Below are 54996 nucleotides of genomic sequence, written 5' to 3' on the forward strand. Positions count from 1 at the left end.
ACGCGAGGCGATCACCGTGGAGCTCGGCGGACGGCACGACGGCCCGGGCGGTCCGGGCGGCCCGGGCGGCCCGGGCGGCACCGAAGCCCCCGGCGGCCCCGGCGGCCCTCGCAGCATGGAGGCCGGCAAGCGGGACGCCGGAGCGCACACCCGTACGGACCGCCGGCCGGGCCCCGCGGACCCCGGAGAGCCGGGAGAGCCGGGAGCCCCCAGGACACCGGGAACACCCGGAACACCCGGAGCAGGAGGAGCGCCGGGCACCCTGCCGCCCGGCGCCGGCGTCATGGCGCAGCTCGACCGCGCCGAGGCCGCACTGCTCGCCGCACAGGGCCGCCCCGACGCGGCCGTACGCCTGCTCGAACAGGCCGCGCGCCGCTTCGAGGTGCTGGGGCAGCCGCTCGAACGCGGCCACTGCCTGCTGGTCCGCGCCGGAATCGAACGCCGGCGTCGGCGCACCGCCGCGGCGCGTACGGCCGTCAGCGAGGCGCTGGCCCTCTTCACCCGCCACGGCGCGAAACCGTGGACGGAACAGGCGAGCCGCCTGCTGGCCCAGGTCGACGGCACGACAGCGGAACCCGGCCGGACGGGCACGGCCGGCGGAACCGCGCTCGGCGCCCCGTCCGGTGCGGGCGCGGCCGCCACGGCCCGCGAGCCCGGGGCGGCACCGGGGCACGGGAACGGGGCCGGAGCCGCCGCGTTCGCCATCCTGACGGACTCCGAGGAACGGATCGCCGTCCTCGTCGGCGAGGGGGCGACCAACCAGGAGGTCGCGGCGCGGATGTTCCTCAGCGTCAAGACCATCGAGGCCTCGCTGACCCGGATCTACCGCAAGCTCGGCATCCGCTCCCGCACCCAGCTCAGCTCCTGGCTGAGCTCGGCGTACGGCCTGTCGGACGGCCCGTGGCCACCGGCCTCACCGCACGCGTGACCGGCCCCGGCCGGCCCGCGGGGTGCTCCGGCCGCAGCCCCGCCGGTCGAAGAGGACGGTCTGTGGCGTCACACGCGGTTGACCGGCGCGGGCAACCGCACCGGCGGCGTCGCGAGGAGCCGGACCACCCCATACGCCGCGAGGCACCCCGCCCGTCCCCCCGCGCAGCCGCGAGCACCGGTACGGACCGCCACCGCTCCCCTGCCGGGCTCCCCGTCCCGCGCCTGCGCGAGCGCCGTCCCGCCCCCGTCCCGACACGGTCCGTTGCCGCCCGGCAACAGTCCGGTCCGGCGGTTCCGACGCCCCGCTGACGGGCCCGCGCAAGGGCTGTCCAGCCCCGCGGCGCGCCGCTACGGTGTTCGGATCTTCTACGGGGCGTACGGGGCGAGGGAGCGGGAATCGTGGCGGAAGCCTGGACCACCAAGGAACACCTGGCCGCCGCGATGGACCACTTCACGCGGCAGCTCCCCGGGTGGCGGCGGCCCGCCGCCCACGGGCTGGGCCTGATCACGCCCTCGGGCACCGAGTTCCCCGTGGTCAACGCCGGTGAGCACTATCTGCCGGCCGCCGTGCTCTCCACCGTCTGCGAACACCGGGTCGGCACCCGCACCTATCCCGTCACCGTGGACCAGCTCGACGAGGCCATCGGGCTCCTCGCCCCCGCCGAGGCGTGCCCCGACTACGACCACCCCAATCTCGCCGCCTGGCGCCACCTCCGCCACCGGCTCCCGGACACGGTGGACTACGACGCGCCCGCGAGCCTGGTCGCCGTCTTCGTCGACCGGCTCGACGACCCGCCCGCCGACGCCCACGACGCCCGCTTCCGCCACCTCCTCGCCCAGCGCGTCGGCTGAGGCCCGCGGCCGGCGGTCTCCTGGCCGTCGTACGGGCCGGCGGAGCGCACCGGCCGTGACCGGGACCCCCGTGTGCCCCGGTCACGGACGACGCGGCCGGCCCGCGACCCCGCCGGGCGGGCTACGCGCCCTCGTAGGCCTTCCGGAGCTCCGCGATGTCGAGCTTCTTCATCCCGAGCATCGCCTCGGTCGCCCGCTTGGCCTTCTCCGGGTCCGGGTCGCCGACCATGTCGAGGAGCACGGTCGGGATGATCTGCCAGGACACCCCGAACCGGTCCTTCACCCAGCCGCACTGGACCTCCTGGCCGCCCCCTTCGGTGAGCCGGTCCCAGTAGTGATCCACCTCGGCCTGGTTCTCGCAGGTGATCTGGAACGAGATGGCCTCGGTGAAGCTGAACTCCGGCCCGCTGTTCAGCGCGACGAACTTCTGGCCGTTGATCTCGAAGTCCACGGTGACCACCGAGCCCGCGGGCCCGGGACCGGCCTCGGTGTAGCGGCTGATCTTCCCGATCCGCCCGTCCTCGAAGACCGAGGTGTAGTACTGCGCCGCCTCTTCGGCGCGGCCGTCGAACCACAGACAGGTGGTGAAGCCCTTTTCGATCATGGGTGCCCTCCTGGAGCGCGAGAGTGTTTACCCATACCGACCGCCCCGGGACGGCAAACTCATCGCTGCTCCGGCGGAGAATCACCGCCGCCCGGACGCCCCGGCCCGCCCCGGAGCCGCCGGTCACCCCGTCCCGTCACCGGTGGCCGGCGGCGGCCGCGGCCCGCTACCGCCCGGCCGCCCCCGGAGCGGCCGCCGCCCCCGGCAGGCTCCGCTTGTTGCGGGCCGCCAGATTCCGGGCCGCCAGCTGGTCGTCGGCCGGGTAGCCGACCTCCTCCAGGGTCAGCCCGTGCGGCCGCACGACGTTGACCGCCGAGTGGCGGACCCGCCCCGCCAGCACCTCGGCCGGGAAGCCCACCGGCCGGTGCCCGTCGCCGACCAGCAGCATGGACCCCACCAGCGCGCGCACCATGTTGTGGCAGAAGGCGTCCGCGCGCACGGTCGCCACCGCCAGCCCGGCGTCCTCCTCGCCCGGGCCCGGCCGCTCCCAGTGCAGGTCGAGCAGCGTCCGGATGGTGGTCGCGCCCTCGCGCTTCTTGCAGTATGCGGCGAAGTCGTGCTCCCCGAGCAGCCTGGCCGCGGCCTCGTTCATCAGATCGATGTCCACCGGCCGGTCGTGCCACAGAACGTGACCGCGCCGCAGCGGATCCACACCACCGCGGTGATCGCCGACCCGGTAGGCGTAACGCCGCCAGATCGCCGAGAACCGGGCGTTGAAGTGCGGCGGCGCCTCGCTCACCCGCCAGACCCGCACATCGTGCGGCAGCCGCCCCGCGAGCCGCCGCAGCAGCTTCCCGCCGTGCTCGGCCCAGACCTCCTCCGCCAGATCGACGTGGGCGACCTGGCCCCGGGCGTGGACTCCGGCGTCCGTGCGCCCGGCCACGGTCAGCTCGACCGGGTACGGCAGCCGCATCACGACCCGCAGCGCGTCCTCCAGCTCCCCCTGGACCGTGCGCCGCTCGCGCTGCCGCGCCCAGCCCGAGAAGTCCTTCCCGTCGTAGGAAAGGTCCAGCCGCACCCGTACGTGTCCCGGCTCAACGTCGTCACTCATCCGAAGATCCTCTCACCAGACGCGGAACGGGCCCGCCCCAGAGAACTGGAGCGGGCCCGTCCGTACAGCCTGCTGTGGCAGCCGGCCGTGGAGCGGAAGGCGGAGCCTGGATCAGGCGTCCTTCTTCTCCTCGCCGGACTCCGTGGCCTCGGCGGCCTCGGCCTCGGCGGTCGGAGCCTCGGACTCGGCGGCAGCCGCCTCGCCCTGGTCCTTCTTGAGGTCCGCGACAGCCTGGTCGCCGGCGGCGTCCTTGGCGGAACGCTTGGTGGCGGCCTCGGCCTCACCGACAGCGGTCTGCTGCACGGTCAGCGCCTCGACCAGCTCGATGACGGCCATCGAGGCGTTGTCACCGCGACGGTTGCCGATCTTGGTGATCCGGGTGTAGCCACCCGGACGGTTCTCGTACCGCGGGCCGATCTCCGTGAACAGGGTGTGGACGACACCCTTGTCGCGGACCGTCTGGAGCACCTGGCGGCGGTTGTGAAGGTCGCCCTTCTTCGCCTTGGTGATCAGACGCTCGGCCACCGGGCGCAGCCGGCGTGCCTTGGCCTCGGTGGTGGTGATGCGGCCGTGCTCGAAGAGCGCGGTGGCGAGGTTCGCCAGCATCAGCCGCTCGTGCGCGGCGCTGCCGCCCAGACGGGCACCCTTGGCGGGCTTCGGCATGTGTGTCTCCTCAGTCTCTGCACCGGCCGTATCAGGTACCGGTGTCAGTGTCCGTACGGGCTCGTGCCCGCCGGAACCCGGGAACCGGCGGTTCCCGGAGGCTTGCGTCCGGGCCGGGCGCCCGGCGGGGCGGCACCCCCGGCACCCGGTGCCGGGACCACCCCGCCGGAGGCGGACCGGCTCAGTACTGCTCGGTCTCCACGAAGCCCGCGTCCGCGTCGTCGTCCGCCCCGAAGGCGTCCGCGGCGGCGGTCGGGTCGAATCCGGGCGGGCTGTCCTTGAGGGCCAGGCCCATGCCGGCCAGCTTCGCCTTGACCTCGTCGATCGACTTGGCACCGAAGTTGCGGATGTCCAGCAGATCGGCCTCGCTCCGCGCCACGAGCTCGCCCACGGAGTGGATGCCCTCGCGCTTGAGGCAGTTGTACGACCGGACCGTGAGCTCCAGCTCCTCGATCGGCAGCGCCAGATCGGCGGCCAGGGCGGCGTCCGTCGGCGACGGGCCCATGTCGATGCCCTCGGCGTCGATGTTGAGCTCGCGGGCCAGACCGAACAGCTCGACCAGGGTCTTGCCGGCCGACGCCATGGCGTCACGGGGACGCATGGCCTGCTTGGTCTCGACGTCGACGATCAGCTTGTCGAAGTCGGTCCGCTGCTCGACACGGGTCGCCTCGACCTTGTACGTGACCTTGAGCACCGGGCTGTAGATGGAGTCCACCGGGATCCGGCCGATCTCCTGGCCCAGCTGCTTGTTCTGGACGGCGGAGACGTAGCCGCGGCCGCGCTCGACGGTCAGCTCCATCTCCAGCTTGCCCTTGCCGTTCAGCGTGGCGAGGACGAGGTCCGGGTTGTGCACCTCGACACCGGCCGGCGGCGCGATGTCCGCCGCCGTGACCAGCCCGGGGCCCTGCTTGCGCAGGTACATCACCACGGGCTCGTCGTGCTCGGAGGAGACGACGAGCTGCTTGATGTTGAGGATGAGGTCGGTGACGTCCTCCTTGACGCCCGGCACGGTCGTGAACTCGTGCAGGACCCCGTCGATCCGGATGCTGGTGACGGCGGCACCGGGGATCGAGGAGAGCAGCGTACGGCGGAGGGAGTTGCCGAGGGTGTAGCCGAAGCCCGGCTCCAGCGGCTCGATCACGAACCGGGAGCGGTATTCGTCGACGACCTCTTCGGTCAACGAGGGGCGCTGAGCAATCAGCATGGGTGTACTCCTTCAGTCTTCGGCACCCGCTATTTGATGCCGGACAATGCCAAGGATACGGGCGGCCGCCGCGGGTCTCCCCCGCTTCGGCCGCCCGCCCCCTCAGCTGTTACGAGCCCTTACTTCGAGTAGAGCTCGACGATCAGCTGCTCCTGCACCTGGGTGTCGATGCTGCGATCCCCCGGGGAGCGATCCCCGTACCCCAAGCAGCGCACGTGGCGCCGCCCGGGGAGAAGCCGCAGGAGCAGTCGGCTCACCCGGATTACTTCGAGTAGAGCTCGACGATCAGCTGCTCCTGCACCTGGGTGTCGATCACCTGGCGCTCGGGCAGGCTGTGCACGAGGATCCGCATCTTCGACGGGATGGCCTCCAGCCACGCCGGAACGGTCTTCTCGCCGGCCTCCGCCCGGGCGACGACGAACGGCGTCAGCTCCAGCGAGGACTTGCGGACCTCGATGATGTCGTTCACGGACACACGAGCCGACGGGATGTCGTTCTTGCGGCCGTTGATGGTGATGTGACCGTGCTTGACCAGCTGACGGGCGTGGTCGCGGGACTTGGCGAAGCCCGCGCGGTAGACCACGTTGTCCAGCCGGGTCTCGAGGATGCGCAGCAGGTTCTCGCCGGTCTTGCCCTGCTTGCGGTTGGCTTCCTCGAAGTAACCACGGAACTGCTTCTCAAGGACACCGTAGATACGAGCGGCCTTCTGCTTCTCACGCTTCTGCAGCAGGTACTCGCTGTCCTTGGTGCGCCCGCGACCGTGCTCACCCGGGGGGTAAGGACGGATCTCGATCGGGCACTTCGCGCTCTCGCACTTGCTCCCCTTGAGGAAGAGCTTCTGCTTCTCCCGACGGCATCGCTTGCAGTCGGCCCCGGTGTAACGCGCCATTGTTTGTTTGTCTCCTACTTCAGCCGGCTCAGACGCGACGGCGCTTGGGCGGCCGGCATCCGTTGTGCGGGGTGGGGGTCACGTCCTGGATCGAGCCGACCTCGAGGCCGGTGGCCTGGAGGGAACGGATCGCGGTCTCACGGCCGGAGCCGGGACCCTTGACGAAGACGTCGACCTTGCGCATGCCGTGCTCCTGCGCGCGGCGCGCGGCCGACTCGGCGGCCATCTGCGCGGCGAACGGGGTCGACTTGCGCGAGCCCTTGAAGCCGACGTGGCCGGCCGAGGCCCAGGAGATCACGTTGCCCGTGGGGTCGGTGATCGAGACGATGGTGTTGTTGAACGTGCTCTTGATGTGAGCGTGCCCGTGGGCGACGTTCTTCTTCTCCTTGCGGCGCACCTTCTTGGCGCCGGCCGTACGGCTCTTCGGAGGCATACTCAGAAACTCCTGTGGAGGTGGTCGGTCCTACCTGCCGGACCGCGGTGACAGCGGACCCCGGAACGCATCCCGGAGGACCGCAGTGGCGTCCGGAGCGGACTACTTCTTGCCCGGCTTCTTCTTGCCGGCGATCGCGCGACGCGGGCCCTTGCGGGTGCGGGCGTTGGTGCTCGTACGCTGACCGCGGACGGGCAGACCGCGGCGGTGGCGCAGACCCTGGTAGCTGCCGATCTCGACCTTGCGGCGGATGTCGGCCTGGATCTCGCGGCGGAGGTCACCCTCGGTCCTGAGGTTGGCGTCCACGTACTCGCGGATCTTGATCAGATCCTCTTCGGCCAGGTCCCGGACACGGGTGTCCGGGTTCACGCCCGTGGCGGCCAGCGTCTGCTGGGCCAGGGAGCGCCCGATACCGAAAACGTAGGTGAGGGCGACCTCGACGCGCTTCTCGCGCGGGAGGTCAACGCCGGAAAGGCGTGCCATCGATTGGCTCCTGATTGCATCGGAGGTCTTCCACAGCATCTCTCCCGGCGGTCCGGCCGCCGGGTCCCCGGCCTCCGCCGGGGGTGTCGTCCCTGCGCGAGGGACGGATGACTGCGGTTCTGTCTGTGTTGCGTCGCGCGAACTGCTTCAGTGCGGGTCGGTGTCAGCCCTGGCGCTGCTTGTGGCGCAGGTTGTCACAGATGACCATGACCCGGCCGTGACGGCGGATCACCTTGCACTTGTCGCAGATCTTCTTGACGCTCGGCTTGACCTTCATGGGATGTGAGGTTCTCCGGGTCGTGCGACCGCACCGCCCGAAGGCGAAACGATCACGAGATCTACTTGTAGCGGTAGACGATCCGGCCGCGCGTCAGGTCGTACGGAGAGAGCTCCACCACGACCCGGTCGTCGGGAAGGATACGGATGTAGTGCATCCGCATCTTGCCGCTGATGTGCGCGAGGACCTTGTGACCGTTCTGGAGCTCCACCTTGAACATGGCGTTCGGCAGAGACTCGATCACGGTGCCCTCGATCTCGATGGCACCTTGCTTCTTGGCCACGCTTCGCCTTTCGAATCGGCTACCTTGATCGGCTCACGGCATGCCCGAGGACAGGCGTGACCCGACGTGTCAGTCTACGCGACGGCAACCGGAAAGACTAATCAGGATTCCCCTGTGCGGAGATCCTTATGCCTCCGCGCCACCGCCGGTCTCACTCCCTCCGCCCCGGGCCCCGCCGCGGTCGGAGGCCCCGGCTCAGGATCCGGCGCAGGGGTCCGGGGCCGTCGTGACCCCGTACTCCGCCAGCTTGGCCCGGCCGCCGTCGAAGGCGGTGAGCACCAGCGGTCCCTCCTCGGTGAGGGCGACCGAGTGCTCCCAGTGGCTGCTCCAGCTGCCGTCGTCGGTCTTGACGGTCCACTCGTCGGCGAGGACGTGCGTCCTGGGGGTGCCGAGGCTCACCATCGGCTCGATCGCGATGCAGAAGCCGGGCACCAGGCGCGGGCCGCGGCCGCGCTTGCGGTCGACGTAGTTCAGCAGATGCGGGTCCATGTGCATCTCCGAACCGATGCCGTGGCCGCCGTAGTCCTGGATGATCCCGTACTTGCCGCCGGACGGACGGGGCTGGCGGCGGATGTAGCCCTCGATCGCCTTGGAGATGTCGACCAAGCGGTTGCCCTGCCTCACCGCGGCGATGCCGGCCCACATCGACTCCTCGGTCACCCGGCTGAGCTCCAGCAGCTCCGGCGCGTGGCCACCGCCGACGAACACGGTGAGGGCCGCGTCGCCGTGCCAGCCCGCGATCACCGCTCCGGCGTCGATGGAGATGATGTCGCCGTCGCGCAGCACGGTCGTGGTGTCCGGGATGCCGTGCACCACCACGTCGTTGACCGAGGTGCAGATGGTCGCCGGGAATCCGCCGTAGCCCAGGAAGTTGGACTTGGCGCCGTGCTCGGCCAGCACCTTGCGGGCGATGTCGTCGAGGTCCTTGGTCGTCGCCCCCGGGACCGCCGCCGCCCGGCACGCCTCATGGATGCGCGCGACGACCAGCCCGGCCTCACGCATCTTCGCGATCTGCTCCGGGGTCTTGATCTCCACCATGGGGGCGCCTTCCGCCTTCCGTCGTCACCGGATCCGATCATCGTCCGGTCCGTGCGTACACCACAACGGTACGGCCGCGATGCCCCGAGGGGCGCCGCGGCCGTACCGTACTTCTCTGCTCTCAGGCCGCCTGGCGGTCGAGTGCCGCCATCGCCCGCTCGGTGACCTCGGCCACCTTGCCGAGCGCCGAGATCGTGACCACCAGGCCCTGGGCCCGGTAGTAGTCGATGATCGGCTCGGTCTCCCGGTGGTAGACCTCCAGCCGCTTGCGGACGGTCTCCTCGCGGTCGTCCTCACGCTGGTAGAGCTCGCCACCGCACTCGTCGCAGACGCCGTCGGTCTTCGGCTTCTTGTACTCGACGTGGTAGGTGTGCGCGCTGTCGCTGCGGCAGGTCCGCCGGCCGGCGATCCGCTTCACGACCTCTTCCTCGGGGACCTCCAGGTCCAGCACGCCGTCCAGGGCGATGTCCTGTGCGGCGAGGATCTCGTCGAGCGCCTTGGCCTGGTCGAGATTGCGCGGGAAGCCGTCCAGCAGAAAGCCCTCGGCGGCGTCCGCCTGGCTCATGCGGTCCTTCGCCATTCCGACCGTCACCTCGTCCGGGACGAGCTCCCCGGCCTTCATGAACTCCTGCGCCTGCTTGCCGAGGGGCGTGCCCTGGCTGATATTGGCGCGGAAGAGATCACCGGTGGAGATGTGCGGAATGGAGAGATTCTTGGCCAGGTACGCGGCCTGCGTACCCTTTCCGGCGCCAGGCGGCCCGACGAGGACGATTCGCATCAGCGGAGGAACCCTTCGTAGTTACGCTGCTGAAGCTGGCTCTCGATCTGCTTCACCGTCTCCAGACCGACACCCACGATGATGAGGATGCTGGTTCCGCCGAAGGGGAAGTTCTGATCGGCGTTGAACAGAACCAGTGCCACCGTTGGCACCAATGCGATCAAGCCCAGGTACAGCGAGCCCGGCCACGTGATGCGGTTGAGCACGTAGCTCAAGTACTCAGCGGTCGGACGTCCAGCCCGGATGCCCGGGATGAAGCCACCATACTTCTTCATGTTGTCGGCGACTTCTTCGGGGTTGAAGGTGATCGCCACGTAGAAGAACGCGAAGAAGATAATCATCACAAAGTAGACGATGATGTACATCGCGCTGTCGGGAGAGACCAGATTCGCCTGAATCCAAGTCGCCCACCCGGCGGTGGAGTTGCTGAACTGGACCAGCAGGGCCGGAATGTAGAGCAGCGAGGCCGCGAAGATGACGGGAATCACACCCGCCTGGTTCACCTTCAACGGAATGTAGGTGGACGTACCGCCATAGGACCGGCGGCCGATCATGCGCTTCGCGTACTGCACCGGAATACGGCGCTGTGCCTGCTCGACGAAGACCACGAGCGCGACCATCGCCAGACCGACCGCGATCACGGCGCCGAACTCCAGCCAGCCGTCCATGATCTTGCCGGAGAGCTTGATCTGCCACAGCGAGCCGGTGAAGCCGGCGGCGATCGCGATGAACATCAGGATCGACATGCCGTTGCCGATGCCGCGGTCCGTGATGAGCTCGCCGAGCCACATCACCAGGGCCGTGCCGGCGGTCATGGTGATGACCATGACGGCGGTCGTGAAGATCGACTGGTCCGGGATGATCTCGGACGCCCGGTCACAGCCCGGGAAGAGCGAGCCGCTGCGGGCGGTGGCCACCAGGCCCGTACCCTGCAGAACACCGAGCGCCACGGTCAGATAGCGGGTGTACTGCGTGATCTTCGCCTGGCCGCTCTGGCCCTCCTTCTTCAGGGCCTCGAGCCGCGGAATCACCACCACGAGCAGCTGCAGAATGATGCTGGCCGTGATGTACGGCATGATGCCGAGGGCGAAAATCGTCAGCTGCAGCAGTGCGCCGCCGCTGAACATGTTGACCAGGCCGAAGAGATCGCCGCCCTGGCCCTTCGCCGCATCCATGCAGTAGTTGACGTTGACGTAGCTGACCCCGGGGACCGGAATATGGGCCCCGAGTCGGAAGAGCACGATGATGCCCAACGTGAACAGCAGCTTCTTGCGCAGGTCGGGCGTCTTGAACGCCCGGGCGAACGCGGTGAGCACGGTGCCTCCTGCGCCCCCCGCGCCAGGCGCGAGAGGTGACGGTCTTGAGGGTCGACGGATACAAAGCAGTCAATAGCCGCGGAGGCACACGCCACGCGGACAGTAACGCACGCCACCTTACCGGCGGACGTGCCCCGGGCGGAACGACCAACCGGGGATGCCCCGTTAGGGCATCCCCGGTTGGTCCGTTCAAGCGGCCCGGCGAACTCAGACGAGTTCGGTCACGGAACCACCGGCGGCGGTGATCTTCTCCTTGGCGGAGCCGGAGACGGCGTCGACCGTCACCTGCAGCGCCACGGACACCTCACCGGTGCCGAGCACCTTCACGAGCTGGTTCTTGCGAACCGCGCCCTTGGCGACCAGATCGGCCACCGTGACCTCGCCACCCTGCGGGTAGAGCGCGGCCAGCTTGTCCAGGTTCACGACCTGGTACTCGGTGCGGAACGGGTTCTTGAAGCCCTTCAGCTTCGGGAGACGCATGTGGAGGGGCATCTGCCCGCCCTCGAAGCGCTCCGGAACCTGGTAGCGGGCCTTCGTACCCTTGGTGCCACGACCAGCGGTCTTACCCTTGGACGCCTCGCCACGGCCCACACGGGTCTTGGCGGTCTTGGCGCCCGGGGCGGGCCGGAGGTTGTGGACCTTCAGCGGCTTCTCGTCCGCCATGTCAGTCGACCTCCTCAACCGTGACGAGGTGCCGCACGGTCTGCGCCATGCCGCGGATCTCGGGACGGTCCTCCTTGACGACCACGTCGTTCACGCGCTTCAGGCCGAGCGAACGAAGGGTGTCGCGGTGGTTCTGCTTGCTGCCGATGTAGGACTTCTTCTGCGTGATCTTGAGACGGGCCATCACGCACCCGCTCCCGCACGCGCCCGCAGCAGAGCCGCGGGGGCGACGTCCTCCAGGGGCAGGCCGCGGCGGGCGGCGATCTCCTCCGGGCGCTGAAGCCCGCGGAGAGCCGTCACCGTGGCGTGCACGATGTTGATCGGGTTCGACGAGCCGAGCGACTTGCTGAGCACGTCGTGGATGCCCGCGCACTCGAGCACGGCACGCACCGGGCCACCCGCGATCACACCGGTACCGGGGGAAGCGGGCTTCAGCAGGACGACGCCCGCGGCCTTCTCGCCCTGGATCGGGTGCGGGATGGTGCCCTGGATCCGGGGGACCTTGAAGAAGTGCTTCTTGGCCTCCTCCACACCCTTGGCGATGGCGGCCGGCACCTCCTTGGCCTTGCCGTAACCGACACCCACGGTGCCGTCACCATCGCCCACCACGACCAGCGCGGTGAAGCTGAAGCGACGACCACCCTTCACAACCTTGGCAACACGGTTGATCGCGACAACGCGCTCAACGTACGCGGTCTTCTCGGCGGCAGCGCCGCCGTCCCGGCCCTTACGGTCCCGCCGCTCGCCGCCACCGGCGCCGCCACCGCGGCGCTGGGGTCCAGCCATTGGATTTACCTCTCTCGTTTACGTCCGCTGCTACGGAACCGTGCTCAGAACTTGAGCCCGGCCTCGCGGGCGGCGTCGGCCAGAGCGGCGATCCGCCCGGCGTACTGGTTGCCACCGCGGTCGAACACCACGGTCTCGATACCGGCGGCCTTGGCCCGCTCGGCCACCAGGGCGCCGACCTTCTGAGCCTGGGAGCTCTTGTCGCCCTCGTTACCGCGGATGGAGTCGTCCAGGGTCGACGCGGAGGCCAGCGTGTGGCCCGCGATGTCGTCGATGACCTGGGCGGTCATGTGGCGGTTGGAGCGCGTCACGACCAGGCGGGGACGCTCCGGGGTACCGGAGATCCGCTTGCGGACGCGGATGTGGCGACGCTTGATGGCGGCGCGCTTGCGGGCGTCGCCCTTAGCGATCTTCACGCCGAATGCCATGGCTTACTTACCAGCCTTTCCGACCTTGCGCCGGATGACCTCGCCGGCGTACTTCACGCCCTTGGCCTTGTACGGGTCGGGCTTCCGCAGCTTGCGGATGTTGGCCGCGACCTCGCCGACCTTCTGCTTGTCGATGCCCTCGACACTCAGCTTGGTCGGGGACTCCACCGTGAAGGTGATGCCCTCGGGGGCCTCGATCAGGATGGGGTGGCTGTAGCCCAGCGCGAACTCCAGGTTGGAGCCCTTCGCCTGGACACGGTAACCGACACCGCTGATTTCAAGCTTCTTGCTGTATCCCTGGGTCACCCCGGTGATCATGTTCGCCACCAGCGTGCGGGACAGGCCGTGCAGGGCCTTGTTCTGACGCTCGTCGTTGGGGCGGGTGACGGTGATGACACCGTCCTCGCCCTTGCTGACCTCGATGGGCGCGGCGACGGTGTGCGAGAGGGATCCCTTGGGACCCTTCACGGCGACCGTCTGGCCATCGATGGTGACGTCCACGCCGGCGGGAACCGGGATGGGGAGCTTGCCGATGCGCGACATTGCAGTTCCTCCTTCCCGACTACCAGACGTAGGCGAGGACTTCCCCACCCACGCCCTTCTTCTGCGCCTGCTGGCCGGTGAGCAGCCCGTGGGACGTGGAGATGATCGCCACGCCCAGGCCGCCGAGCACCTTCGGCAGATTGGTGGACTTTGCGTAGACCCGCAGGCCCGGCTTCGAAATCCGCTTGATGCCGGCGATCGAGCGCTCGCGGTTCGGGCCGAACTTCAGCTCGAGAACGAGGTTCTTGCCCACCTCGGCGTCCTCGGTCTTCCAGCCGGTGATGAAGCCCTCCTGCTGGAGGATCTCCGCGATGTGCGACTTGATCTTGCTGTGCGGCATCACGACGGTGTCGTGATAAGCCGAGTTGGCGTTTCGCAGACGAGTGAGCATGTCTGCGATCGGATCGGTCATGGTCATGATGGCCTTCGGCCTCTCTCGCCGGGGTTTCCTATCTGCGCCATCCCTCTCCCCGGGGTGTGTTCCGGGACGGGTGCGGCGCGGGGACCTACGGCGTAGTAAGTGTCATAGCGGGCGGTGCCCGCGGACGGCCATGGACGGCGAACGCCCAACCCTTCCACTCTACGGGACCCGTGGAGTGGTCCGGGCCGGGCCCTCGCCGGCCACGTGCTTACCGAGAGTCCTGGCTGGTCCCTGCGTCCCGTCGCCCGGAGACCACCCGCGAGGGGCGGGGCCGGGCGGCGGGAGGGATTACCAGGAGCTCTTGGTCACGCCCGGCAGCTCGCCGCGGTGCGCCATCTCACGGAGGCACACACGGCAGAGGCCGAACTTGCGGTAGACGGAGTGCGGCCGGCCACAACGCTGGCAGCGCGTGTACGCGCGCACGCCGAACTTCGGCTTGCGGGCGGCCTTAGCGATCAGAGCCTTCTTCGCCACGGTCAGTTCTCCTTGAACGGGAAGCCGAGGTGACGCAGCAGGGCACGGCCCTCGTCGTCGTTGGTCGCCGTGGTGACCACGGTGATGTCCATGCCCCGGACCCGGTCGATCTTGTCCTGGTCGATCTCGTGGAACATGACCTGCTCCGTGAGACCGAAGGTGTAGTTGCCCCGGCCGTCGAACTGCTTCGGCGACAGACCGCGGAAGTCGCGGATGCGCGGCAGCGCGAGCGACAGCAGCCGGTCCAGGAACTCCCACATGCGGTCACCGCGGAGGGTGACGTGGGCGCCGATCGGCTGGCCCTCGCGCAGCTTGAACTGCGCGATGGACTTGCGGGCCTTGGTCACGGACGGCTTCTGGCCGGTGATCGTGGCGAGGTCGCGGATGGCGCCCTCGATCAGCTTGGAGTCGCGGGCGGCGTCGCCCACACCCATGTTGACCACGATCTTGGTGAGGCCCGGGATCTGCATGACGTTCTCGTAGGAGAACTCCTCACGCAGCTTGCCCGTGATCTCCTCGCGGTAGCGCTGCTTGAGGCGCGGGGTCACTGTGGTGGCACTCATCAGATGTCCTCACCGGTCCGCTTGGCAACGCGGATCTTGTTGCCTTCGTCGTCGAAGCGGTAGCCGACACGCGAGACGACCTTCTTGCCGTCCTTCTCCACCACGAGCTGAACGTTGCTCACGTGGATCGGGGCCTCGGTCGTGACGATGCCGCCGGTCTTCGAACCGCGGGCGGTCTGGCCGGCCTTGGTGTGCTTCTTGACCCGGTTGACACCCTCGACCAGGACGCGGTCCTCGCGGGGGAAGGCCTGAATGACCTTGCCCTGCTTGCCCTTGTCCTTACCGGTGATGACCTGGACCAGGTCGCCCTTCTTGATCTTCATCGGTTACAGCACCTCCGGCGCGAGCGAGATGATCTTCATGAACTTCTTCTCGCGCAGCTCCCGGCCCACCGGGCCGAAGATGCGGGTGCCGCGGGGGTCACCGTCGTTCTTGAGGATGACGGCCGCGTTCTCGTCGAAGCGGATGTACGAGCCGTCGGCGCGGCGGCGCTCCTTCACCGTGCGAACGATGACCGCCTTGATGACGTCACCCTTCTTCACGTTGCCGCCGGGAATCGCATCCTTCACGGTGGCGACGATGACGTCACCGATGCCCGCGTAGCGTCGACCGGAGCCACCGAGAACACGGATGCAAAGGATCTCCTTCGCCCCCGTGTTGTCGGCGACCCGCAGTCGCGACTCCTGCTGGATCACGTCTATCTCCTGATCGTCTGCCGGTTCCCGGCAGGGGCCCTCTCGGAGCCCCTGCCGAGCCTGGCGGAACTGTCCTGAGGAGAAACCTCAGGCTGTATCACGTGCCGTTCCCGGACGGGAATGACTACTTGGCCTTCTCGAGGATCTCGACGATGCGCCAGCGCTTGGTGGCGGACAGCGGCCGGGTCTCCATCAGGAGGACGCGGTCGCCGACACCGGCAGCGTTCTGCTCGTCGTGCGCCTTGAGCTTGTTGGTACGGCGGACGACCTTGCCGTACAGCGCGTGCTTGACGCGGTCCTCGACGGCGACGACGACGGTCTTGTCCATCTTGTCGCTGACGACGAGGCCCTCACGGGTCTTGCGGAAGCCGCGCTCGCTGTTGTTCTCAGTCACATTCGTCTCGCTCATCAGGCGCTCTCCACCGTCTCGATGCCGAGCTCGCGCTCACGCATCAGGGTGTAGATGCGGGCGATGTCCTTGCGGACGGCCTTCAGCCGGCCGTGGTTCTCGAGCTGTCCGGTCGCCGCCTGGAAGCGGAGGTTGAACAGCTCCTCCTTGGCCTCGCGAAGCTTCGCAACGAGTTCCTCGTCGTCCAGCTCACGCAGCTCGGTCGCCTTGGTACCGGCCGCCATCACGACTCACCTGCCTCGCGCCGGACGATCCGGCACTTCATCGGAAGCTTGTGGGCGGCGCGGGTCAGCGCCTCCTTGGCAACCTTTTCGTTCGGGAAGGACAGCTCGAACATCACCCGGCCGGGCTTGACGTTCGCGACCCACCACTCGGGAGAACCCTTACCGGAACCCATGCGGGTCTCGGCGGGCTTCTTGGTGAGCGGCCGGTCCGGGTAGATGTTGATCCAGACCTTGCCGCCACGCTTGATGTGACGGGTCATGGCGATACGAGCGGACTCGATCTGCCGGTTGGTCACATAGGCCGGGGTCACGGCCTGGATGCCGTACTCGCCGAACGCCAGCTCCGTACCACCCTTGGCCATGCCACTGCGCTTCGGGTGGTGCTGCTTGCGGTGCTTGACCCTCCGAGGGATCAGCATGGGTCAGCTCTCCTTTCCGGCAGCGCTCGGCTCAGCGGCGGCGGCAGCGGGAGCCTCGGCCTTGGCCTCGGCGGCCGGAGCCGACTGCTGCTGGGGCTTACGACCGCGGCCACCGCGCTCGCCACCACGGCCACCGCCACGGGCCGGCCGGTCGCCGCCACCGCGGGCGGGGCGGTTACCGGCACGGGCGGCGGCGTTCTCGGCCCGAACCTCGGCGATGTTCTTGACGTCGCCCTTGTAGATCCACACCTTCACGCCGATGCGGCCGAAGGTGGTCTTGGCCTCGAAGAAGCCGTAGTCGACGTTCGCGCGGAGGGTGTGCAGGGGCACACGGCCCTCGCGGTAGAACTCCGAGCGGGACATCTCGGCGCCGCCGAGGCGGCCACCGCACTGGATCTTGATGCCCTTGGCGCCGGCCTTCATCGTCGACTGCATGCTCTTGCGCATGGCGCGACGGAAGGAGACGCGGGAGGAGAGCTGCTCGGCGACGGCCTGCGCGACCAGCTGGGCATCCGTCTCGGGGTTCTTGACCTCGAGGATGTTCAGCTGGACCTGCTTGCCGGTGAGCTTCTCCAGCTCGCCGCGGATGCGGTCGGCCTCCGCGCCGCGGCGGCCGATGACGATGCCCGGCCGGGCGGTGTGGATGTCGACGCGGACGCGGTCACGGGTGCGCTCGATCTCCACCTTGGAGATACCGGCGCGCTCCATGCCCTTCGTCATCATCCGGCGGATGGCGACGTCTTCCTTGACGTAGTCCTTGTACAGCTTGTCGGCGTACCAGCGGGACTTGAAGTCCGTGGTGATGCCGAGCCGGAACCCGTGCGGGTTAACCTTCTGGCCCATTACCGGGTTCCTTCCTTGCTGCTGACGACCACGGTGATGTGGCTGGTCCGCTTGCGGATCCGGTAGGCGCGGCCCTGGGCGCGCGGCCGGAACCGCTTCAGGGTCGGGCCCTCGTCGACGTACGCCTCGGAGATGACGAGGCTGCCGGCGTCGGTGTGGTCGTAGTTGTGCGCGGCATTGGCGATGGCGCTGTCGAGCACCTTGGCCACCGGCACGCTCGCGGCCTGCGGGGCGAAACGCAGGACCGCCTGAGCCTCCGTGGCATCCATGCCACGGATGAGGTCCACCACGCGGCGGGCCTTCATGGGCGTGACGCGGATGTACCGCGCCTGGGCCCTGGCTTCCATGGTTGTCCCTTCGGTGTCTGTCATGGTCTTCACACCCCGCCCGTCAACGACGCTTCGACTTGCGGTCGTCCTTGACGTGGCCGCGGAAGGTGCGGGTCGGCGCGAACTCGCCGAGCTTGTGGCCGACCATCGACTCGGTGATGAACACCGGGACGTGCTTGCGGCCGTCGTGCACCGCGATCGTGTGGCCGAGCATGGCCGGGACGATCATGGAGCGGCGGGACCAGGTCTTGATGACGTTCTTGGTCCCCGCGTCGTTCTGTACGTCCACCTTCTTGATCAGGTGGTCGTCGACGAAGGGCCCCTTCTTGAGACTGCGCGGCATCTGAACCCGCTCCTAGCGCTTCTTGTTCGTCTTGCGGCGGCGGACGATGTACTTGTTGCTGGCCTTCTTCGGCGAGCGCGTACGGCCCTCCTTCTGACCCCACGGCGAGACCGGGTGGCGACCACCGGAGGTCTTGCCCTCACCACCACCGTGCGGGTGGTCGACGGGGTTCATCACGACACCGCGGACGGTCGGGCGGACGCCCTTCCAGCGCATGCGGCCGGCCTTGCCCCAGTTGATGTTCGACTGCTCGGCGTTGCCGACCTCACCGACCGTGGCGCGGCAGCGGACGTCGACCAGGCGGATCTCACCGGACGGCATGCGGAGGTGGGCCATGGAGCCCTCCTTCGCCAGCAGCTGCACCGAGGCGCCCGCGGAGCGGGCGAACTTCGCGCCGCCGCCGGGCCGCAGCTCGATGGCGTGCAGCGTGGTACCGACCGGGATGTTGCGGAGCGCCAGGTTGTTGCCCGGCTTGATGTCCGCGCCCGGCCCGTTCTCGATCCGGTCGCCCTGCTTCAGACCGCGCGGGGCGAGGATGTAGCGCTTCTCGCCGTCCGCGTAGTGCAGCAGCGCGATGCGCGCGGTGCGGTTGGGGTCGTACTCGATGTGCGCGACCTTGGCCGGCACGCCGTCCTTGTCGTGACGACGGAAGTCGATCACGCGGTAGGCGCGCTTGTGGCCACCGCCCTGGTGGCGAACGGTCACACGACCGGCGTTGTTACGGCCGCCCTTGCTGTGCAGGGGGCGGACCAGCGACTTCTCCGGCGTGGACCGCGTGATCTCGACGAAGTCGGCGACGCTGGAGCCACGACGGCCCGGGGTCGTCGGCTTGTACTTGCGGATACCCATTTCTCAGTCCTCGTCCGATTCCGGACGACTCGGACTCCCTTAGGAGACCGGGCCGCCGAAGATGTCGATACGGTCGCCCTCGGCGAGGGTCACGATGGCGCGCTTGGTGTCCTTGCGCTTGCCGTAACCGGTGCGGGTGCGCTTGCGCTTGCCCTGCCGGTTGATCGTGTTGACCCCGGTGACCTTGACCGAGAAGACCGCCTCGACGGCCTGCTTGATCTGGGTCTTGTTGGCGCGCGGGTCGACGATGAACGTGTACTTGTTCTCGTCCAGCAGCGCGTAGCTCTTCTCCGAGACCACCGGCTTGACCAGGATGTCACGGTGGTCCGTGAAGGTCTTGCTGGTGACCGCGGATGCCGTTGCCTCGCTCATCAGGCGTTGCTCCCTTCGAGCTCAGCCTCGGAGGCGACAGCCTTGGCGGCCGCGGCGGGACCCGCCACGAAACGCTCGTAGGCGGCCTGCGTGAAGACCACGTCGTCGGAGACGAGCACGTCGTACGTGTTCAGCTGGCCCGGCTCCAGGAGGTGGACCTGGGGCAGGTTGCGGGCGGAGAGCCACGCGGCCTCGTCGGACCGCTCGGCGACCAGGAGCACGTTCTTGCGCTCGCTGATCCGGCCCAGCAGGGTCTTCGCGGCCTTGGTGGAGACCTCGCCCTCGACCACGCCGGTGACGACGTGGATGCGGCCGTGGCGCGCCCGGTCCGAGAGGGCACCGCGGAGCGCGGCGGCCTTCATCTTCTTCGGGGTCCGCTGCGAGTAGTCGCGCGGCACGGGACCGTGCACGACGCCACCACCGGCGAACTGCGGCGCGCGGGTCGAGCCCTGACGGGCGCGGCCGGTGCCCTTCTGGCGGTACGGCTTCTTGCCGCCGCCGCGGACCTCGCCACGGGTCTTGGTCTTGTGCGTGCCCTGACGGGCAGCGGCCAGCTGTGCGACAACGACCTGGTGGATCAGCGGAATGCTGACCTGCGCGTCGAAGATCTCCGCGGGGAGCTCGACGGTCCCGGCCTTGTCGCCTGCCGGCGAAAGGATGTCAATGGTGCTCATCGTTACCTCAGGCCCCCTTGGCCGCGGTACGGACCAGGACGAGGCCGCCGTTCGGACCAGGAACCGCTCCCTTGATCAGGAGCAGGCCCTTCTCCGCGTCAACGGCATGGACGGTCAGGTTCTGGGTGGTGACCCGCTCGTTGCCCATGCGGCCGGCCATGCGCAGGCCCTTGAACACGCGGCCCGGCGTGGCGCAGCCGCCGATGGAGCCCGGCGAGCGGTGCTTGCGCTGGGTGCCGTGGCCGGCGCCGAGGCCGGCGAAGCCGTGGCGCTTCATGACACCGGCGGTGCCCTTGCCCTTGCTGGTGCCGGTCACGTCGACCTTGACACCGGACTCGAACACCTCGGCGGTGACCTCCTGGCCGAGCGCGTACTCACCGGCGTCGGTGGTACGCAGCTCCACCAGGTGGCGGCGCGGGGTGACGTCGGCCTTGGCGAAGTGGCCCTTGAGGGGCTTGTTCACCTTGCGCGGGTCGATCTCGCCGAAGGCGATCTGGACGGCGTCGTAGCCGTCGGAGTCAGCGGTACGGACCTGGGTCACGACGCACGGACCGGCCTTGACGACGGTGACCGGGACGACACGGTTGTTCTCGTCCCACACCTGCGTCATGCCGAGCTTCTCGCCCAGGACGCCCTTGATCTGCTTAGCCATCTCGCGCGTCACCTCAGAGCTTGATCTCGATGTCGACGCCCGCCGGCAGGTCGAGACGCATGAGCGAGTCGACGGTCTTCGGCGTGGGGTCGAGGATGTCGATGAGGCGCTTGTGCGTGCGCATCTCGAAGTGCTCGCGCGAGTCCTTGTACTTGTGCGGCGACTTGATGACGCAGTACACGTTCTTCTCTGTGGGCAGCGGCACCGGGCCCGCGACCGACGCACCAGTGCGCGTCACCGTCTCGACGATCTTCTTCGCCGAAGTGTCGATGACCTCGTGGTCGTAGGCCTTGAGCCGGATGCGGATCTTCTGTCCCGCCATGGCTACTTCGTAGTCCTGTCTCTCGTAACGCTCTGGGACCCGGCGGGTGAGCGTCTTTTCTCCGACCCACGCGGTCGGGCGTGTCGCACTCCCGCCAGTGCGGATTTCCCGAAGGATTTCCCTGCTGAGGGGGTGCGGCCCGAGGACCGCGAGCCGGGGGAAGACACCCACCGGGCGCCTGGCCGGTACCCCGCTGACGCTTCCCGGAAGATTCCCGTACTTCCGCCCCTGATGAGAGGCGACGAGTACTGCGGGACTCGCTTCCAGTCCTCCCGGCGGGAGGCGCGCAACATCGGCACTCAACCGAGCAACCTGGACAGTGTGCCACACGGGGCGTCCCCGTCGCCAATTGGGAACCGGGGATCGTACCCCGGCGAACGGGCCCGGAATCCTCCCCCGCGTCCGGCTTCCGCGATCTCCGCCGAGGAGTGGGGCGGCGTCCGGCCCGGCCCGTCCGTGCGCGGCCGGGCCGGGCCCGGGAAGCCGTCCCGGCTCACATCGCTCCGGCCGGCCTCCGCCCCGTCAGCCGACCGGGACCGCCGGGACCGCCTGAGGACTGCGCCGCTGGTCGGTGCCCGGGACGGGTGCGGAGGCGTCGCTGCCGAGCTGGACGATCCGGTTGTCCGCGTCGACGTGCACCACACGCGGCTTGAGCGCGCGCGCCTCGGCGTCCTCGACCTGGGCGTAGCTGATCAGGATGACCAGATCGCCGGGGTGCACCAGATGGGCGGCGGCGCCGTTGATGCCGATGACCCCGGACCCCCGCTCGCCCTCGATGACGTAGGTCTCCAGCCGGGCACCGTTGGTGATGTCGACGATGTGCACCAGCTCGCCGGGGAGCAGATCGGCCGCGTCCAGCAGATCGGCGTCGACGGTGACGGAGCCGACATAGTGCAGGTCGGCCTGGGTCACGGTGGCACGGTGGATCTTGGATTTGAACATGGTACGAAGCACGAAGAAACTCCCGATTCGTCTGCTCCCTGCCTGCTTCGGCAGGTCAAGGGCGTTCACCGGAGGCTACATCGTTCCGCATGTCCAGTCAGCTGTCGGCAGGTGTTCGAGGACTCACACTGACTCGTGGCCGGCTTTCCCGACAAGCGGCCAGTGCGATGACGGCGAGCTCATCCAGCTCACCGCGCACCTTCCGAAACTGCCGGCGACTCCAAGATGGCGGATCCTCCATGGGCGTGCCGGGGCCGGCAGGCCGTCCTTCACGCACAGCAGGCAGTGGGGTGCGGCGGTTCGGCGAGGCAGCGGGCGTCTCGGTGCCGTGCTGAACCGAACAGAGTGCGCTTCACACCACGGAACCGATCGACTCCGTGGTGTGACATTGCTCAAATTCAAGTGTACGTTACAAAGCGTGACATTGCGGACGCGGAGGCAGCTCATGGCGGAGTCGCGAGACGACGAGCAGCTCAGTCTGCGCCTGACGGCCGTGGCAGCGTTGGGGTTCGTGCTGATCGTTCCGCCGTTCTTGGCGCGGTTCGATCATATGGGCCTGGTCTTGGGCGTCCCCGTTCTCGCGGCTTACCTATTTCTCGTCTGGGCGATCGTGATCGGCCTGGTCGCCGTGATCGGCTCCAGATCGAGGTAGGCCGTGCTCCAGACCTGGTTCATCGTCGCTGTTTCGGCCGGATATCTGGGCCTGCTCTTCGCTGTGGCCTTCTACGGTGACCGGCGGGCGGATTCCGGTCGGAGCATCATCAACAACCCCACGATCTACGCGCTGTCCTTCGGCGTGTACGCCACCTCGTGGACGTACTACGGAAGCGTGGGCTGGGCCGCCAGGGACGGAGTCGGCTTCCTGCCGATCTACCTGGGGCCGACGCTCATGCTCGCGCTGGGCTGGCTGGTGCTGCGCAGAATCATCCGGATAAGCCACCGGCACCGGGTCACCTCGCTGGCCGACTTCGTCTCCGCCCGCTACGGCAAGAGCACCGCACTGGGCTGTCTGGTGACGATCATCGCTGTGGTGGGGGTTGTTCCCTACATCTCGCTGCAGCTCAAGGCGGTCTCCCTCACCTTTACGGTCATTCGGCGGCACCCCGTGGTCACGTCCGCGCCGGGCGATATTCCGCTGTTTCAGGACACCGGGCTGTATGCAGCGCTGGTGCTCGCCGCGTTCACCATCGTCTTCGGCACCCGTCATCTGGACGCCACCGAACGCCACGAGGGCATGGTCGCCGCCATCGCGTTCGAGTCCGTGGTCAAGCTCGTGGCGTTCCTCTCGGCCGGGATTTTCGTGGTCTTCTGGATGTTCGGGGGGATCCACGACCTGTTCTCCCGGGCCGCGGACGCCGGCCTCACCACGCTGTTCACGCTGCGCGAGCAAGCCGGCTACGGCATGTGGGTCTGGCTCACGGTGCTGTCCATGCTGGCGATCGTGCTGCTGCCCCGGCAGTGGCAGATCAGCGTTGTCGAGAACGTCGACGAGAAGCACCTCGGGCGGGCGATGTGGCTGTTCCCGCTGTACCTGCTCGCGATCAGCATCTTCGTGCTTCCGATCGCAGCCGGCGGGCTTCTGCGGTTCGGACAGGCCGTCGACGCCGACACCTATGTGCTGACCCTGCCGATGGCCGGAGGCCAGGAGGCACTCGCCCTGCTCGTCTTCATCGGCGGCCTCAGCGCGGCCACCAGCATGGTCATCGTCGAGACGACCGCGCTCAGCACCATGGTGTCGAACTCACTCGTGATGCCGCTGCTGCTGCGCAGCAAATCCCGGCTGGCGCACCGGGACAACCTCGCCGGGCTGGTGCTGGGCATCCGCCGGGCGACCATCGTGCTGGTCCTGCTGCTCGGGTACGCGTACTTTCGGGTTGCAGGCGAGCAGACGGCATTGGTGTCGATCGGCCTGGTGTCGTTCGCGGCTGTGGCACAGTTCGCGCCCGCCATCCTGGGCGGCCTGTTCTGGAAGGGTGGTACCCGCCGGGGCGTGCTGGTCGGCCTGGTGGCGGGGTTCGCCGTGTGGGCGTACACCCTGGTGCTGCCGACCTTCGCCGATGCCGGTTTGCTGTCTGCTTCCTTCTTGCGGGAGGGCCCGCTCGGCATTGGAATGCTCCGGCCACAGCAGCTGCTCGGCCTGGCGGGGATGGACCCGATCAGCCATGCGATGTTCTGGAGTGCGCTGCTGAACTTCGGCGGGTATGTCGCAGTCTCCCTCGCGGACCGACCGGACGCTGCCGAGCGGGCGCAGGCGGTGCAGTTCGTCGACATTTTCGAAGAGCCCGTCAGGGAGCGGCGCTGGCAGGTCCGTGCCACCGTCGGCGAACTGCAGACCCTGCTGGAGCGCTTCCTCGGGCGGGAGGGCGCCCAGCGGGCGTTGCGCTCCTACCGCGGCACGAAACCCGACTCACCGGCGGCCGAAGCGCCGCCGGGGCTGGTCCATCACGCGGAAGCCCAGCTCGTTGGTTCGGTAGGCGCCGCGTCCGCGCGGCTTGCGGTCGCCGCGGTGGCCGGAGAGGAGGAGGTCGGCACCGATGAAGTGATGGAGATGATCGGCGAGGCGTCGCAGAGGGTCGAGCTGGTCCGGTGGCGGCTGAAGTTGCTCTACGACGCGACCGGCGGCATCGGCACCACCCTCGATGTGACCCGTACAGCCGAAGAGCTGACGCAGGTCGCGGTTCCGCGCTTCGCCGACTACGTCGCCGTCGACCTGGCCGAGTCCGTGCTGGGCGATGAGGAACTGGGGATGAACGGCATAGTCACCGGCAGCAAGCGGATGCAGCGCGTGGCCGTCACCGGTATCCGCGACGACGCTCCCTTCTTCGCCGTCGGTGACCTGATCACTTTCGGGCCGTCCTCGCCACAGGCCCGCAGCGTCGAGAGCGGGCAGGCGGTCCTGGTGCCTCGTCTGCGTGATGCCACGCGATGGCAGGAGATGGACCCCGCGCGGGGCTCCCGCATCATCGGCTACGGGATCCATTCGCTCATCACGGCGCCGCTGTCCGCCCGCGGCGTGCTGCTGGGCGTCGTCCACTTCTGGCGCTCCGAGAAGCCCGAGCCCTTCGATCAGGACGATCTGTCCCTCGCGGCCGAACTGGCCACCCGAGCCGCCGTGTCCCTCGACAACGCACGCCGCTACACCCGCGAGCACGGCTTGGCCGTGGCGCTGCAGCGGAGACTGCTGCCCCGCGCGCTGCCCGAACAGAACGCCGTCGAGGTCGCTTCCCGCTACCTCCCCGCGCAGGCAGTCGGCGGCGACTGGTTCGACGTCATCCCCCTGCCGGGCGCCAGGGTGGCGCTGGTCATGGGCGACATCGTCGGGCACGGACTGCATGCCGCGGCCACCATGGGGCAGCTGCGCACCGCCGTGCACAACTTCTCCACCCCCCTGGACCTGCCGCCCGACGAACTCCTCAGCCGCCTCGACGAGTTGGTCGCCCTTATCGACCAGGACGCGATCGCGGCCGGCGACAAGACCACCGTCACCGGCGCCACCTGCCTGTACGCGGTCTACGACTCCGTGTCCGGCAACTGTGCCATCGCCAGCGCCGGCCACCTTGCGCCCGCGCTCGTCCACCCCGACGGGACGGTGGAGTTCGTGGACGTGCCGTCCTGCCTTCCCCTCGGCATCGGCGGACTGCCCTTCGAAGGCGCCGAGTTGCGTCTGCCCGAGGGCAGCAGGCTCGTCCTGTTCACCGACGGCCTCGTCGAGCGCCGCGACCTGGACGTCGACACCGGTCTCCAGTTGCTCCGCGAGACGCTGGCGCACGCGGACCGTTCGCCCGAGGCGACCTGCGACGCCGTGCTCGACGCCCTGCTCCCGGAGGTCCAGAGCGACGACATCGCGCTGCTCGTCGCCCGTACGCGGGTGGTGGGGCCCGGGCAGGTCGCCGAGTGGGACGTGGAGGGCGAGCCTGCCGCCGTTCGCCGCGTACGCGCTGCCGTCTCCGCCCGGCTCATGGAGTGGGAGCTGGAGGACCTCGTTTACACCACGGAGCTGATCTGCAGCGAACTGATCACCAACGCCATGCGCCACGCCACGGGACCCATCAAGGTGCGGTTGATCCGCGACCGTGCGCTCACCTTCGAGGTCTCCGACCACAGCAGCACCTCGCCGCATCTGCGCTACGCGGCCAGCACGGACGAGGGCGGACGGGGCCTCTTCCTCGTGGCCCAGTTCGCCGAGCGCTGGGGCACGCGCTACACCAAGGACGGCAAGGTCATCTGGGCGGAGCAGGCGACACCGGGGACGCTCGGCGGCTGACCGGCGCCGCCCGCGGACCCCGGGCAGGGAGGTCAGCCCACCGCCTCGACCTCGCCCGGCCGCCAGGTCCTGTCGAAGAACGGCTGCAGCGGGCTGTAGAGCCGCAGGACCACGAACCATCCCCGGGCCGGCGTGGTCCGGATCCAGTTGCCCTCCGGCACCCCGTCGGGACGGCCGGGCCCGAAACGCACCGTGGTCGTGCCGTCGGCGGCGGCGACCGCTGCCGGGGTGGGGTAGTCCTGGCTGCCGGCCCGGGGGAACCGCTGCGGAGTGTCGATCATCGACCGTGTCTGGTTGTCGTAGACGGTGACCGACCAGAACCGGGCGGCGGGAATGCCCGGCGGAAGCACCAGGCGGTAGTGCCTGCCGCCGTCGAGGGGCCGGCCCTCCCGGTCCGCGAACGAGAACAGGTACTGCGAGCCGACTCCGGTCAGCCGCGTGGCGAACGTCGGGCTGATACCCACGGCCAGGTACCACCACCAGGACCGCAGGTTCAGCTTCCGGGCGCCGCTGCTCGGGCGGGGCTCGGCGCCTCGGCCGGTGATGTCCGCGGGCGGTGTCATGAAGTCGTGGCCGGACGCGAGCAGACCGTTGACCCACTGGGAGGACGTGCCGTAGAAGTGCGCTCCCTCATCGGGGCGCGGACGGCAGGCGAGGGTGCGGGCCGTGGCGTTCCCCACCACGGCCGCCTCGGTGAGAAGCCTCCGCATCCGCGCGTCCGGCCGGAAGGGCTCACCCTTGGTGATCCCGACCGCGGCCAGCGGACCGGCGATCTCGGGATCGAACGACTCGGCCGGCTGGTCCTGCACCAGCTCGTTCGCGAGGTCGAAGTACGTCTCGTCCGCGGGCGGGACCGTATTCAGGGGCAGCCCGGAGGCTTCGACGAAGCGCGGCGGGCCGGGCCTGCGCAAGGCGGCGGTCCACGTCTCCGCGGTCCACGGCAGCGGCGGGGCCGTGCCCCCGGTCACGATCTCCCCGACGCTCGTTCCGTACAGCCCCGGCAGGTAGCGGTGAATGCGCAGCCGCTCCTTGATGCGCGCGACCGCCGGCTTCGGATCGTCGCCCTCCAGGAACGCCCGCCCGCCCAGGATGAGCCGTGTGGTGCGGACCCGGTGCGTGAAGAACCCGCCTTCGGGAAGCGGGCCCCCATAGCCGGGCGGTACGAAGAGGTAGGCGCCGCCGGTGCCGCGATCCGGTCCGGGCATGCCGGGGTCGGCGACCCAGCGGAACCACATGTCGTTGACGAAGCTGAGGGTGAGGGGCGGCATCTCCACCACCACGGGCCCCTCGGTCAGGTCGAGGAAGGTGAGGAAGTAGACGGTGTCCGCGTTGCCGGTCAGCACGAGCGCCCCGGGGTCCATGAACTCCGAGAAGAGCAGGACGTCGTGGTCCCTGGCCCCCGTCTCGAGGAAGCCCTTGCGGGCCGCCCATACACTGACGCCGGAGTAGGCGTCGAGGAACGCACGGACGCCGTCCAGACGGTCCAGGTGTTCGTAGAGGCGGTCGGCGGTCTCGTCGGTGGGCACGCCCAACGGAAATTCCAGAGTGCCCAGGTGCGTCTCCACCCGCTCGGGAGTCGAGATCGACTCCATGACCTGAGGCGAGAGCTGTACGGGTCGCTGCAAGGAACGCTCCGTTCTCGGGGAAGGCGTCCTGTCGACCATGAGCCGTACCTACCGCAGAGCACCACCGCACCTGGGCCATTGGAGTGCACCGCGGCCGCGGTGCGGGGTTCCGCTCGCCCATACCGGCTGTTCGCCGGCCGCACACGGCCCGCCGGGCAGCGCGAAGGGCCCGTACGACCGGAGTCGTACGGGCCCTCGCGTGCCGGCCGGGGCCGGCGGTTGCCTAGACGGCGACCGGGGTCACTTGACGATCTTGGTGACCTGGCCGGCGCCGACGGTCCGGCCACCCTCGCGGATGGCGAACTTGAGGCCCTCCTCCATGGCGACCGGCTGGATCAGCTGGACGGACATGGAGGTGTTGTCGCCCGGCATGACCATCTCGGTGCCCTCGGGGAGGGTCACGACGCCGGTCACGTCCGTGGTACGGAAGTAGAACTGCGGGCGGTAGTTGTTGAAGAAGGGGGTGTGACGACCACCCTCGTCCTTCGACAGGATGTACGCCGTCGCCTCGAACTCCGTGTGCGGGGTGACCGAGCCCGGCTTGATGATGACCTGGCCGCGCTCGACGTCCTCGCGCTTGATGCCACGGAGGAGCAGACCGACGTTCTCACCGGCCTGGCCCTCGTCGAGCAGCTTGCGGAACATCTCGATGCCGGTGACCGTGGTGCTGGTCTTCTCGGTCTTGATGCCGATGATGTCGACGTTCTCGTTGACCTTGAGGACACCACGCTCGATGCGGCCGGTGACGACCGTACCGCGACCGGTGATGGTGAAGACGTCCTCGATCGGCATCAGGAACGGCTTCTCGACGTCGCGCTCCGGCTCCGGGATCGACTCGTCGACGGCCTGCATGAGCTTGAGGACGGACTCGCCCCACTCCTTGTCGCCCTCGAGCGCCTTGAGCGCCGAGACACGCACGACCGGGAGGTCGTCGCCCGGGAACTCGTACTCCGAGAGAAGCTCACGGACCTCGAGCTCGACGAGCTCCATGATCTCCTCGTCGTCCACCATGTCGGCCTTGTTCAGGGCGACGACGATGTACGGCACGCCGACCTGGCGGGCCAGGAGCACGTGCTCCTTGGTCTGCGGCATCGGGCCGTCGGTGGCGGCGACCACGAGGATGGCGCCGTCCATCTGCGCCGCACCGGTGATCATGTTCTTGATGTAGTCCGCGTGACCCGGGCAGTCAACGTGGGCGTAGTGACGCGACTCGGTCTGGTACTCGACGTGCGCGATGGAGATGGTGATACCGCGCTGGCGCTCTTCCGGCGCCTTGTCGATCTGGTCAAAGGCCGAGGCCTCGTTCAGGTCCGGGTACGCGTCGTGCAGCACCTTGGTAATCGCCGCGGTGAGCGTCGTCTTACCGTGGTCGATGTGACCGATGGTGCCGATGTTGACGTGCGGCTTAGTCCGCTCGAACTTCGCCTTCGCCACTGGGGTCCTCCTGTGGACTGGTGCTGTACTCCATCCACACTTTGCGGATGGGTTCAGGTGGTCTTTCCGAACCGACCAGGACCCCGAGGGGATGCCCTTGGCCGTATTCGCTTGGGGGCAGACTGCCGGGTCCCCCGCCGCGGACCGTGACGGCCCGCGGCGGAGATTCCCGCAGCCTTGTGTGCTCCAGCCTAATAGCTGAGCAGCCTAGTGCTACTCGCCCTTGGCCTTCGCGATGATCTCCTCGGAGACGTTCCGCGGAACCTCGCCGTAGGAGTCGAACTGCATGGAGTAGCTCGCACGACCGGAGGTCTTGCTGCGGAGGTCGCCGACGTAGCCGAACATCTCCGACAGCGGGACCAGGGCCTTGACGACACGGGCTCCGCTGCGCTCCTCCATCGCCTGCACCTGGCCGCGACGGGAGTTCAGGTCGCCGATCACATCACCCATGTAGTCCTCGGGTGTGGTGACCTCCACGGCCATCAGCGGCTCCAGCAGCACGGGGGACGCCTTGCGGGCGGCCTCCTTGAACGCCTGGGAACCGGCGATCTTGAACGCGAGTTCCGAGGAGTCCACGTCGTGGAAGGCGCCGTCGAGCAGGGTGACGCGGACGCCCACCATCTCGTAGCCGGCCAGGATGCCGAACTGCATGGCCTCCTGACAGCCCGCGTCCACCGAGGGGATGTACTCCTTGGGGATGCGGCCACCGGTCACCTTGTTGACGAACTCGTAGGCCGAGCCGTCCGTGGCCTCCAGGGGCTCGATCGAGATCTGCACCTTGGCGAACTGACCGGTACCACCGGTCTGCTTCTTGTGGGTGTAGTCGACCTTCTCGACCGTCTTGCGAATGGTCTCGCGGTAGGCGACCTGCGGCTTGCCGACGTTGGCCTCGACCTTGAACTCGCGCTTCATGCGGTCGACCAGCACCTCGAGGTGCAGCTCGCCCATGCCGCCGATGATGGTCTGGCCGGTCTCCTCGTCCGAGTGGACCTGGAACGACGGGTCCTCGTCCGAGAGCCGCTGGATGGCGACACCCAGCTTCTCCTGGTCGCCCTTGGACTTGGGCTCGATCGCGACCTCGATGACCGGCGCCGGGAAGTCCATGGACTCCAGGATCACCGGGTTCTTCTCGTCGCAGAGCGTCTCACCCGTGGTGGTCTGCTTCAGGCCCATGACGGCGACGATGTCGCCGGCGCCCACGCCCGAGATCTCCTCACGCTTGTTCGCGTGCATGCGGTAGATCTTGCCGATGCGCTCCTTCTTGCCCTTCACGGAGTTGAGCACCGCGGTGCCCGTCTCCATGCGGCCGGAGTACACCCGGACGTAGGTGAGCTTGCCCAGGTGGGGGTCGCTCATGATCTTGAAGGCGAGACCCGCGAAGGGCTCGTCCTCGCTGGGCCTGCGCTTGATGATCGTCTCGGTGTCCTTGACGTCGGTGCCCTCGATGGCCTCGACGTCCAGGGGAGACGGCAGGTAGCGCACGACCGCGTCGAGCAGGGGCTGAACGCCCTTGTTCTTGAACGCGGTTCCGCAGAACACCGGGGTGAAGGTCGGCTGGCCCTCGTTCTCGGTGTGGGTGGACGCGATGGTGGCACGGCGGATGGCGGCGATGAGCTGCTCCTGGGTGGGCTCCTGGCCCTCCAGGTACATCTCCATCATCTCCTCGTCGTGCTCCGCGACGGTCTCCAGCAGCTTGCCGCGCCATTCCTCGGCGGCTTCCGCGTGGGTGTCGGGGATGTCGACGACGTCGTACATCTCGCCCTTGGTGGCCTCGGGGGACCAGACGAGAGCCTTCATCGCGACGAGGTCGACGACGCCCTTGAAGTCCGCCTCGGCACCGATCGGCAGCTGCATGACCAGCGGAACCGCACCCAGGCGGTCCACGATCATGTCGACGCAGCGGTGGAACTCGGCGCCGGTCCGGTCGAGCTTGTTGACGAAGCAGATGCGCGGCACGCCGTAACGGTCCGCCTGCCGCCACACCGTCTCGGACTGCGGCTCCACACCGGCGACACCGTCGAACACGGTGACGGCGCCGTCGAGGACGCGGAGCGAACGCTCCACCTCGACGGTGAAGTCGACGTGACCCGGGGTGTCGATGATGTTGATGGTGTGGTCGACGTCGTTCAGGGGCCAGTGGCAGGTCGTCGCGGCGGACGTGATGGTGATGCCGCGCTCCTGCTCCTGCTCCATCCAGTCCATCGTGGCAGCGCCCTCGTGGACCTCACCGATCTTGTAGCTCACACCGGTGTAGAACAGGATCCGCTCGGTGGTGGTCGTCTTGCCCGCGTCGATGTGGGCCATGATCCCGATGTTGCGGACCCTGGCCAGGTCAAGTGAAGTGGTGGCCATATGGCTCAGTCTTCTCTCGGTCTCGATGTGGGTAGCGACTACCAGCGGTAGTGCGCGAAGGCCTTGTTGGACTCGGCCATCTTGTGGGTGTCCTCGCGGCGCTTCACGGAGGCGCCCAGACCATTGCTGGCGTCCAGGAGCTCGTTCATGAGCCGCTCGGTCATGGTCTTCTCCCGGCGGGCGCGGGAGTAGCCGACGAGCCAGCGCAGTGCGAGGGTGGAGGCGCGGCCGGGCTTGACCTCGACCGGCACCTGGTAGGTGGCGCCACCGACGCGGCGGGACTTGACCTCAAGCGTCGGCTTGATGTTCTCCAGAGCGCGCTTCAGCGTGATGACCGGGTCGTTGCCGGTCTTCTCGCGGAGGCCCTCCATGGCGCCGTAGACGATGCGCTCGGCGGTGGAGCGCTTGCCGTTCAGCAGCACCTTGTTGATCAGCGACGTCACCAGAGGAGAACCGTAGACCGGGTCGATGATGACCGGGCGCTTCGGGGCGGGGCCCTTACGAGGCATGCTTACTTCTCCTTCTTGGCGCCGTAGCGGCTGCGGGCCTGCTTGCGGTTCTTGACACCCTGGGTGTCGAGAGAGCCGCGGATGATCTTGTAGCGAACACCCGGCAGGTCCTTCACACGGCCACCACGCACGAGCACGATGGAGTGCTCCTGCAGGTTGTGTCCCTCACCCGGGATGTAAGCGGTGACCTCGATGCCGCTGGTGAGACGCACACGTGCGACCTTACGCAGGGCCGAGTTCGGCTTCTTGGGGGTGGTGGTGAACACACGCGTGCAGACGCCGCGCCGCTGAGGGGACCCCTCGAGCGCGGGCGTCTTGTTCTTCTCGACCTTGTCCTGCCGGCCCTTGCGGACCAGCTGCTGGATCGTAGGCACCGTTTCTCCGGTTTCTGTGTGCCGTCTCGTTAAAGCTAACCTGGGGTTTTGTACGGATTCCCGACCACTTCCCCGACCCACGCGGTCGGGTGTGTCGAAGCTGCGGACTTCCTGCGGGGCAGTCAGGACACAGAATTCGGTGTCGTGGACCGTAACGGTCTCCGGCCCCCGGACGTGAGGCACTCTCCCTGCCGGTGGCGGGGCGAAATGCGCGCACGGGGGCCCAGGGACACCCCAGGCACAAGGTCAGAGCGTACCTACCGCATGGGCTCCGGTCAAAACAAGTCCCCGCGGGCAGCCGAGCGACGGACCAGCGAGTTGATCCGCCCCGCCGCCTTCCCGCCCCGGGCGGCCCGCGCCCGGCCCCGCCGGGCCCCGCCGGGCCCGGTGAAAGCCCGTGAGAGGGCTCCGGCGCCCGGAGACCACGCTCAGGCCGCGGCTCCCACCACCAGCAGGATGAACAGCAGGCCGAACGCTATGGACAGCCAGCCGATGACGATCCCCGCCGTGGCGAAGCCCTCACCGCCCTCCCCCGTCCTGCGGATCTCGGCACGCGCCTTGTGGCCCAGGATCACGGCCGGGATGGCCGTCAGGCCCCAGGTCATCGGGGAGAGGATCCCGCAGACCAGGGCACCGGTGGCACTGCCGTTCGTCCGGGACGGGATGGGCGGCGGGGGGAGGAACGTCTGCGGGACCACCGCGTGCACCGGCGCCGGGAAGCTCTGGGGCACCGGCCCCTGCGGCAGATCCGCGACGATCGCCTGCAACTGGCCGTGCGTCTGCGCCTGGTAGGCCCGGCCGATCCGCTGCTCGTACTCCCCCTGGGAGAGCCGCCCCTCGGCGAAGCCGGCCTTGAGCACGTCCACCGCGCGTTCCCGGTCCGCGTCGGAGGCGCGCATCACCGACATCTGCGGAAGGTGCACGGGCTGAGCCGGCTGCATGTGCTGTGGGGGCTTGCCCCCCTGCCACGGTTCGAATGTCACCGCAGAACCTCCCCGTCTCGCCGCGTCTCCCCCTCATCATCCCCGACGCAGGGCAAGGCCGGGGAGTTCCGGTGGGGCGGTTCTCGCCACAGCCCCCGGCAACGCCGCAGGGCGGCCACTCCGCGGGGAGTGGCCGCCCTGGAAGACGCAGACCGGGGCCTACTGGTTGTACGGACCGTAGTCGTAGTCCTCCAGCGGGACCGCCTGGCCGGAGCCGGTGCCGAAGGGCGAGTAGTCGATGTCGTCGTAACCGACGGCCGAGTACATCGCGGCCTTCGCCTCCTCGGTGGGCTCCACCCGGATGTTGCGGTAGCGGGACAGGCCCGTACCGGCCGGGATGAGCTTACCGATGATGACGTTCTCCTTGAGACCGATCAGGGAGTCCGACTTGGCGTTGATCGCCGCGTCGGTGAGGACCCTGGTCGTCTCCTGGAAGGACGCCGCGGACAGCCAGGACTCCGTGGCGAGCGAGGCCTTGGTGATACCCATCAGCTGCGGACGGCCGGAGGCCGGGTGGCCGCCTTCCTGCACCACACGACGGTTCTCGCCCTCGAAGCGCGTGCGCTCCACGAGCTCGCCCGGCAGCAGCTCCGCGTCGCCGGACTCGATGATCGTCACCCGGCGCAGCATCTGCCGGATGATGATCTCGATGTGCTTGTCGTGGATCGACACACCCTGCGAGTTGTAGACCTTCTGCACCTCGCCGACCAGGTGGACCTGGACGGCGCGCTGCCCGAGGATGCGCAGCACGTCGTGCGGGTTGGTGGCACCCACGGTCAGCGGCTGGCCGACCTCGACGTGGTCGCCCTCGCCCACCAGCAGACGGGCCCGCTTGGAGATGGCATAGGCCGTCTCGTCGGAGCCGTCGTCGGGGGTGACGACGATCTTCTTGGTCTTCTCGGTCTCCTCGATGCGGACCCGGCCGGCCGCCTCGCTGATCGGGGCCACACCCTTGGGGGTACGGGCCTCGAAGAGCTCGACGACACGGGGCAGACCCTGCGTGATGTCGTCACCGGCCACACCACCGGTGTGGAAGGTACGCATCGTCAGCTGGGTGCCGGGCTCACCGATCGACTGGGCCGCGATGATGCCGACGGCCTCGCCGATGTCCACCAGCTTGCCAGTGGCCAGCGAGCGGCCGTAGCAGTAGGCGCAGGTGCCGACCGCCGACTCGCAGGTGAGGACGGAGCGGGTCTTGACCGTCTCCACACCGTGCGCGACGAGCTGGTCGATGAGCACATCGCCCAGGTCGACGTTGGCCGGCGCGATGACCTTGCCGTCCACGACGACGTCCTCGGCGAGCATCCGCGCGTACACGCTGGACTCGACGTCGTCCGCCTTGCGCAGCGTGCCGTCGGTGGCCTTGACCGCGATCCGCAGCTTCAGGCCGCGCTCGGTGCCGCAGTCCTCCTCGCGGATGATGACGTCCTGCGAGACGTCCACCAGACGCCGGGTGAGGTACCCGGAGTCGGCGGTACGGAGGGCGGTGTCCGCGAGGCCCTTACGGGCACCGTGCGTGGAGATGAAGTACTCCAGCACGGAGAGACCCTCGCGGAACGACGCCTTGATCGGCCGCGGGATGGTCTCGTTCTTCGCGTTGGACACCAGACCGCGCATACCGGCGATCTGACGCATCTGCATCATGTTTCCGCGAGCACCCGAGTCGACCATCATGAAGATGGGGTTGGTCTTCGGGAAGTTCACGTTCATGGCCTCGGCGACCTCGTTCGTCGCCTTGGTCCAGATCGCGATGAGCTCCTGGGTGCGCTCGTCCTTGGTGATCAGACCGCGCTCGTACTGCTTCTGGACCTTCTCGTCCTGCGCCTCGTACCCCTTGATGATCTCCTTCTTGGCCTCGGGGACCACGATGTCGGAGATCGAGACGGTGACACCGGAGCGGGTGGCCCAGTGGTAGCCGGCCGCCTTCAGGTTGTCGAGGGTCGCCGCGACCGTCACCTTGGGGTAGCGCTCCGCGAGGTCGTTGACGATCTCGGAGACCTGCTTCTTGCCCACGACGTGGTCGACGAACGGGTAGTCCTCGGGCAGCAGCTCGTTGAAGAGCGCCCGGCCCAGGGTGGTGCGGAGCCGGAAGCCGTCGCCGATCTGCCAGTCCTCGCCGCCCTCGGTGGCCTGGTCGGCCGGCGGGGTCCAGCCGCGCGGCGGGACCGTGCCGGCCGGGAAGCGGATGTCGATCTTCGACTGGAGCGACAGCTCCCCGGCGTCGAAGGCCATGATCGCCTCGGCGGTGGACGCGAAGGAGCGTCCCTCGCCCTTGATCTCGCGCTCCTCCGGCTCGGTGGTGAGGAAGAACAGACCCAGCACCATGTCCTGGGTCGGCATCGTCACCGGACGGCCGTCGGCGGGCTTGAGGATGTTGTTCGAGGAGAGCATCAGGATGCGCGCCTCGGCCTGCGCCTCCGCGGAGAGCGGCAGGTGGACGGCCATCTGGTCACCGTCGAAGTCCGCGTTGAACGCGGTGCAGACGAGCGGGTGGATCTGGATGGCCTTGCCCTCGACGAGCTGCGGCTCGAACGCCTGGATGCCGAGGCGGTGCAGCGTCGGCGCACGGTTCAGCAGCACCGGGTGCTCGGCGATGACCTCTTCGAGCACGTCGTACACGACCGTGCGGCCGCGCTCGACCATGCGCTTCGCCGACTTGATGTTCTGCGCGTGGTTGAGGTCCACCAGGCGCTTCATCACGAACGGCTTGAAGAGCTCCAGCGCCATGGCCTTCGGCAGACCGCACTGGTGCAGCTTGAGCTGCGGGCCGACGACGATCACGGAACGGGCCGAGTAGTCGACGCGCTTGCCGAGCAGGTTCTGGCGGAACCGGCCCTGCTTGCCCTTGAGCATGTCGGAGAGCGACTTCAGCGGACGGTTGCCGGGGCCCGTGACCGGGCGGCCGCGGCGGCCGTTGTCGAAGAGCGCGTCGACGGCCTCCTGCAGCATCCGCTTCTCGTTGTTCACGATGATCTCGGGCGCGCCGAGGTCGAGAAGCCGCTTGAGGCGGTTGTTCCGGTTGATCACGCGGCGGTACAGGTCGTTCAGGTCGGAGGTCGCGAAGCGGCCACCGTCCAGCTGCACCATCGGACGCAGGTCCGGCGGGATCACCGGCACACAGTCCAGCACCATGCCCTTGGGGCTGTTGCGGGTCTGCAGGAAGGCGGAGACGACCTTGAGGCGCTTGAGCGCGCGGGTCTTCTTCTGGCCCTTGCCGGTCCGGATGATCTCGCGGAGGCGCTCGGCCTCCTCGTCGAGGTCGAAGGTCTCCAGGCGCTTCTGCAGCGCCGCGGCACCCATCGAGCCGTCGAAGTAGGTGCCGAAGCGGTCGCGCAGCTCGCGGTAGAGCAGCTCGTCGCCCTCCAGGTCCTGGACCTTGAGGTTCTTGAAGCGGTTCCACACCTCGTCGAGACGGTCGATCTCGCGCTGGGCGCGGTCGCGCAGCTGCTTCATCTCGCGCTCGGCGCCCTCGCGCACCTTGCGGCGGACGTCCGCCTTGGCGCCCTCGGCCTCCAGCTCGGCCAGGTCGGTCTCGAGCTTCTTGGCACGGGCCTCGAGGTCCGCGTCACGGCGCTGCTCGACCTGCTGGCGCTCGACGGAGACATGGGCCTCCAGCGAGGGCAGATCGCGGGTGCGGCGCTCCTCGTCCACGTACGTGATCATGTACGCGGCGAAGTAGATGACCTTCTCCAAGTCCTTCGGGGCGAGGTCGAGCAGGTAGCCCAGCCGCGACGGAACGCCCTTGAAGTACCAGATGTGGGTGACGGGAGCGGCCAGCTCGATGTGGCCCATCCGCTCACGGCGCACCTTGGCGCGAGTGACCTCGACGCCGCAGCGCTCGCAGATGATGCCCTTGAAGCGGACGCGCTTGTACTTTCCGCAGTAGCACTCCCAGTCCCGGGTCGGACCGAAGATCTTCTCGCAGAAGAGTCCGTCCTTTTCGGGCTTGAGGGTGCGGTAGTTGATGGTCTCCGGCTTCTTGACCTCGCCGTGCGACCACTGACGGATGTCGTCAGCGGTGGCCAGGCCGATCCGCAGCTCGTCGAAGAAGTTGACGTCGAGCACTTTGTCGTCAATCCCTCTTTCGGGGTTTGTCGCCGCTGCCGAGGGGGGCGCCTGCCGGCTGCGGCTGTGTCTTCATCGTGGTCTGGACGGTCCGGGCCGGCCGGGCCCGCCGCCTGGGGCAGCGGGTCCCGGCCCGGCCGTCAGACCTCTTCGACGCTGCTCGGCTCGCGCCGGGACAGGTCGATTCCGAGCTCCTCCGCGGCGCGGAAGACGTCCTCGTCGGTGTCACGCATCTCGATGGACATGCCGTCCGAGGACAGCACCTCCACGTTGAGGCAGAGCGACTGCATTTCCTTGATGAGCACCTTGAAGGACTCGGGAATGCCGGGCTCGGGGATGTTCTCGCCCTTGACGATGGCCTCGTAGACCTTCACGCGGCCGGTGACGTCGTCGGACTTGATGGTCAGCAGCTCCTGGAGGGCGTAAGCGGCGCCGTACGCCTCCAGCGCCCACACCTCCATCTCACCGAAGCGCTGGCCACCGAACTGGGCCTTACCACCCAGCGGCTGCTGGGTGATCATCGAGTACGGACCGGTCGACCGGGCGTGCAGCTTGTCGTCGACCAGGTGGTGGAGCTTGAGGATGTACATGTACCCGATCGAGATCGGGTCCGGGAACGGCTCGCCGGAGCGGCCGTCGAACAGCCGCGCCTTGCCGGAGCCCTGCACCATGCGGTCGCCGTCGCGGTTGGGGATCGTGGCCTCGAAGAGACCGGCGATCTCGTCCTCGCGGGCGCCGTCGAACACCGGGGTGGCGACGTTGGTGCGCGGTGCGACCTCGTCGGCGCCGATCGCCTTGAGGCGCTGCATCCACTCCTCGTCGCCCTCCACCTTCCAGCCCTGGCTGGCGAGCCAGCCGAGGTGGATCTCCAGCACCTGTCCCGGGTTCATCCGGGACGGGACGCCGAGCGGGTTGAGGATGATGTCGACCGGGGTGCCGTCCTCCAGGAACGGCATGTCCTCGACCGGCAGGATCTTGGAGATGACGCCCTTGTTGCCGTGGCGGCCGGCGAGCTTGTCACCGTCGGTGATCTTGCGCTTCTGGGCGACGTAGACGCGGACGAGCTGGTTGACGCCGGGCGGCAGCTCGTCGCCCTCCTCGCGGTCGAAGACGCGGACGCCGATGACCTTGCCGGTCTCGCCGTGCGGCACCTTCAGCGAGGTGTCACGGACCTCGCGCGCCTTCTCGCCGAAGATCGCGCGGAGCAGCCGCTCCTCCGGGGTCAGCTCGGTCTCGCCCTTGGGCGTGACCTTGCCGACCAGGATGTCGCCCGCGACGACCTCGGCACCGATACGGATGATGCCGCGCTCGTCGAGGTCGGCGAGGACCTCCTCGGAGACGTTCGGGATGTCCCGGGTGATCTCCTCGGGGCCGAGCTTGGTGTCACGGGCGTCGACCTCGTGCTCCTCGATGTGGATCGAGGAGAGGACGTCGTCCTGCACCAGGCGCTGGCTGAGGATGATCGCGTCCTCGTAGTTGTAGCCCTCCCACGGCATGAACGCCACGAGGAGGTTCTTGCCGAGGGCCATCTCGCCCTCTTCGGTGGAGGGGCCGTCGGCGAGGACCTGGCCCTCGACCACGCGGGCGCCCTCGTCCACGACGACCTTCTGGTTGAAGGAGGTGCCCTGGTTGGAGCGGGAGAACTTCGCCACCCGGTAGGTGGTGTAGGTGCCGTCGTCGTTGGCGACGGTGATGTAGTCCGCGGAGACCTCCTGGACCACACCGTCCTTCTCGGCCTTGATGACGTCACCGGCGTCGACCGCGCAGCGGTACTCCATACCGGTGCCGACCAGCGGGGCCTCCGCCTTCAGCAGCGGCACGGCCTGGCGCATCATGTTGGAGCCCATGAGCGCGCGGTTGGCGTCGTCGTGCTCCAGGAACGGGATCATGGCGGTCGCGACCGACACCATCTGGCGCGGCGAGACGTCCATGTAGTCGACCTCGGTCCCGGGGACGTAGTCGACCTCACCGCCGCGGCGGCGGACCAGGACCCGGCCCTCGGCGAAGTGGAAGTCGTCCGTCAGCGGGGCGTTGGCCTGCGCGATGACAAAGCGGTCCTCCTCGTCGGCCGTGAGGTAGTCCACGCTGTCGGTGACGATGCCCTCGGTGACCCGGCGGTACGGGGTCTCGACGAAGCCGAACGCGTTGACCCGGCCGTACGAGGCGAGCGAGCCGATCAGACCGATGTTCGGGCCTTCGGGCGTCTCGATCGGGCACATGCGGCCGTAGTGCGAGGGGTGGACGTCACGGACCTCGAAGCCGGCCCGCTCACGGCTCAGACCGCCCGGGCCCAGCGCCGACAGACGGCGCTTGTGGGTCAGCCCCGAGATGGGGTTGGTCTGGTCCATGAACTGGGAGAGCTGGCTGGTGCCGAAGAACTCCTTGATGGAGGCGACGACCGGCCGGATGTTGATCAGGGTCTGCGGCGTGATCGCCTCGACGTCCTGGGTGGTCATCCGCTCGCGGACGACGCGCTCCATCCGGGCCAGGCCGGTACGCACCTGGTTCTGGATGAGCTCGCCGACGTTGCGCAGGCGGCGGTTGCCGAAGTGGTCGATGTCGTCGGTCTCGACGACGATCTCCTGGCCCTCGGCGCTGACCGTCTCGGTCTCGCCCGCGTGCAGCTTCACCAGGTACTTGATGGTGGCGATGATGTCGGCGGTGGTGAGCACGCCGGCGTCCAGCGGCTCGTCCCCGCCGAGCTTCTTGTTCACCTTGTAGCGGCCGACCTTGGCGAGGTCGTAGCGCTTCGGGTTGAAGTAGAGGTTCTCCAGCAGGGTCTGGGCCGCCTCGCGCGTGGGGGGCTCGCCCGGACGCAGCTTGCGGTAGATGTCGAGCAGCGCGTCGTCCTGCCCCTGGGTGTGGTCCTTCTCCAGGGTGGCGCGCATGGACTCGTACTCGCCGAACTCCTCCAGGATCTGCTCGGTGGTCCAGCCGAGCGCCTTGAGCAGGACGGTGACGGACTGCTTGCGCTTGCGGTCGATGCGGACACCGACCATGTCGCGCTTGTCGATCTCCATCTCCAGCCAGGCGCCCCGGGAGGGGATGATCTTGGCGGAGAAGATGTCCTTGTCGGAGGTCTTGTCGATCGAGCTGTCGAAGTAGACGCCCGGCGAGCGGACCAGCTGCGAGACGACGACACGCTCGGTGCCGTTGATGCAGAAGGTGCCCTTGTCGGTCATGAGCGGGAAGTCGCCCATGAAGACCGTCTGGGACTTGATCTCACCGGTCTCGTTGTTCGTGAACTCGGCGGTGACGAAGAGCGGCGCGGCGTACGTGAAGTCGCGCTCCTTGCACTCCTCGAGGGAGTTCTTCGGCGGCTCGAAGCGGTGGTCGCGGAAGGTCAGCGACATCGACCCGGAGAAGTCCTCGATCGGGGAGATCTCTTCGAAGATCTCCTCCAGACCGGACTTCGTGGGGACGTCCTGCCCACTCTCCAGGGCCGACTCGACCCGGGCCTTCCAAGCGGCGTTGCCGAGCAGCCAGTCGAAGCTCTCGGTTTGCAGCGCAAGGAGATTGGGAACCTCGAGAGGCTCCTTGATCTTTGCAAAGGAGATGCGCAGCGGGGCGGTGCTGGCGCCGTTGTTCGTATTGGCGGTCGAGGCGTTGCGCGAGGCGGCCAAGAGGGGGTCCTTCCGAGGGCTCGGACTCACTACGCGCGTACCGGCCCCGTTCCGTGCGCGGAGAAGACGTCCCAGGTCAGATCCCTGGTCCGGGGAGTCTTCAGCAGCTTTCGAGAACGGGTCATGCCCCTGGTGACGGGCAGAGGGCAGCTAACAGGCAGCGCAAAGGGTCAGTGTAGCCACAAGGCACACTGATGTCCAGAGCAGATTTCCGGAGACCGGCGCAGTACCACTCTCTCCCTCCGGGAAGTGACGGCCGCCCCCTCGGAAAAGGGGCCGCACTTCGTTGTTCCTCACGCTGTCCAACGCCTGCGGCAAGGTTTCCCACTTCGTACGCGATCCATGCATCGAACCCGGGATCGATGTCGCGGCGCGTGGAGAGAATCGCGCGCCGCGGTGCCGTACGTCAAGGCCCCCGCCCCGCGGAGATCGTTGCGGAGGCACCGCCGGAGCAGCGGTGATCACCATACCCGCAGGACCCGGCAGGGCAAGGACGCCCGCCACACCGGTCCCGGAGAACGCCCGAGGGCGGCCACCCGTGCGGGTGGCCGCCCTCGTGTACGGACCCGGAGCGGACGGCCTCTCACAAGGCGTCCGCTTCAGGCCGCAGGGGTCACTTGACCTCGACGGAGGCGCCGGCGCCCTTGAGGGACTCGGCGGCCTTGTCGGCCTGCTCCTTGCTGACCTTCTCGAGGACGGGCTTCGGGGCGCCGTCGACGAGGTCCTTGGCCTCCTTCAGACCCAGCGAGGTCAGCTCGCGCACGACCTTGATGACCTGGATCTTCTTGTCACCGGCGCCGGTGAGGACGACGTCGAACTCGTCCTTCTCCTCGGGGGCCTCGGCGGCACCACCGGCGGCGGCACCGCCGGCAGCGGCGACGGCGACCGGGGCGGCAGCCTCGACGTCGAACTTCTCCTCGAAGGCCTTCACGAACTCGGAGAGCTCGATGAGGGTCATCTCGCTGAACTGCTCGAGCAGGTCTTCCTGGGACAGCTTCGCCATGATGGCGTCCTTCCACTCATTCGGCAGGTGCCGGATCTACATTTCGGCGGGCGTGCGCCTGGCGGCGTTACTTCACGGGCCCGCTGCGACCGCGTCCTCTTACTCGGCGGACTCGGCCTCGGCGGGAGCCGGCGTACCGGCACCGCCCTGCTCGACCTTGCTGCGAAGGGCGTCCGCGGTGCGGACGAACTTCGAGAGCGGGGCCTGGAAGGTCGCCGCGGCCTTGGCCATGGACGCCTTCATGCCACCGGCCAGCTTGGCGAGCAGCACCTCGCGGGACTCGAGGTCCGCAAGCTTCTTGAATTCGTCGGCGGACAGCGCCTTACCGTCAAGGACACCGCCCTTGATGACGAGACTGGGGTTGTCCTTGGCGAAGTCACGGAGACCCTTCGCCGCCGCGACCGGGTCACCGGTCACGAAGGCCACGGCCGACGAACCCGCGAACAGGTCGTCGATCGTCGTGATCCCGGCTTCGTTAGCCGCGATCTTGGTCAGCGTGTTCTTCACCACACGGTACTGAGCGTTCTCACCGAGCGAACGGCGCAGCTCCTTGAGCTGAGCCACGGTGAGACCGGTGTACGCGGTCACAACGGCCGCGTTGGAGTTCTGGAACTTGTCCTTCATCTCCTCGACGGCATCGACCTTGTCGGGCCTCGCCATGAGCCTCGGCCTCCTTCCGGGTGATGATCCTCGACTGACCTCACGATCAGCCGCACACGTCGCCGGACCGCCCGCATCGGGCACGCGAAGAAGGGGGCTCAACAAAAACGAAACGCCCCGGTGCAGGTGCACGGGGCGTGACTCGACCACGGAAGCCCATCGGGCTCCGGGGGAGTCTCTCCTCATTCACCTGCACGGGCCGTCCGCGGAAGCGGATCCTTCGGCCACCGCACACTCGGAAGCGCACGGCAACGACCAGCGGTCTTTGGCTACGGGTGCAGCGTACGCGGACGGCACGCGTCCAGGCAAATCGGAACGTCACCGGCTCCCGGGCCGGCGCCGTACGGGCGGCCCGTGGCCCGCGGCGGCGGCACGGACCGGGCCCCGCACCTCCGGAGAGGTACGGGGCCCGGTCGCTCACAGCGCGTCGCTGCCGCCGTCGGTCAGACGGCGGCCTCCTCCTCCAGGAGGTTGCGGGTGCGGTTGGAGTCCAGCTGGATGCCGGGGCCCATCGTGGTGCTCAGAGTGGCCTTCTTGATGTAGCGGCCCTTGGCGGCGGACGGCTTGAGGCGGTTGATCTCCTCCAGCGCGGCGCCGTAGTTCTCCACGAGCTGCTTCTCGTCGAAGGAGAGCTTGCCGATGATGAAGTGGAGGTTCGCGTGCTTGTCGACACGGAACTCGATCTTGCCGCCCTTGATCTCGGTCACGGCCTTGGCCACGTCCGGGGTCACGGTGCCGGTCTTCGGGTTCGGCATCAGGCCACGGGGACCGAGCACGCGGCCCAGGCGGCCGACCTTGCCCATGAGGTCCGGGGTGGCGACGACGGCGTCGAAGTCCAGACGGCCCTTGGAGACCTCGTCGATCAGTTCGTCGGAGCCGACGATGTCGGCGCCCGCGGCCTCCGCGGCCGCTGCACGCTCACCGGTCGCGAAGACCAGGACCCGGGCGGTCTTGCCGGTGCCGTGCGGCAGGTTCACGGTGCCGCGCACCATCTGGTCGGCCTTGCGCGGGTCGACACCCAGGCGCATGGCGACCTCGACGGTCGCGTCGAACTTGGTGGGAGAGGTCTCCTTGGCCAGACGGACGGCCTCGAGCGGGGCGTAGAGCTTGCCCGCCTCGATCTTGGCGTCCGCAGCGCGGAGGGACTTGCTGCGCTTCACTGCTGCTCCTCGGGTTCTTGGGAGTCGTGGTGCGGGCCGCGCCGGCCCTTCCACGGTGACGGTGCGAGGGGGCCCTCGACCGGGACGGGCGTCAGCCCTCGACCGTGACGCCCATGGAACGGGCGGTGCCGGCGATGATCTTCTCGGCGGCGTCCAGGTCGTTGGCGTTGAGGTCGGGCATCTTGGTGGTGGCGATCTCGCGCACCTGGTCGCGGGTGATCTTGGCGACCTTCTTGACGTGCGGCTCGCCGGAGCCCTTGTCCACGCCCGCGGCCTTGAGGATCAGCTTCGCGGCCGGCGGGGTCTTCGTCACGAAGGTGAAGGAGCGGTCCTCGTAGACCGTGATCTCCACCGGCACGACCATCCCGCGCTGCGACTCGGTCGCGGCGTTGTAGGCCTTGCAGAACTCCATGATGTTGACGCCGTGCTGGCCCAGCGCGGGGCCGACCGGCGGGGCCGGGTTGGCGGCGCCGGCCTGGATCTGGAGCTTGATCAGCCCCGTGACCTTCTTCTTCTTGGGAGGCATTGCTCTCTCCGGGTCCTAGTGAGAGGTTTCCGCCCCGGTCCGGTCATCCGGACGGAGGCATACCGCACCACGATAACGGGTATGACAGTGCGGCCAAAAACCGAGCAGGTCAGACGGTTCTCCGTGATCCCGCGGGCGGGATGTGCGGAGAGCCGTCCGACCTGTTCGGAAGCTGCCGGGTCCGGCCCCGGAGGGCCGGGCGCCTAGTTCTTCTGGATCTGGTCGAAGCTCAGCTCGACCGGGGTCTCGCGGCCGAAGATCTCGACCAGGCCCTTGACCTTCTTCGAGTCGGCGTTGATCTCGTTGATGGTGGCCTGGAGGGTGGCGAACGGGCCGTCGGTGACGGTGACCGAGTCGCCGACCTCGAAGTCCAGCACCTGGACCTCGACCTTGCGGCTGGGCACCGGAACGCCGGCTTCCTCGGCCGCGGCCTTGGCGGCCTTCTCCTCGGCCTCCGGGGCGAGCATCTTGACGATCTCGTCCAGCGTCAGCGGGTACGGGTCGTAGGCGTTGCCCACGAAGCCCGTGACGCCGGGGGTGTTCCGGACGACGCCCCAGGACTCGTTCGTCAGATCCATGCGCACCAGCACATAGCCGGGGAGCTTGTTCTGGCGGACGTTCTTCCGCTCCCCGTTCTTGATCTGGACGATCTCTTCCTCGGGGACCTCGGCCTGGTAGATGAACTCCTCGACGTTGAGCGAGACGGCGCGCTGCTCCAGGTTGGCCTTCACGCGCTTCTCGTAGCCCGCGTAGGTGTGGATCACGTACCACTCGCCGGGGAGGGCGCGCAGCTCACGGCGGAGTTCCTCGACCGGGTCGGCCTGGGGCTCCTCGGCAGCGGCGGGCTCGGCGGAGGTCTCGTCCTCCGCGCCCTCCGCTTCGGCGGGCTCGGGGGACTCCGCAGACTCCGCGGACCCCGCCGGCTCGGCGGACTCCTCCGCGGCGGCGGGCTCCGGGGTCTCCCCGGCCTCCGCGGCCGGTGCGGTGTCCTCGGTGCCGTCGCCGACCGTGTCCGGTGCAGCCTGGGCCGCCTCGGCCGTCGCCGCAGCCTCTTCGCCCTGGTCGGGCTCGATGGCGTCGTTCAGGTTCGGGTCAGACACGGTGGCTGCTTCTTCCTGGCTTCAAGGGGTTGAACATGCGTCGTGGGGCGCCGAGAGCGACGCCGACGCGGGATCAGCCGAAGACGTACTTGACGGCTTCGGCGAATCCAAAGTCAATCACAGTCACCAGGGCAATCATGATGACGACGAAGATGATCACCACGGTGGTGTAGGTCGTGAGCTGGTTGCGGGTCGGCCAGACGACCTTCCGCAGCTCGGCCACGATCTGCCGGTAGAAGAGCGCGAGCCGGCCCAGCGGGCCCTTCTTGCCGCGCTTGCCGCCGCGCCGGACCTTCTTCTGCTCGTCCGTCTCGCCGTCGGACCGACCGCTCTCAGGCGTGTCGATGGAGCCCAGGGCGTCCGTCACTCGTCCTCACCTGAATCCGGGTCGTGGCCGTGCCGCGCCCGGTGGAGCCGCACGGCGGTGCGTTGTCGTACGTACCTGCGCACACATCCTGGCGAAGATGCGTGTAGCAGGGCCGGAGGGACTTGAACCCCCAACCGCTGGTTTTGGAGACCAGTGCTCTACCAATTGAGCTACGACCCTTTGTCCCCCTCAACCTACCGCATCCGGGGCGGCCCATGGAGTGGGCGTGACCGGAGCGGCCGTGAGGGCCAACGCCCAGTGAGTGTACGTGTTCTGCGGCCGGGCGTCGAACAGGTACCGGTTCCGGTGGCCACGGGGGACCGGCCGCGGCCCTTCCCCCGGCGGCCGCGCTCCGCTTACCGCCACCCCCGCCCCCGGCGGGGTCCTGTGCCGGTCGTCGCCGACGAGACCGCCGGTACCAGGTGTCCGTGGAACAGCTGGAGGCGGCGGGCACCGGGAACACCAGGATGCCGCCGTTCGTCTCCCCCCAACCCGGCCGGATCCGTCTGCGGCCGGGCCGGGGTGGCCTTCGGGACCCCGGGGTGTCTGCGGCTGTCGTACGCGCTGGGGGACGAGGACCTGGCCGAGGGGGTCTCGCGCCTGCAGAGCCTGCTGGGCGAGGCGCGGGCGTAGCGGGGCGGCCACGGGGTCGACCGGGGGCAAGAAGGTTCGGGGAGGGGGATTCCGAATCCTCTACCGTGGTGGGCGGGTCATACGGCAGGATTTTGGAATGTCGCCGTACCACCACGGGAATCCCCCGCTCCCCCGCACCGCCGCGCGTGATGTCCGGCTGCTGCCGAAGGCCCATCTGCATCTGCACTTCACCGGGTCGATGCGGCCCACGACGCTGCTCGAACTCGCCGACAAGCACGGTGTGCACCTGCCGGAGGCGCTGAGCGGCGGCGAGCCGCCGAGGCTGCGGGCGACGGACGAGCGGGGCTGGTTCCGGTTCCAGCGGCTCTACGACATCGCCCGGTCGTGCCTGCGGACCGCCGAGGACATCCAGCGGCTGGTGCGCGAGGCCGCGCAGGAGGACGCGCGGGACGGTTCCGGCTGGCTGGAGATCCAGGTCGATCCGACCTCGTACGCGCCCCGGCTCGGCGGGCTCATCCCCACCATGGAGATCATCCTGGACGCGGTGGACGCGGCGTCGCGGGAGACGGGGGTCGGGATGCGGGTGCTCGTCGCGGCGAACCGGGTGAAGCATCCGCTGGACGCGCGCACCCTGGCGCGGCTGGCGGTGCGGTACGCGGACCGCGGGGTGATCGGTTTCGGGCTGTCGAACGACGAGCGGCGCGGATTCGCCCGGGACTTCGACCGGGCGTTCGCCATCGCCCGGGCCGGCGGGCTGATCGCCGCCCCGCACGGGGGCGAGCTGTCGGGGCCCGGCAGCGTACGGGACTGCCTGGACGATCTGCACGCCGACCGGGTGGGGCACGGGGTGCGGGCCGCGGAGGACCCTCGGCTGCTGGAGCGGCTGGCCGAACGGGGGGTCGCCTGCGAGGTCTGCCCGGCGTCCAATGTGGCGCTCGGTGTCTACGAGAAGGCGGAGGACGTGCCGCTGCGGACGTTGTTCGACGCGGGGGTGCCGGTGGCGCTGGGCGCCGACGACCCGCTGCTGTTCGGGTCGCGGCTGGCGGACCAGTACGCGCTGGTGCGGTCCGTGCTGGGGTTCAGTGATGCCGAACTGGCCGAGCTGGCACGGCAGTCGGTGCGGGCTTCGCAGGCGCCGGAGGATGTGCGCAAGCAGATGCTGAGCGGCATCGACGACTGGCTGGCGGCGGAGTAGGCGGGGAGGGCGGCGCTTCCCGCCCTGCCGCGGTGGCCGGCCCGTGCGGGCTCGGGCCGGCGGGTGGTGGCCGGCGGGCGGTGGCCGGCGGGCCGGGCGGGGGCCTGGTGCGCCGCGGGCCGGTCGGCGGGTATCGGCTGCCGGCCGCGGGGCGTCGTGGCGGCTTGCGCGTGCCGTGCCCGGTGCGCGCGGGTGTTCTAGAGGCTGACGCCCACTGTCACCGGCTCGTTGACGAGGGTCACTCCGAAGGCCTCGCGCACACCGTCGCGGACCTCCCGGGCCAGGGCGAGCAGGTCCTCGGTGGTGGCCTCGCCGCGGTTGGTGAGCGCCAGGGTGTGCTTGCCGGAGATGCGGGCCGGGCCGGTGCCGTAGCCCTTGGTGAAGCCGGCCTTGTCGATGAGCCAGGCGGCGGAGGTCTTCATCCGCCCGTCGCCCGCCGGGTACGCGGGCGGCTCGGTGCCGGGGCCGAGGCGTTCGGTGACGCGGGCCAGGAAGGCGGCGTGCTCGTCGGCGTCCAGGACGGGGTTGGTGAAGAAGGACCCCGCGGACCAGGTGTCGTGGTCCTCCGGGTCCAGCACCATGCCCTTGCCGGCCCGGAGTGCGAGGACGGTCTCGCGCGCGGCGGAGGCGGCGACGCGCTCGCCCGGCTCGACGCCCAGGGCGCGGGCCGTCTCGGCGTACTTCAGGGGCGCCGACAGGCCGCCGGCGTCCTCCAGTGCGAAGCGGACGCGCAGGACGACATGGCGGTCCGGGTCGGACTTGAAGCGGCTGTGGCGGTAGGAGAAGCCGCAGTCCGCGTTGGGGATGGTGACCGTCTCGCCGGACACCCGGTCGTAGGCCACCACCTCGGTGATGGTGGTGGCGACCTCCTGGCCGTACGCGCCGACGTTCTGGATCGGCGTCGCGCCGGCGGAGCCGGGGATGCCGGCGAGGCACTCGACGCCCGCCAGACCCGCCTCGACGGTCCGGGCCACGGCCTCGGACCAGTTCTCGCCGGCGGCCAGTTCGAGGCGGGTGCCGGCGAGGTCGACGCCACGGGTCGCGATCCGCAGGACCGTGCCGTCGAACCCCTTGTCGGAGATGACGAGGTTGCTGCCGCCGCCGATGAGGAGCAGCGGGGTGCCGGCGGCGTCGGCTTCGCGGACGGCCTCGACGACCTCCTCGTCCGTCACCGCGGTGACCAGGCGGTTGGCCGGGCCGCCGAGGCGGAAGGTGGTGAGCGGGGCCAGCGGGGCGTCGTGGAGTACCTGCACGGGCCCAGCGTACGGGGCCGCCTCCGGCGGGGGTGTGTCCGCCCTGCTGCCCGGGGTGCCTCCGGCTCGGGGTGCTTCTCGTGCGGGGCCGCTGCCGGCTCGGGGTGCGCTTCTGTACCGGTCCGTGCCGGTTCGTGCCGGTCTGCGCCGGGCACGGCGCCGGTTTCCGCGCTTCGCGCGGGTGTTCTCCCTCCCGCCCGCCCATGTCTTCGGTGCGGAGAAGCGAGTGGGCGGGGTGCGCTGCTCCGAGCCGGTGGCGGCGGGGCGGGAGTCCGCCGCCCGCCCCGCTCGGGTCAGCTGAGCTGGACCACCGCCCGGGACATGCCCAGGACCTTCTCACCCGCGCTCGTCGCGGTCAGGTCGACCCGGACCCTGCGGGTGTCCTCGCCCAGCTTCGCCGCGACCTTCGCCGAGACCTCGATCACGGCGCCCTTGTCGTCGTCCGGGACCACCACCGGCTTGGTGAAGCGCACCCCGTACTCGACCACCGCCGCCGGGTCGCCCGCCCAGTCGGTGACGACGCGGACCGCTTCGGCCATGGTGAACATGCCGTGCGCGATGACGTCCTCCAGGCCGACGCTCTTCGCGAAGCGCTCGTTCCAGTGGATCGGGTTGAAGTCGCCGGACGCGCCCGCGTAGCGCACGAGGTCCGCACGGGTGACCGGGAAGCTCCGGGAGGGCAGTTCCGTGCCGGGCTCGACGTCGTCGTAGGAGATGACGGCCGCCATGTCAGTTCTCCTCCGGTGCGCGCGAAACGATCTTGGTGTGGGCGGTGACGACATGCTCACCGGCGGCGTCGTGCACGTCACCGCGGATGTCGACGATGTCGTTCCCCGCGAGGGTCTTGACCTCGTCGATGGTGGTGGTGACGGAGAGCCGGTCGCCGGCGCGCACCGGGCGGCTGTAGACGAACCGCTGGTCGCGGTGGACCACCCGGCTGTAGTCGAGGCCGAGCTGCGGGTCGTCGACCACCTGTCCGGCCGCCCGGTACGTGAGCGAGAACACGAAGGTCGGCGGGGCGATCACATCCGGGTGGCCGAGCGCCCTGGCCGCGTCCGGCTCGGTGTAGGCCGGGTTCGGGTCGCCGATGGCCTCGGCGAACTCGCGGATCTTCTCGCGTCCGACTTCGTACGGCGCGGTGGGCGGGTACGCCCGGCCGACGAAGGACTGGTCGAGCGCCATCTGCTCGGCACCTCCTGCTCGGGGCTGATGCTGATCGGTCTACCGGACCGTCCCGGGTGACCGGCCCGGCCGCCTGGCGGACCCGGTGGTTCCGGTGGTCCCGGCAACGCCATGAGGCCGCCCCCGGGTGGGGACGGCCTCATGGACGAGCCTGTTGTTATCGCGTCTCGCGGTGCGCGGTGTGCGCGTTGCAGCGCGGGCAGTGCTTCTTCATCTCCAGTCGGTCCGGGTTGTTACGCCGGTTCTTCTTGGTGATGTAGTTCCGCTCCTTGCACTCCACGCAGGCCAGCGTGATCTTCGGGCGGACGTCGGTGGCAGCCACGTGAGTGCTCCTTGGACGAACAGTGGATGAACGCAGAAAGAGTAGCCGATCGAAGGACTTAGCCTGCAATCGGCTACTGTTCGTAGCGGTGACCGGACTTGAACCGGTGACACAGCGATTATGAGCCGCTTGCTCTACCGACTGAGCTACACCGCTTCGATGTCGGACAACCCGCCCGGCGGACGGATTGTTCCCACACCAGAGCCCCAATACGGAATCGAACCGTAGACCTTCTCCTTACCATGGAGACGCTCTGCCGACTGAGCTATTGGGGCGAGCGATGAAGACATTACACGCTGAACGGCCGAAGGTGAAATCCGTATCGGCCCCCGCCCGGCCCCCCGCTCACCGCCTGGCACTCCCCTCCCAGTCGTGCCCGCGACCCCGCCGGTACGACTATTGCGCTCCTGCTCGTGACCGCCGTGGAGGCGGCCTAGGCTCGGTTCACGCTTCGTGATCTTTCCCCCGGAACCCGGAACGGAACCGCCCGCAGAAGCCCGCAGGAGCGCGATGCCCGACAGCAGCCGACCGCAGCCCTCCGGCAGCGAGAGCGCTCCGGAGCCGTCCGCGCTCGTCCTGTCCGGCGCCCGGCTCTCCGACGGCCGGAACGTGGACGTCCGGATCAGCGGCGGGCGCATCGAGGCGGTCGGCACGGCCGGCAGCCTCACCCGGTCCGCCCCGGCGGGAGAGCGCCCCCGGGGCCGCGCGGGCGAGCCCGCCCGGATCGACCTCAGCGGCTACCTCCTGCTCCCGGCGCCGGCCGAACCGCACGCCCACACCGACACCGCGCTCACCGCCGGCGGGGACGGCCCCGCCGCGTACGGCGCCGACGACGTGCAGCGCCGCACCATCGAGGCCGCGCTGCTCCATCTCGGTCACGGCGCCACCGCCCTCCGGGCGCACATCCGCGTCGGCGGGGTGCACGGGCTGCGCGCACTGGAGGGGGCGCTCCAGGCACGGCGCGCGCTCACCGGGCTGACCGAACTGACGACCGTCGCCGTGCCGCGGGTGCTGACCGGGGCCGCGGGCGCGGACGGGCTGGCGATGCTGCGGGACGCGGTCAAGATGGGCGCGGCGGTCGTCGGCGGCTGTCCGGATCTCGACCCGGACCCCTCCGGCTACGTCGAGGCCGTGCTCGGGGTCGCGGCGGAGCACGGGTGCCCCGTGGACCTGCACACGGAGGGTGACGACCCGGCCCGGCTGGCGCGGCTGGCGGCGATGGCCGGCGGGCTGCGGCCCGGGGTCTCCATCGGGCCGTGCGCGGGGCTCTCCCTGCTTCCCCGGCCGGACGCGCGCCGGGCCGCCGACCGCCTCGCGGCCGCGGGCGTTTCCGTCGTCCTGCTGCCGCAGGGGCACTGCGCGGCCATGGAGTGCGACGGAGCGGTGCGCCCGGGACCGCCGGCGCCCGCGGCCGCCCCGGTGCGGCTGCTGCGGGCGGCGGGGGTGCGGGTGGCCGCGGGCAGCGGGGCGCTGCGGGACGCGGCCAACCCGGTGGGGCGCGGCGATCCGCTGGAGGCCGCGTATCTGCTGGCCACTCAGGGCGGGGAGAGCCCGGAGGCGGCGTACGCGGCGGTCAGCGACCGGGCCCGGGCCGTGATGGGGCTGCGGCCGGTGCGGCTGGAGGCCGGCTTCCCGGCGGAGCTGCTGGCGGTGCGCGGGGAGAGCGTGGCCGGGGCGCTGTCGCTGGCGTACAGCCGGATCGTGGTGCACGGGGGGCGGATCGTGGCGCGTACCAGCGCGGTGCGCGAGTACTGCGACTCGGAGACGGTGGCCGCGCTCGACCTGCCCCGGCAGGCGCGGCAGGGACCGGGGGGCGAAGTCCCTTAGGCGGTGGCTCTGTTGACGTGGCGGGGTGACGGCAACGAGGGCGGCGGGCCGGGGAAGCGGACGAGGTTGCGCGGCGGGGCCCGGGCGGGCCCTCCGGTGTGACGGGTGCGACGGGGGTTCAGGCCGGCGCAAGGTATGGCCAGCGCGCCCTCTGTCTGCACTTCGTGCCCTCGGCGTACGGTCGGGACCATGCGCATTGTCATCGCTGGAGGACACGGTCAGATCGCGCTGCGGCTGGAGCGGTTGCTCGCCGGGCGCGGTGACGAGGTCGCGGGCCTCATCCGCAGCCGCGAGCAGGGCGACGACCTGCGGGAAGCGGGGGCCGAACCCGTGCTGTGCGACCTGGAGTCGGCCATCACCGAGGAGGTCGCGGCCCATCTGCAGGGCGCCGACGCGGCCGTTTTCGCGGCCGGCGCCGGACCGGGCAGCGGCATCGCCCGGAAGGAGACCGTGGACCGGGCGGCCGCGGAGCTCTTCGCCGAGGCGGCCGAGCGGGCCGGGGTGCGGCGCTTCCTCGTCGTCTCGTCGATGGGCGCCGACAGCGAGCCGACACCGGACACCGACCCGGTCTTCGCCGCCTATCTGCGGGCCAAGGGCGCGGCGGACGCGGCCGTGCGGGCGCGCACCGAGCTGGACTGGACGATCCTGCGGCCGGGCCGGCTCACCGACGATCCGGGGACGGGGCTGGTCACGCTCGCCGAGCGCACCGGGCGGGACGCGGTGCCGCGGGACGACGTGGCGGCGGTGCTGGCCGCGCTGCTGGACGAGCCGGGCACCATCGGCAGGACGCTGGAACTGATCAGCGGTTCGGTTCCGGTGGCGGAGGCGGTGAAGGCCGCCGCGTCGGACTGAACGAGGCGGGGGAAGGCCCGGGGAAGGGCTGCGCACCACGGCACGGAGAAGGCCCCCGGTCCGCGTACTCGCGGATCGGGGGCCTTTTCTGTTCCTGTGGCGGCGCCAGGATTCGAACCTGGGAAGGCTGAGCCGGCAGATTTACAGTCCTCTGTGCATGACACCGAGACGCAACGCCTGACCTGTGCCTTTGGCGATGCTCCCGGAGACGATCGCACGCGCCGTCCACGAGTCGTCCAGAGCGCCTTGATCAGAGCCACTCTTGTGTGATGACCACGGCCCCACCGCCAGAGCACCGGAACACTCAGCCCCGAACGGCGCTGACCAGCGCTGCAAGCGCCCCAATCAATCCCGCCAGCGCAGTGACCACGGGCAGGGAACGGTTGACCCAGTGAGGGGGGTCATCCTTGCGCTCCCAGGTAGGAGGGGTGTCGGGCGTCATCAACTTGCTCCTCTAGCGAATGAAGAGCCATGACAGTCCTAGTTGCCATGGCCACGCGAATCGGTGACGCCCCCGTCGGCCGCGACGGGGCGCCGCTGTTCTCGGAACAACGCAACCCGTCCGGCGCGCGGAAGGCGATGCCCTCGGCCAAGACCGGCAAAGCCCGGACAGTTGACCCGCTGGTCGACTACGGTTCTGACCGATCATCCGGACAGCCCCGGACAGTCCCGGCCAAGCCCGGACGTCCGCGGACAGGGGAGCTACGAGATGAGCTTGGCGGCACAACTTCAGCATTTGCGGGTACGGGCAGGAAGCCCTACAGTCCGCCAGATTGAGCGTTTGATATCGCGGCAAGGACGAGAGCGCAAAATGGCACGCTCAACAATCCAGGACAAGCTGTCAGGGAAAAGCCGCATCAACTTGCCTGAGGTCCTATCGATTGTGGAAGCCCTGGCAGAGCACGCGAGGCTCAGCGGAGCTCCACTGCTGCCGCAGGAAATTGATCCGGGGGTCTGGCGCGAGCGATTGTCGAATTTCGACAATGCTCTCCCCAGGCGTCCCAGTACACCACACGCTCCAGCCGCCTCCATGAAACAGCAGGAACCATGGAACATAGAAGCGCTAGAGCTCGCCCAGATGCATGACATTGTCGAAATCGTTCGGAACTCAAACCAGATGCCCACCGCATCATGGCTCCCGAATGCAGTGGAATCGATGCTACTCGCCGAGATGTCGGTTTCCGAGTTCATGAAGAGAGCCGCAAAAGACAGGCCACAAGAGATTATTCAAACCCTCGTAGCACTCGACAGGTCGTTCCCCGCTCCAGAACCTACCCCCTGGCCATCGTGGAACAGTAGCGACCACGACAAAACGGTGGGAGCACTGCTTGCTCACACCGCACGGGTCCACGGAACAAGATCAACGCCCGCCATAGTCGTGGCCATGCGCAGAGCGCAGATCAGCGAGCATGTCGATTCCTACCTGGTCGCGATCGCGCGCATGCACTCAGCCCGCAATATCCGGCACATAGTTCAACAGTTACGAGTGGCCACACTGCAATCTGACGCAGATCGGGTTCTCGAATTCACAGGATCGAAGCGGCAGACAGGGCGCATACTGGAGGTCGTCCTTGAGTTTCGCGCATCAGGAAAATTTGACGACGCGAGTAGGATCCTTAGAGGGGTGGGCGCCGGGGGTTGGTATTTGACCAAGGCCGCGGTCGACGAGATCGGAGGCCACGAATTGGCCGAAGAATTCGTGCGCGACATCCTCAGAGGAATCCCCTACGGAAAGCACTCGGAGTACGCGGAACAGATAAGTGAATACGGCAACGAGGTTCTGTCCCAAAGGATCCTGAGGGCCGCAGACGAACCCCCCTTTTGAGGGATCCTCAGCGGTCCGCCTCGTCTCTCCCCGGGACTAGTCGACTTGTGAACCCTTGGCGGCAGAGCCGTTCGTATGCATCCATTACGCCATCCGGCACCGACAGGTGGATCATGAACCCTTGCTTTGGGTAGATCAGCAGTCGCTGT

At 68.8% G+C, this 54996-nt stretch carries 61 protein-coding genes, 3 tRNA genes and 1 pseudogene (2 of these 65 running past the window's edge); 8 read left to right on the forward strand and 57 right to left on the reverse strand.

Annotation, left to right across the window (positions count from 1 at the left end; all coding sequences use genetic code 11):
• Both LIX60_RS12430 and LIX60_RS12435 read left to right on the forward strand, forming a co-directional pair.
• Positions 1 to 928: the end of a LuxR family transcriptional regulator gene (locus LIX60_RS12430; RefSeq protein WP_227958505.1), read on the forward strand. 2306 nt of this gene lie to the left of the window's left edge; 928 of the gene's 3234 nt are visible here — the last part of the coding sequence; its start codon lies beyond the left edge, outside the window; the stop codon is at positions 926 to 928.
• Between the two features lie 401 nt (positions 929 to 1329).
• On the forward strand, positions 1330 to 1782 hold the full coding sequence (locus LIX60_RS12435) for a hypothetical protein (RefSeq protein ID WP_227958506.1): 453 nt from the start codon (positions 1330 to 1332) through the stop codon (positions 1780 to 1782).
• 121 nt (positions 1783 to 1903) lie between these two features.
• Here the strand turns inward: LIX60_RS12435 and LIX60_RS12440 are convergent, their stop codons facing one another.
• The 35 genes from LIX60_RS12440 to panD all read right to left on the reverse strand — a co-directional run bounded on the left by LIX60_RS12440 (position 1904) and on the right by panD (position 21764).
• Positions 1904 to 2386, reverse strand: coding sequence for a VOC family protein (locus tag LIX60_RS12440; protein WP_227958507.1), 483 nt, complete (start codon positions 2384 to 2386; stop codon positions 1904 to 1906).
• 166 nt (positions 2387 to 2552) lie between these two features.
• Entirely contained in the window at positions 2553 to 3437 is an 885-nt protein-coding gene (gene truA, locus LIX60_RS12445) for a tRNA pseudouridine(38-40) synthase TruA (RefSeq protein ID WP_227958508.1), read from the reverse strand.
• Positions 3438 to 3548: 111 nt separating this feature from the next.
• Complete coding sequence (gene rplQ / locus LIX60_RS12450) at positions 3549 to 4100, reverse strand: 50S ribosomal protein L17 (RefSeq protein ID WP_019707846.1); 552 nt, start codon at positions 4098 to 4100, stop codon at positions 3549 to 3551.
• Between the two features lie 181 nt (positions 4101 to 4281).
• The gene (locus LIX60_RS12455) at positions 4282 to 5304 is read right to left on the reverse strand and encodes a DNA-directed RNA polymerase subunit alpha (protein WP_010473911.1); all 1023 of its coding nucleotides are present in this window, start codon (positions 5302 to 5304) and stop codon (positions 4282 to 4284) included.
• Between the two features lie 119 nt (positions 5305 to 5423).
• Complete coding sequence (locus tag LIX60_RS12460; RefSeq protein ID WP_227958509.1) at positions 5424 to 5561, reverse strand: hypothetical protein; 138 nt, start codon at positions 5559 to 5561, stop codon at positions 5424 to 5426.
• Between the two features lie 5 nt (positions 5562 to 5566).
• Entirely contained in the window at positions 5567 to 6193 is a 627-nt protein-coding gene (gene rpsD, locus LIX60_RS12465) for a 30S ribosomal protein S4 (RefSeq protein ID WP_019707844.1), read from the reverse strand.
• 28 nt (positions 6194 to 6221) lie between these two features.
• Positions 6222 to 6626, reverse strand: a complete 405-nt coding sequence (gene rpsK / locus LIX60_RS12470; RefSeq protein ID WP_009715860.1) for a 30S ribosomal protein S11 — start codon at positions 6624 to 6626, stop codon at positions 6222 to 6224.
• Positions 6627 to 6728: 102 nt separating this feature from the next.
• Positions 6729 to 7109 carry a 30S ribosomal protein S13 gene (gene rpsM / locus LIX60_RS12475; RefSeq protein ID WP_019707843.1) on the reverse strand — a complete coding sequence of 127 codons (381 nt, stop codon included), beginning with the start codon at positions 7107 to 7109 and terminating at the stop codon, positions 6729 to 6731.
• 163 nt (positions 7110 to 7272) lie between these two features.
• On the reverse strand, positions 7273 to 7386 hold the full coding sequence (rpmJ, locus tag LIX60_RS12480) for a 50S ribosomal protein L36 (protein ID WP_003956441.1): 114 nt from the start codon (positions 7384 to 7386) through the stop codon (positions 7273 to 7275).
• A 61-nt stretch (positions 7387 to 7447) separates the two neighbouring features.
• Complete coding sequence (gene infA / locus LIX60_RS12485; protein WP_003956442.1) at positions 7448 to 7669, reverse strand: translation initiation factor IF-1; 222 nt, start codon at positions 7667 to 7669, stop codon at positions 7448 to 7450.
• Positions 7670 to 7864: 195 nt separating this feature from the next.
• The gene (gene map, locus LIX60_RS12490) at positions 7865 to 8707 is read right to left on the reverse strand and encodes a type I methionyl aminopeptidase (RefSeq protein ID WP_227958510.1); all 843 of its coding nucleotides are present in this window, start codon (positions 8705 to 8707) and stop codon (positions 7865 to 7867) included.
• Positions 8708 to 8828: 121 nt separating this feature from the next.
• Positions 8829 to 9485, reverse strand: a complete 657-nt coding sequence (locus LIX60_RS12495; RefSeq protein ID WP_227958511.1) for an adenylate kinase — start codon at positions 9483 to 9485, stop codon at positions 8829 to 8831.
• The gene (secY, locus tag LIX60_RS12500) at positions 9485 to 10801 is read right to left on the reverse strand and encodes a preprotein translocase subunit SecY (protein ID WP_125623731.1); all 1317 of its coding nucleotides are present in this window, start codon (positions 10799 to 10801) and stop codon (positions 9485 to 9487) included. Before secY ends, LIX60_RS12495 begins: the two co-directional genes overlap by 1 nt.
• A gap of 207 nt (positions 10802 to 11008) precedes the next feature.
• On the reverse strand, positions 11009 to 11464 hold the full coding sequence (rplO, locus tag LIX60_RS12505) for a 50S ribosomal protein L15 (protein WP_043466728.1): 456 nt from the start codon (positions 11462 to 11464) through the stop codon (positions 11009 to 11011).
• A 1-nt stretch (position 11465) separates the two neighbouring features.
• Positions 11466 to 11648 carry a 50S ribosomal protein L30 gene (gene rpmD, locus LIX60_RS12510; protein ID WP_019707838.1) on the reverse strand — a complete coding sequence of 61 codons (183 nt, stop codon included), beginning with the start codon at positions 11646 to 11648 and terminating at the stop codon, positions 11466 to 11468.
• Positions 11648 to 12250, reverse strand: coding sequence for a 30S ribosomal protein S5 (gene rpsE, locus LIX60_RS12515; protein WP_019707837.1), 603 nt, complete (start codon positions 12248 to 12250; stop codon positions 11648 to 11650). The genes rpmD and rpsE overlap by 1 nt, the downstream gene beginning before the upstream one ends.
• Positions 12251 to 12294: 44 nt before the next feature.
• Positions 12295 to 12678, reverse strand: coding sequence for a 50S ribosomal protein L18 (gene rplR, locus LIX60_RS12520; protein WP_019707836.1), 384 nt, complete (start codon positions 12676 to 12678; stop codon positions 12295 to 12297).
• A gap of 3 nt (positions 12679 to 12681) precedes the next feature.
• A complete protein-coding gene (gene rplF, locus LIX60_RS12525) occupies positions 12682 to 13221 on the reverse strand; it encodes a 50S ribosomal protein L6 (protein WP_043466731.1) in 540 nt (179 codons plus the stop codon).
• A 19-nt stretch (positions 13222 to 13240) separates the two neighbouring features.
• Positions 13241 to 13639 carry a 30S ribosomal protein S8 gene (gene rpsH, locus LIX60_RS12530; RefSeq protein ID WP_019707834.1) on the reverse strand — a complete coding sequence of 133 codons (399 nt, stop codon included), beginning with the start codon at positions 13637 to 13639 and terminating at the stop codon, positions 13241 to 13243.
• Between the two features lie 291 nt (positions 13640 to 13930).
• Complete coding sequence (locus LIX60_RS12535; protein WP_003956452.1) at positions 13931 to 14116, reverse strand: type Z 30S ribosomal protein S14; 186 nt, start codon at positions 14114 to 14116, stop codon at positions 13931 to 13933.
• Positions 14117 to 14118: 2 nt separating this feature from the next.
• Entirely contained in the window at positions 14119 to 14679 is a 561-nt protein-coding gene (rplE, locus tag LIX60_RS12540; RefSeq protein WP_019707833.1) for a 50S ribosomal protein L5, read from the reverse strand.
• Complete coding sequence (rplX, locus tag LIX60_RS12545) at positions 14679 to 15002, reverse strand: 50S ribosomal protein L24 (protein WP_019707832.1); 324 nt, start codon at positions 15000 to 15002, stop codon at positions 14679 to 14681. Before rplX ends, rplE begins: the two co-directional genes overlap by 1 nt.
• Before the next feature lie 3 nt (positions 15003 to 15005).
• Positions 15006 to 15374 carry a 50S ribosomal protein L14 gene (gene rplN, locus LIX60_RS12550; RefSeq protein ID WP_019707831.1) on the reverse strand — a complete coding sequence of 123 codons (369 nt, stop codon included), beginning with the start codon at positions 15372 to 15374 and terminating at the stop codon, positions 15006 to 15008.
• A gap of 124 nt (positions 15375 to 15498) precedes the next feature.
• Positions 15499 to 15783 (reverse strand): 30S ribosomal protein S17, encoded by a 285-nt coding sequence (rpsQ, locus tag LIX60_RS12555; protein ID WP_019707830.1) that lies wholly within the window; start codon positions 15781 to 15783, stop codon positions 15499 to 15501.
• The gene (gene rpmC, locus LIX60_RS12560; RefSeq protein WP_019707829.1) at positions 15783 to 16007 is read right to left on the reverse strand and encodes a 50S ribosomal protein L29; all 225 of its coding nucleotides are present in this window, start codon (positions 16005 to 16007) and stop codon (positions 15783 to 15785) included. Before rpmC ends, rpsQ begins: the two co-directional genes overlap by 1 nt.
• Complete coding sequence (gene rplP, locus LIX60_RS12565) at positions 16007 to 16426, reverse strand: 50S ribosomal protein L16 (RefSeq protein WP_006604880.1); 420 nt, start codon at positions 16424 to 16426, stop codon at positions 16007 to 16009. The genes rpmC and rplP overlap by 1 nt, the downstream gene beginning before the upstream one ends.
• 3 nt (positions 16427 to 16429) lie before the next feature.
• A complete protein-coding gene (rpsC, locus tag LIX60_RS12570) occupies positions 16430 to 17269 on the reverse strand; it encodes a 30S ribosomal protein S3 (protein ID WP_019707828.1) in 840 nt (279 codons plus the stop codon).
• Entirely contained in the window at positions 17269 to 17616 is a 348-nt protein-coding gene (gene rplV, locus LIX60_RS12575; RefSeq protein ID WP_039820620.1) for a 50S ribosomal protein L22, read from the reverse strand. The genes rpsC and rplV overlap by 1 nt, the downstream gene beginning before the upstream one ends.
• 43 nt (positions 17617 to 17659) lie before the next feature.
• Positions 17660 to 17941 carry a 30S ribosomal protein S19 gene (rpsS, locus tag LIX60_RS12580; RefSeq protein WP_019707826.1) on the reverse strand — a complete coding sequence of 94 codons (282 nt, stop codon included), beginning with the start codon at positions 17939 to 17941 and terminating at the stop codon, positions 17660 to 17662.
• 12 nt (positions 17942 to 17953) lie between these two features.
• On the reverse strand, positions 17954 to 18790 hold the full coding sequence (rplB, locus tag LIX60_RS12585) for a 50S ribosomal protein L2 (RefSeq protein WP_227958512.1): 837 nt from the start codon (positions 18788 to 18790) through the stop codon (positions 17954 to 17956).
• 39 nt (positions 18791 to 18829) lie between these two features.
• Positions 18830 to 19162 (reverse strand): 50S ribosomal protein L23, encoded by a 333-nt coding sequence (rplW, locus tag LIX60_RS12590; protein ID WP_019707824.1) that lies wholly within the window; start codon positions 19160 to 19162, stop codon positions 18830 to 18832.
• Positions 19162 to 19836, reverse strand: coding sequence for a 50S ribosomal protein L4 (gene rplD, locus LIX60_RS12595; RefSeq protein ID WP_019707823.1), 675 nt, complete (start codon positions 19834 to 19836; stop codon positions 19162 to 19164). The genes rplW and rplD overlap by 1 nt, the downstream gene beginning before the upstream one ends.
• A 7-nt stretch (positions 19837 to 19843) precedes the next feature.
• Positions 19844 to 20488, reverse strand: coding sequence for a 50S ribosomal protein L3 (rplC, locus tag LIX60_RS12600; RefSeq protein WP_227958513.1), 645 nt, complete (start codon positions 20486 to 20488; stop codon positions 19844 to 19846).
• A 13-nt stretch (positions 20489 to 20501) separates the two neighbouring features.
• Positions 20502 to 20810: a 30S ribosomal protein S10 gene (rpsJ, locus tag LIX60_RS12605; RefSeq protein ID WP_004571821.1), complete on the reverse strand. Its 309-nt coding sequence runs from the start codon at positions 20808 to 20810 to the stop codon at positions 20502 to 20504.
• A 522-nt stretch (positions 20811 to 21332) separates the two neighbouring features.
• Complete coding sequence (gene panD / locus LIX60_RS12610; RefSeq protein ID WP_227958514.1) at positions 21333 to 21764, reverse strand: aspartate 1-decarboxylase; 432 nt, start codon at positions 21762 to 21764, stop codon at positions 21333 to 21335.
• Positions 21765 to 22197: 433 nt separating this feature from the next.
• Here panD and LIX60_RS12615 point away from each other — a divergent pair, with 433 nt between their 5' ends.
• A complete protein-coding gene (locus LIX60_RS12615; RefSeq protein WP_227958515.1) occupies positions 22198 to 22404 on the forward strand; it encodes a hypothetical protein in 207 nt (68 codons plus the stop codon).
• Positions 22405 to 24315: 1911 nt separating this feature from the next.
• Positions 24316 to 26016 (forward strand): annotated as a pseudogene (locus LIX60_RS12620) (SpoIIE family protein phosphatase); the annotation flags it as partial.
• 32 nt (positions 26017 to 26048) lie between these two features.
• Here LIX60_RS12620 and LIX60_RS12625 read toward each other — a convergent pair.
• The 15 genes from LIX60_RS12625 to LIX60_RS12695 all read right to left on the reverse strand — a co-directional run bounded on the left by LIX60_RS12625 (position 26049) and on the right by LIX60_RS12695 (position 45977).
• Entirely contained in the window at positions 26049 to 27641 is a 1593-nt protein-coding gene (locus LIX60_RS12625; RefSeq protein ID WP_227958516.1) for a DUF1254 domain-containing protein, read from the reverse strand.
• Between the two features lie 240 nt (positions 27642 to 27881).
• Positions 27882 to 29075 (reverse strand): elongation factor Tu, encoded by a 1194-nt coding sequence (tuf, locus tag LIX60_RS12630; RefSeq protein ID WP_019707818.1) that lies wholly within the window; start codon positions 29073 to 29075, stop codon positions 27882 to 27884.
• Between the two features lie 213 nt (positions 29076 to 29288).
• On the reverse strand, positions 29289 to 31427 hold the full coding sequence (fusA, locus tag LIX60_RS12635) for an elongation factor G (protein ID WP_227958517.1): 2139 nt from the start codon (positions 31425 to 31427) through the stop codon (positions 29289 to 29291).
• Positions 31428 to 31465: 38 nt separating this feature from the next.
• Entirely contained in the window at positions 31466 to 31936 is a 471-nt protein-coding gene (rpsG, locus tag LIX60_RS12640; RefSeq protein WP_019707816.1) for a 30S ribosomal protein S7, read from the reverse strand.
• 2 nt (positions 31937 to 31938) lie between these two features.
• Positions 31939 to 32310, reverse strand: coding sequence for a 30S ribosomal protein S12 (rpsL, locus tag LIX60_RS12645; RefSeq protein WP_003948652.1), 372 nt, complete (start codon positions 32308 to 32310; stop codon positions 31939 to 31941).
• Positions 32311 to 32738: 428 nt separating this feature from the next.
• The gene (locus LIX60_RS12650; RefSeq protein WP_227962743.1) at positions 32739 to 33209 is read right to left on the reverse strand and encodes a DUF1707 and DUF4190 domain-containing protein; all 471 of its coding nucleotides are present in this window, start codon (positions 33207 to 33209) and stop codon (positions 32739 to 32741) included.
• Between the two features lie 243 nt (positions 33210 to 33452).
• Positions 33453 to 37358 (reverse strand): DNA-directed RNA polymerase subunit beta', encoded by a 3906-nt coding sequence (locus LIX60_RS12655; RefSeq protein WP_019707814.1) that lies wholly within the window; start codon positions 37356 to 37358, stop codon positions 33453 to 33455.
• Positions 37359 to 37498: 140 nt separating this feature from the next.
• On the reverse strand, positions 37499 to 40981 hold the full coding sequence (gene rpoB, locus LIX60_RS12660) for a DNA-directed RNA polymerase subunit beta (RefSeq protein ID WP_019707813.1): 3483 nt from the start codon (positions 40979 to 40981) through the stop codon (positions 37499 to 37501).
• Positions 40982 to 41594: 613 nt separating this feature from the next.
• Positions 41595 to 41984: a 50S ribosomal protein L7/L12 gene (rplL, locus tag LIX60_RS12665; protein ID WP_019707812.1), complete on the reverse strand. Its 390-nt coding sequence runs from the start codon at positions 41982 to 41984 to the stop codon at positions 41595 to 41597.
• A gap of 99 nt (positions 41985 to 42083) precedes the next feature.
• Entirely contained in the window at positions 42084 to 42644 is a 561-nt protein-coding gene (rplJ, locus tag LIX60_RS12670) for a 50S ribosomal protein L10 (RefSeq protein WP_019707811.1), read from the reverse strand.
• 443 nt (positions 42645 to 43087) lie between these two features.
• Positions 43088 to 43804 carry a 50S ribosomal protein L1 gene (gene rplA / locus LIX60_RS12675; RefSeq protein WP_030542552.1) on the reverse strand — a complete coding sequence of 239 codons (717 nt, stop codon included), beginning with the start codon at positions 43802 to 43804 and terminating at the stop codon, positions 43088 to 43090.
• 91 nt (positions 43805 to 43895) lie between these two features.
• Positions 43896 to 44330, reverse strand: a complete 435-nt coding sequence (gene rplK, locus LIX60_RS12680) for a 50S ribosomal protein L11 (RefSeq protein WP_019707809.1) — start codon at positions 44328 to 44330, stop codon at positions 43896 to 43898.
• A 203-nt stretch (positions 44331 to 44533) separates the two neighbouring features.
• The gene (nusG, locus tag LIX60_RS12685) at positions 44534 to 45430 is read right to left on the reverse strand and encodes a transcription termination/antitermination protein NusG (RefSeq protein WP_227958518.1); all 897 of its coding nucleotides are present in this window, start codon (positions 45428 to 45430) and stop codon (positions 44534 to 44536) included.
• A gap of 73 nt (positions 45431 to 45503) precedes the next feature.
• Positions 45504 to 45797, reverse strand: coding sequence for a preprotein translocase subunit SecE (gene secE, locus LIX60_RS12690; RefSeq protein WP_019707807.1), 294 nt, complete (start codon positions 45795 to 45797; stop codon positions 45504 to 45506).
• Between the two features lie 107 nt (positions 45798 to 45904).
• Positions 45905 to 45977, reverse strand: a tRNA-Trp gene (locus LIX60_RS12695).
• 550 nt (positions 45978 to 46527) lie between these two features.
• Here LIX60_RS12695 and LIX60_RS12700 point away from each other — a divergent pair.
• Positions 46528 to 47586: an adenosine deaminase gene (locus tag LIX60_RS12700; protein ID WP_227958519.1), complete on the forward strand. Its 1059-nt coding sequence runs from the start codon at positions 46528 to 46530 to the stop codon at positions 47584 to 47586.
• A gap of 197 nt (positions 47587 to 47783) precedes the next feature.
• Here LIX60_RS12700 and LIX60_RS12705 read toward each other — a convergent pair whose 3' ends face one another.
• The 6 genes from LIX60_RS12705 to LIX60_RS12730 all read right to left on the reverse strand — a co-directional run bounded on the left by LIX60_RS12705 (position 47784) and on the right by LIX60_RS12730 (position 50618).
• Complete coding sequence (locus LIX60_RS12705; protein WP_227958520.1) at positions 47784 to 48839, reverse strand: UDP-N-acetylmuramate dehydrogenase; 1056 nt, start codon at positions 48837 to 48839, stop codon at positions 47784 to 47786.
• A 293-nt stretch (positions 48840 to 49132) separates the two neighbouring features.
• A complete protein-coding gene (locus LIX60_RS12710; protein WP_043466757.1) occupies positions 49133 to 49567 on the reverse strand; it encodes a MaoC family dehydratase in 435 nt (144 codons plus the stop codon).
• A 1-nt stretch (position 49568) separates the two neighbouring features.
• Positions 49569 to 50021, reverse strand: a complete 453-nt coding sequence (locus tag LIX60_RS12715; RefSeq protein ID WP_125623136.1) for a MaoC family dehydratase N-terminal domain-containing protein — start codon at positions 50019 to 50021, stop codon at positions 49569 to 49571.
• Positions 50022 to 50178: 157 nt separating this feature from the next.
• Complete coding sequence (rpmG, locus tag LIX60_RS12720) at positions 50179 to 50343, reverse strand: 50S ribosomal protein L33 (protein WP_003948671.1); 165 nt, start codon at positions 50341 to 50343, stop codon at positions 50179 to 50181.
• 83 nt (positions 50344 to 50426) lie between these two features.
• Positions 50427 to 50499 (reverse strand) — tRNA-Met (locus LIX60_RS12725).
• A gap of 46 nt (positions 50500 to 50545) precedes the next feature.
• Positions 50546 to 50618: transfer RNA gene (locus LIX60_RS12730), tRNA-Thr, on the reverse strand.
• A gap of 235 nt (positions 50619 to 50853) precedes the next feature.
• On the opposite strand from LIX60_RS12730, the gene LIX60_RS12735 reads away from it, so the two are divergent.
• From LIX60_RS12735 to LIX60_RS12745, 3 genes are all read left to right on the forward strand, one after another.
• Entirely contained in the window at positions 50854 to 52170 is a 1317-nt protein-coding gene (locus tag LIX60_RS12735) for an amidohydrolase family protein (RefSeq protein WP_227958521.1), read from the forward strand.
• A 189-nt stretch (positions 52171 to 52359) separates the two neighbouring features.
• Positions 52360 to 53022, forward strand: coding sequence for an NAD(P)H-binding protein (locus tag LIX60_RS12740; protein ID WP_227958522.1), 663 nt, complete (start codon positions 52360 to 52362; stop codon positions 53020 to 53022).
• Between the two features lie 811 nt (positions 53023 to 53833).
• The gene (locus LIX60_RS12745) at positions 53834 to 54847 is read left to right on the forward strand and encodes a hypothetical protein (RefSeq protein WP_227958523.1); all 1014 of its coding nucleotides are present in this window, start codon (positions 53834 to 53836) and stop codon (positions 54845 to 54847) included.
• A gap of 7 nt (positions 54848 to 54854) precedes the next feature.
• On the opposite strand, the gene LIX60_RS12750 is transcribed toward LIX60_RS12745, so the two are convergent.
• Positions 54855 to 54996, reverse strand: the final stretch of a protein-coding gene (locus LIX60_RS12750; RefSeq protein ID WP_227962744.1) for a YdcF family protein. 473 nt of this gene lie beyond the right edge of the window; only the last 142 of its 615 coding nucleotides appear in the window; its start codon lies off the right edge, out of view; it ends in the stop codon at positions 54855 to 54857.

Origin of the sequence: Streptomyces sp. S07_1.15, assembly GCF_020739505.1 — a bacterium.
Classification (GTDB): domain Bacteria; phylum Actinomycetota; class Actinomycetes; order Streptomycetales; family Streptomycetaceae; genus Streptomyces; species Streptomyces xinghaiensis.

Bases quoted from the DNA above. Each gene is read 5' to 3' on its own strand.
- LIX60_RS12440 (WP_227958507.1), bottom strand. From the start codon at position 2,386: ATGATCGAAAAGGGCTTCACCACCTGTCTGTGGTTCGACGGCCGCGCC.
- truA (WP_227958508.1), bottom strand. From the start codon at position 3,437: ATGAGTGACGACGTTGAGCCGGGACACGTACGGGTGCGGCTGGACCTT.
- rplQ (WP_019707846.1), bottom strand. From the start codon at position 4,100: ATGCCGAAGCCCGCCAAGGGTGCCCGTCTGGGCGGCAGCGCCGCGCAC.
- LIX60_RS12455 (WP_010473911.1), bottom strand. From the start codon at position 5,304: ATGCTGATTGCTCAGCGCCCCTCGTTGACCGAAGAGGTCGTCGACGAA.
- rpsD (WP_019707844.1), bottom strand. From the start codon at position 6,193: ATGGCGCGTTACACCGGGGCCGACTGCAAGCGATGCCGTCGGGAGAAG.
- rpsK (WP_009715860.1), bottom strand. From the start codon at position 6,626: ATGCCTCCGAAGAGCCGTACGGCCGGCGCCAAGAAGGTGCGCCGCAAG.
- rpsM (WP_019707843.1), bottom strand. From the start codon at position 7,109: ATGGCACGCCTTTCCGGCGTTGACCTCCCGCGCGAGAAGCGCGTCGAG.
- rpmJ (WP_003956441.1), bottom strand. From the start codon at position 7,386: ATGAAGGTCAAGCCGAGCGTCAAGAAGATCTGCGACAAGTGCAAGGTG.
- map (WP_227958510.1), bottom strand. From the start codon at position 8,707: ATGGTGGAGATCAAGACCCCGGAGCAGATCGCGAAGATGCGTGAGGCC.
- LIX60_RS12495 (WP_227958511.1), bottom strand. From the start codon at position 9,485: ATGCGAATCGTCCTCGTCGGGCCGCCTGGCGCCGGAAAGGGTACGCAG.
- rplO (WP_043466728.1), bottom strand. From the start codon at position 11,464: ATGGCGGACGAGAAGCCGCTGAAGGTCCACAACCTCCGGCCCGCCCCG.
- rpmD (WP_019707838.1), bottom strand. From the start codon at position 11,648: ATGGCCCGTCTCAAGATCACGCAGAAGAAGTCCTACATCGGCAGCAAG.
- rpsE (WP_019707837.1), bottom strand. From the start codon at position 12,250: ATGGCTGGACCCCAGCGCCGCGGTGGCGGCGCCGGTGGCGGCGAGCGG.
- rplR (WP_019707836.1), bottom strand. From the start codon at position 12,678: ATGGCATTCGGCGTGAAGATCGCTAAGGGCGACGCCCGCAAGCGCGCC.
- rplF (WP_043466731.1), bottom strand. From the start codon at position 13,221: ATGTCGCGCATCGGCAAGCTCCCCATCCCGGTTCCCGCCGGCGTGGAC.
- rpsH (WP_019707834.1), bottom strand. From the start codon at position 13,639: ATGACCATGACCGATCCGATCGCAGACATGCTCACTCGTCTGCGAAAC.
- rplE (WP_019707833.1), bottom strand. From the start codon at position 14,679: ATGAGTGCCACCACAGTGACCCCGCGCCTCAAGCAGCGCTACCGCGAG.
- rplX (WP_019707832.1), bottom strand. From the start codon at position 15,002: ATGAAGATCAAGAAGGGCGACCTGGTCCAGGTCATCACCGGTAAGGAC.
- rpsQ (WP_019707830.1), bottom strand. From the start codon at position 15,783: ATGAGCGAGACGAATGTGACTGAGAACAACAGCGAGCGCGGCTTCCGC.
- rpmC (WP_019707829.1), bottom strand. From the start codon at position 16,007: ATGGCGGCCGGTACCAAGGCGACCGAGCTGCGTGAGCTGGACGACGAG.
- rplP (WP_006604880.1), bottom strand. From the start codon at position 16,426: ATGCTGATCCCTCGGAGGGTCAAGCACCGCAAGCAGCACCACCCGAAG.
- rpsC (WP_019707828.1), bottom strand. From the start codon at position 17,269: ATGGGCCAGAAGGTTAACCCGCACGGGTTCCGGCTCGGCATCACCACG.
- rplV (WP_039820620.1), bottom strand. From the start codon at position 17,616: ATGGAAGCCAGGGCCCAGGCGCGGTACATCCGCGTCACGCCCATGAAG.
- rpsS (WP_019707826.1), bottom strand. From the start codon at position 17,941: ATGCCGCGCAGTCTCAAGAAGGGGCCCTTCGTCGACGACCACCTGATC.
- rplB (WP_227958512.1), bottom strand. From the start codon at position 18,790: ATGGGTATCCGCAAGTACAAGCCGACGACCCCGGGCCGTCGTGGCTCC.
- rplW (WP_019707824.1), bottom strand. From the start codon at position 19,162: ATGAGCGAGGCAACGGCATCCGCGGTCACCAGCAAGACCTTCACGGAC.
- rplD (WP_019707823.1), bottom strand. From the start codon at position 19,836: ATGAGCACCATTGACATCCTTTCGCCGGCAGGCGACAAGGCCGGGACC.
- rplC (WP_227958513.1), bottom strand. From the start codon at position 20,488: ATGGCTAAGCAGATCAAGGGCGTCCTGGGCGAGAAGCTCGGCATGACG.
- rpsJ (WP_004571821.1), bottom strand. From the start codon at position 20,810: ATGGCGGGACAGAAGATCCGCATCCGGCTCAAGGCCTACGACCACGAG.
- LIX60_RS12615 (WP_227958515.1), top strand. From the start codon at position 22,198: ATGGCGGAGTCGCGAGACGACGAGCAGCTCAGTCTGCGCCTGACGGCC.
- fusA (WP_227958517.1), bottom strand. From the start codon at position 31,427: ATGGCCACCACTTCACTTGACCTGGCCAGGGTCCGCAACATCGGGATC.
- rpsG (WP_019707816.1), bottom strand. From the start codon at position 31,936: ATGCCTCGTAAGGGCCCCGCCCCGAAGCGCCCGGTCATCATCGACCCG.
- LIX60_RS12650 (WP_227962743.1), bottom strand. From the start codon at position 33,209: ATGCGCGCCTCCGACGCGGACCGGGAACGCGCGGTGGACGTGCTCAAG.
- rplL (WP_019707812.1), bottom strand. From the start codon at position 41,984: ATGGCGAAGCTGTCCCAGGAAGACCTGCTCGAGCAGTTCAGCGAGATG.
- rplJ (WP_019707811.1), bottom strand. From the start codon at position 42,644: ATGGCGAGGCCCGACAAGGTCGATGCCGTCGAGGAGATGAAGGACAAG.
- rplK (WP_019707809.1), bottom strand. From the start codon at position 44,330: ATGCCTCCCAAGAAGAAGAAGGTCACGGGGCTGATCAAGCTCCAGATC.
- LIX60_RS12700 (WP_227958519.1), top strand. From the start codon at position 46,528: ATGTCGCCGTACCACCACGGGAATCCCCCGCTCCCCCGCACCGCCGCG.
- LIX60_RS12710 (WP_043466757.1), bottom strand. From the start codon at position 49,567: ATGGCGGCCGTCATCTCCTACGACGACGTCGAGCCCGGCACGGAACTG.
- LIX60_RS12715 (WP_125623136.1), bottom strand. From the start codon at position 50,021: ATGGCGCTCGACCAGTCCTTCGTCGGCCGGGCGTACCCGCCCACCGCG.
- LIX60_RS12735 (WP_227958521.1), top strand. From the start codon at position 50,854: ATGCCCGACAGCAGCCGACCGCAGCCCTCCGGCAGCGAGAGCGCTCCG.
- LIX60_RS12740 (WP_227958522.1), top strand. From the start codon at position 52,360: ATGCGCATTGTCATCGCTGGAGGACACGGTCAGATCGCGCTGCGGCTG.
- LIX60_RS12745 (WP_227958523.1), top strand. From the start codon at position 53,834: ATGGCACGCTCAACAATCCAGGACAAGCTGTCAGGGAAAAGCCGCATC.